49 protein-coding genes (2 of these 49 cut by a window edge) are annotated in these 57254 nt (G+C 66.9%); 35 read left to right on the top strand and 14 right to left on the bottom strand.

From position 1 onward, the window contains the following. Nucleotides 1-390, top strand: the end of a protein-coding gene (locus tag ACFFDA_RS04270; RefSeq protein WP_404476334.1) for a TonB-dependent receptor. Its footprint begins 1983 nt before the window's first position; the window shows 390 of its 2373 coding nt (coding positions 1984-2373); its start codon lies beyond the left edge, outside the window; the stop codon is at nt 388-390. A gap of 83 nt (nt 391-473) precedes the next feature. On the opposite strand, the gene ACFFDA_RS04265 is transcribed toward ACFFDA_RS04270, so the two are convergent. Then, nucleotides 474-1475 carry a GSU2403 family nucleotidyltransferase fold protein gene (locus ACFFDA_RS04265; protein WP_404476331.1) on the bottom strand — a complete coding sequence of 334 codons (1002 nt, stop codon included), beginning with the start codon at nt 1473-1475 and terminating at the stop codon, nt 474-476. Nucleotides 1476-1600: 125 nt separating this feature from the next. On the opposite strand from ACFFDA_RS04265, the gene ACFFDA_RS04260 reads away from it, so the two are divergent. The 12 genes from ACFFDA_RS04260 to ACFFDA_RS04205 all read left to right on the top strand — a co-directional run bounded on the left by ACFFDA_RS04260 (nt 1601) and on the right by ACFFDA_RS04205 (nt 13988). Continuing rightward, nucleotides 1601-2713, top strand: coding sequence for an S-(hydroxymethyl)glutathione dehydrogenase/class III alcohol dehydrogenase (locus ACFFDA_RS04260; RefSeq protein ID WP_404476329.1), 1113 nt, complete (start codon nt 1601-1603; stop codon nt 2711-2713). A gap of 84 nt (nt 2714-2797) precedes the next feature. Continuing rightward, the gene (fghA, locus tag ACFFDA_RS04255; RefSeq protein WP_404476328.1) at nt 2798-3631 is read left to right on the top strand and encodes an S-formylglutathione hydrolase; all 834 of its coding nucleotides are present in this window, start codon (nt 2798-2800) and stop codon (nt 3629-3631) included. Between the two features lie 78 nt (nt 3632-3709). After that, nucleotides 3710-4057, top strand: a complete 348-nt coding sequence (locus ACFFDA_RS04250; protein ID WP_404476327.1) for a hypothetical protein — start codon at nt 3710-3712, stop codon at nt 4055-4057. Nucleotides 4058-4265: 208 nt separating this feature from the next. After that, nucleotides 4266-5969, top strand: coding sequence for a ShlB/FhaC/HecB family hemolysin secretion/activation protein (locus ACFFDA_RS04245; protein ID WP_404476325.1), 1704 nt, complete (start codon nt 4266-4268; stop codon nt 5967-5969). 56 nt (nt 5970-6025) lie between these two features. Then, on the top strand, nt 6026-6586 hold the full coding sequence (locus ACFFDA_RS04240; protein WP_404476322.1) for a 2OG-Fe(II) oxygenase: 561 nt from the start codon (nt 6026-6028) through the stop codon (nt 6584-6586). Nucleotides 6587-6614: 28 nt separating this feature from the next. Next, nucleotides 6615-7136: a prepilin peptidase gene (locus ACFFDA_RS04235; RefSeq protein WP_404476320.1), complete on the top strand. Its 522-nt coding sequence runs from the start codon at nt 6615-6617 to the stop codon at nt 7134-7136. Nucleotides 7137-7534: 398 nt separating this feature from the next. Then, on the top strand, nt 7535-8689 hold the full coding sequence (locus tag ACFFDA_RS04230) for an autotransporter domain-containing protein (RefSeq protein ID WP_404476319.1): 1155 nt from the start codon (nt 7535-7537) through the stop codon (nt 8687-8689). Between the two features lie 202 nt (nt 8690-8891). After that, nucleotides 8892-9824 carry a ParB/RepB/Spo0J family partition protein gene (locus ACFFDA_RS04225; protein WP_404476316.1) on the top strand — a complete coding sequence of 311 codons (933 nt, stop codon included), beginning with the start codon at nt 8892-8894 and terminating at the stop codon, nt 9822-9824. Nucleotides 9825-10788: 964 nt separating this feature from the next. Next, entirely contained in the window at nt 10789-12204 is a 1416-nt protein-coding gene (locus ACFFDA_RS04220) for a hypothetical protein (RefSeq protein WP_404476315.1), read from the top strand. A gap of 165 nt (nt 12205-12369) precedes the next feature. Continuing rightward, nucleotides 12370-12585 (top strand): hypothetical protein, encoded by a 216-nt coding sequence (locus ACFFDA_RS04215; protein WP_404476313.1) that lies wholly within the window; start codon nt 12370-12372, stop codon nt 12583-12585. A gap of 129 nt (nt 12586-12714) precedes the next feature. Then, complete coding sequence (locus tag ACFFDA_RS04210; RefSeq protein ID WP_404476312.1) at nt 12715-13125, top strand: response regulator; 411 nt, start codon at nt 12715-12717, stop codon at nt 13123-13125. A 2-nt stretch (nt 13126-13127) separates the two neighbouring features. Further along, on the top strand, nt 13128-13988 hold the full coding sequence (locus ACFFDA_RS04205; RefSeq protein ID WP_404476311.1) for a sensor histidine kinase: 861 nt from the start codon (nt 13128-13130) through the stop codon (nt 13986-13988). Nucleotides 13989-14011: 23 nt separating this feature from the next. On the opposite strand, the gene ACFFDA_RS04200 is transcribed toward ACFFDA_RS04205, so the two are convergent. After that, nucleotides 14012-15151 carry a hypothetical protein gene (locus ACFFDA_RS04200; RefSeq protein WP_404476309.1) on the bottom strand — a complete coding sequence of 380 codons (1140 nt, stop codon included), beginning with the start codon at nt 15149-15151 and terminating at the stop codon, nt 14012-14014. A 641-nt stretch (nt 15152-15792) separates the two neighbouring features. On the opposite strand from ACFFDA_RS04200, the gene cpaB reads away from it, so the two are divergent. The 12 genes from cpaB (at nt 15793) to ACFFDA_RS04140 (ending at nt 27197) form a co-directional block, all read left to right on the top strand. Continuing rightward, the gene (gene cpaB, locus ACFFDA_RS04195; RefSeq protein WP_404476308.1) at nt 15793-16725 is read left to right on the top strand and encodes a Flp pilus assembly protein CpaB; all 933 of its coding nucleotides are present in this window, start codon (nt 15793-15795) and stop codon (nt 16723-16725) included. Further along, nucleotides 16722-17987 carry a type II and III secretion system protein family protein gene (locus ACFFDA_RS04190; RefSeq protein ID WP_404476306.1) on the top strand — a complete coding sequence of 422 codons (1266 nt, stop codon included), beginning with the start codon at nt 16722-16724 and terminating at the stop codon, nt 17985-17987. Before cpaB ends, ACFFDA_RS04190 begins: the two co-directional genes overlap by 4 nt. A 1-nt stretch (nt 17988) precedes the next feature. Beyond that, nucleotides 17989-19155 carry a CpaE family protein gene (locus ACFFDA_RS04185; RefSeq protein WP_404476303.1) on the top strand — a complete coding sequence of 389 codons (1167 nt, stop codon included), beginning with the start codon at nt 17989-17991 and terminating at the stop codon, nt 19153-19155. Next, entirely contained in the window at nt 19152-20522 is a 1371-nt protein-coding gene (locus ACFFDA_RS04180; RefSeq protein ID WP_404476301.1) for a CpaF family protein, read from the top strand. Before ACFFDA_RS04185 ends, ACFFDA_RS04180 begins: the two co-directional genes overlap by 4 nt. After that, on the top strand, nt 20516-21418 hold the full coding sequence (locus tag ACFFDA_RS04175; protein ID WP_404476299.1) for a type II secretion system F family protein: 903 nt from the start codon (nt 20516-20518) through the stop codon (nt 21416-21418). The genes ACFFDA_RS04180 and ACFFDA_RS04175 overlap by 7 nt, the downstream gene beginning before the upstream one ends. After that, entirely contained in the window at nt 21418-22320 is a 903-nt protein-coding gene (locus ACFFDA_RS04170; protein WP_404476297.1) for a type II secretion system F family protein, read from the top strand. The genes ACFFDA_RS04175 and ACFFDA_RS04170 overlap by 1 nt, the downstream gene beginning before the upstream one ends. Next, nucleotides 22317-23006 (top strand): tetratricopeptide repeat protein, encoded by a 690-nt coding sequence (locus ACFFDA_RS04165; protein WP_404476295.1) that lies wholly within the window; start codon nt 22317-22319, stop codon nt 23004-23006. Before ACFFDA_RS04170 ends, ACFFDA_RS04165 begins: the two co-directional genes overlap by 4 nt. A gap of 17 nt (nt 23007-23023) precedes the next feature. After that, on the top strand, nt 23024-24847 hold the full coding sequence (locus ACFFDA_RS04160; RefSeq protein ID WP_404476294.1) for a TadG family pilus assembly protein: 1824 nt from the start codon (nt 23024-23026) through the stop codon (nt 24845-24847). Between the two features lie 201 nt (nt 24848-25048). Continuing rightward, entirely contained in the window at nt 25049-25216 is a 168-nt protein-coding gene (locus tag ACFFDA_RS04155; RefSeq protein ID WP_404476292.1) for a Flp family type IVb pilin, read from the top strand. Between the two features lie 14 nt (nt 25217-25230). Next, nucleotides 25231-25671, top strand: coding sequence for a TadE/TadG family type IV pilus assembly protein (locus ACFFDA_RS04150; RefSeq protein WP_404476290.1), 441 nt, complete (start codon nt 25231-25233; stop codon nt 25669-25671). A 2-nt stretch (nt 25672-25673) separates the two neighbouring features. After that, entirely contained in the window at nt 25674-26135 is a 462-nt protein-coding gene (locus tag ACFFDA_RS04145; RefSeq protein WP_404476287.1) for a hypothetical protein, read from the top strand. 135 nt (nt 26136-26270) lie between these two features. Continuing rightward, entirely contained in the window at nt 26271-27197 is a 927-nt protein-coding gene (locus ACFFDA_RS04140; RefSeq protein WP_404476285.1) for a response regulator, read from the top strand. A gap of 46 nt (nt 27198-27243) precedes the next feature. On the opposite strand, the gene ACFFDA_RS04135 is transcribed toward ACFFDA_RS04140, so the two are convergent. Continuing rightward, nucleotides 27244-29037, bottom strand: coding sequence for a diguanylate cyclase (locus ACFFDA_RS04135; protein WP_404478294.1), 1794 nt, complete (start codon nt 29035-29037; stop codon nt 27244-27246). Nucleotides 29038-29214: 177 nt separating this feature from the next. After that, nucleotides 29215-30000: an SDR family NAD(P)-dependent oxidoreductase gene (locus ACFFDA_RS04130; RefSeq protein WP_404476283.1), complete on the bottom strand. Its 786-nt coding sequence runs from the start codon at nt 29998-30000 to the stop codon at nt 29215-29217. Between the two features lie 106 nt (nt 30001-30106). Here ACFFDA_RS04130 and ACFFDA_RS04125 point away from each other — a divergent pair, with 106 nt between their 5' ends. Beyond that, nucleotides 30107-31009, top strand: a complete 903-nt coding sequence (locus tag ACFFDA_RS04125; RefSeq protein ID WP_404476281.1) for a LysR substrate-binding domain-containing protein — start codon at nt 30107-30109, stop codon at nt 31007-31009. Nucleotides 31010-31030: 21 nt separating this feature from the next. Here the strand turns inward: ACFFDA_RS04125 and ACFFDA_RS04120 are convergent, their stop codons facing one another. From ACFFDA_RS04120 to ACFFDA_RS04110, 3 genes are read right to left on the bottom strand one after another with little or no spacing between them, the layout of a single operon-like run. Continuing rightward, entirely contained in the window at nt 31031-31324 is a 294-nt protein-coding gene (locus tag ACFFDA_RS04120) for a DUF3325 domain-containing protein (RefSeq protein WP_404476280.1), read from the bottom strand. Further along, nucleotides 31321-32880, bottom strand: coding sequence for a PepSY-associated TM helix domain-containing protein (locus ACFFDA_RS04115; protein ID WP_404476277.1), 1560 nt, complete (start codon nt 32878-32880; stop codon nt 31321-31323). The genes ACFFDA_RS04120 and ACFFDA_RS04115 overlap by 4 nt, the downstream gene beginning before the upstream one ends. After that, nucleotides 32877-33188, bottom strand: coding sequence for a hypothetical protein (locus tag ACFFDA_RS04110; protein ID WP_404476276.1), 312 nt, complete (start codon nt 33186-33188; stop codon nt 32877-32879). Before ACFFDA_RS04110 ends, ACFFDA_RS04115 begins: the two co-directional genes overlap by 4 nt. A gap of 773 nt (nt 33189-33961) precedes the next feature. Between ACFFDA_RS04110 and ACFFDA_RS04105 the strand changes: the two genes are divergently transcribed. The 4 genes from ACFFDA_RS04105 (at nt 33962) to ACFFDA_RS04090 (ending at nt 41345) form a co-directional block, all read left to right on the top strand. Then, nucleotides 33962-36091 carry a TonB-dependent receptor gene (locus ACFFDA_RS04105; protein ID WP_404476274.1) on the top strand — a complete coding sequence of 710 codons (2130 nt, stop codon included), beginning with the start codon at nt 33962-33964 and terminating at the stop codon, nt 36089-36091. Nucleotides 36092-36176: 85 nt separating this feature from the next. Beyond that, nucleotides 36177-37604: an amidase gene (locus ACFFDA_RS04100; protein ID WP_404476272.1), complete on the top strand. Its 1428-nt coding sequence runs from the start codon at nt 36177-36179 to the stop codon at nt 37602-37604. Between the two features lie 24 nt (nt 37605-37628). Further along, complete coding sequence (gene rutA / locus ACFFDA_RS04095) at nt 37629-38711, top strand: pyrimidine utilization protein A (protein WP_404476269.1); 1083 nt, start codon at nt 37629-37631, stop codon at nt 38709-38711. A gap of 372 nt (nt 38712-39083) precedes the next feature. Beyond that, nucleotides 39084-41345 carry a glycoside hydrolase family 3 N-terminal domain-containing protein gene (locus tag ACFFDA_RS04090; protein WP_404476268.1) on the top strand — a complete coding sequence of 754 codons (2262 nt, stop codon included), beginning with the start codon at nt 39084-39086 and terminating at the stop codon, nt 41343-41345. 55 nt (nt 41346-41400) lie between these two features. Here ACFFDA_RS04090 and ACFFDA_RS04085 read toward each other — a convergent pair whose 3' ends face one another. Then, on the bottom strand, nt 41401-42714 hold the full coding sequence (locus ACFFDA_RS04085; RefSeq protein WP_404478293.1) for a sigma-54-dependent transcriptional regulator: 1314 nt from the start codon (nt 42712-42714) through the stop codon (nt 41401-41403). Beyond that, nucleotides 42714-44462, bottom strand: coding sequence for an ATP-binding protein (locus ACFFDA_RS04080; protein WP_404476266.1), 1749 nt, complete (start codon nt 44460-44462; stop codon nt 42714-42716). Before ACFFDA_RS04080 ends, ACFFDA_RS04085 begins: the two co-directional genes overlap by 1 nt. Nucleotides 44463-44748: 286 nt before the next feature. Between ACFFDA_RS04080 and ACFFDA_RS04075 the strand changes: the two genes are divergently transcribed. After that, nucleotides 44749-46074, top strand: coding sequence for a dicarboxylate/amino acid:cation symporter (locus ACFFDA_RS04075; RefSeq protein WP_404476265.1), 1326 nt, complete (start codon nt 44749-44751; stop codon nt 46072-46074). A 56-nt stretch (nt 46075-46130) separates the two neighbouring features. After that, nucleotides 46131-47591 carry an alginate export family protein gene (locus ACFFDA_RS04070; protein ID WP_404476263.1) on the top strand — a complete coding sequence of 487 codons (1461 nt, stop codon included), beginning with the start codon at nt 46131-46133 and terminating at the stop codon, nt 47589-47591. A 129-nt stretch (nt 47592-47720) separates the two neighbouring features. Here ACFFDA_RS04070 and ACFFDA_RS04065 read toward each other — a convergent pair whose 3' ends face one another. Next, a complete protein-coding gene (locus tag ACFFDA_RS04065; protein ID WP_404476260.1) occupies nt 47721-48929 on the bottom strand; it encodes an MFS transporter in 1209 nt (402 codons plus the stop codon). Between the two features lie 129 nt (nt 48930-49058). On the opposite strand from ACFFDA_RS04065, the gene ACFFDA_RS04060 reads away from it, so the two are divergent. Further along, complete coding sequence (locus tag ACFFDA_RS04060; RefSeq protein ID WP_404476258.1) at nt 49059-50306, top strand: amidase; 1248 nt, start codon at nt 49059-49061, stop codon at nt 50304-50306. A 40-nt stretch (nt 50307-50346) separates the two neighbouring features. On the opposite strand, the gene ACFFDA_RS04055 is transcribed toward ACFFDA_RS04060, so the two are convergent. The 4 genes from ACFFDA_RS04055 to ACFFDA_RS04040 all read right to left on the bottom strand — a co-directional run bounded on the left by ACFFDA_RS04055 (nt 50347) and on the right by ACFFDA_RS04040 (nt 55429). Continuing rightward, nucleotides 50347-51372 (bottom strand): LacI family DNA-binding transcriptional regulator, encoded by a 1026-nt coding sequence (locus ACFFDA_RS04055; RefSeq protein ID WP_404476257.1) that lies wholly within the window; start codon nt 51370-51372, stop codon nt 50347-50349. 100 nt (nt 51373-51472) lie between these two features. After that, nucleotides 51473-53098: a GMC family oxidoreductase gene (locus ACFFDA_RS04050; RefSeq protein WP_404476256.1), complete on the bottom strand. Its 1626-nt coding sequence runs from the start codon at nt 53096-53098 to the stop codon at nt 51473-51475. Between the two features lie 55 nt (nt 53099-53153). After that, nucleotides 53154-54479: an MFS transporter gene (locus ACFFDA_RS04045; RefSeq protein WP_404476254.1), complete on the bottom strand. Its 1326-nt coding sequence runs from the start codon at nt 54477-54479 to the stop codon at nt 53154-53156. Continuing rightward, nucleotides 54476-55429 carry a sugar phosphate isomerase/epimerase family protein gene (locus tag ACFFDA_RS04040; protein ID WP_404476252.1) on the bottom strand — a complete coding sequence of 318 codons (954 nt, stop codon included), beginning with the start codon at nt 55427-55429 and terminating at the stop codon, nt 54476-54478. Before ACFFDA_RS04040 ends, ACFFDA_RS04045 begins: the two co-directional genes overlap by 4 nt. Before the next feature lie 214 nt (nt 55430-55643). On the opposite strand from ACFFDA_RS04040, the gene ACFFDA_RS04035 reads away from it, so the two are divergent. Continuing rightward, nucleotides 55644-56762, top strand: coding sequence for a Gfo/Idh/MocA family protein (locus tag ACFFDA_RS04035; RefSeq protein ID WP_404476251.1), 1119 nt, complete (start codon nt 55644-55646; stop codon nt 56760-56762). A gap of 115 nt (nt 56763-56877) precedes the next feature. Next, a protein-coding gene (locus ACFFDA_RS04030; RefSeq protein WP_404476248.1) for a sugar phosphate isomerase/epimerase family protein crosses the window boundary here: on the top strand, nt 56878-57254 show its start. The gene runs 679 nt beyond the window's last position; only the first 377 of its 1056 coding nucleotides appear in the window; it begins with the start codon at nt 56878-56880; its stop codon lies beyond the right edge, outside the window.

Genomic DNA, 57254 nt, shown 5'->3' with positions numbered 1-57254 from the left:
TTCCAGTCGCCGTTCAGCGCCACGCTGACCAGCGAATACAGGTTCGCACTGAGCGACCATACCGATGCCTATGTGCGCGGCCTGTTCAACTTCGCGGGAACTTCGCGCGTCGATCCGAACAACATCTACGACAACATCGGCTCCTACGGTCTGGTCAACCTCTACACCGGCATTCGCGATCCCAAGGGCGCGTGGGAAGTCTCGCTTTTCGCCAAGAACCTGTTCGACACGACCAAGACGCTGACCCGCAGCGATCCGCTGTTCACGTCGTACCGCAACGCCGCCGCCGGCTTCGCGGCGACGACCTACACCAGCACCTACACTGCCGTCACGAGTTCGGCTCCGCGCGAGTTCGGCATCAACGTGCGCTACGCATTCGGCTCGCGCTGAATGCGAAAGTGACCGGGGGGCGCCGCCGCCGGTCACGGCGCCTGGAACGTGCGGCGGGATCGCCCGGGCCTGGCTTTGCCGGGCTACCAGTCGGTCGCGGCCGGGCTTGCAGCCTGGTCGCGCCACTCCTCGAAATGAGGGAGCAGTTCGCCCGGCATCTGGTGCGCGAATGCATCGTCGAGCGGATAGTGGGGCATGGCCTGCGCCACGGCGTCGAGCAGCGCCATGCCCTGCAGCCGGTCCTTGGGCCGCTTGAGCGGATTGCGCTTGGCCTGCGCCGCCATCCACAACTTGTGAAGCGCGAACCAGCGCGGGTCCGGCGCGACGATGCGCGCGGGCGACCCGTCGCGGCAGCCGATGACGTGGTCCACCGCCCGGCCCAGCAGCAGCCATTCCTGCTCGGGTAGCGGCACCGGGCGCGGCTGGTCGCGACCGCCCAGCGTTGCCGCGCGCGAGGGAGCGACCAGCAGCTCGACCTCGTAGGCCCGTGCGTTGCGCGCCTGGAAATCACGCTCGGCGTTGATCGTGAACGTGGCGTCGACCGCCTTGAGCATGTCCCACACGTGGCGCCCGTCGTCGTCGGCTTCCTGTGCGATCCAGGCAAGATCGAAGTCCTCGGTTTCGTCCGGCAGGTCGATCCGCCCGTTCGCCTCGGCCATGTAGGCGGCGATGGCATTGGTGCCGATCACCAGCAGGTGCGAGCCCAGCAGCGCGCGCCGGTCGCATTCGCGCAGGATCGGCCCTGCGTCCGCCGAGAGCAACGGCAGGCGCAGCGCGCGATAGAGCGCGGCGCTCTCGGCCAGTGCCGGGCGCAGGCCCCTGATCCGTTCCTTCAGTGCTTCCTTGTCCGCGCGGTAGGTTAAGAGCTGGAGTTCCAGTTCCGGCGTCATCGGGCCGAGACTGCGACCGTTGCCGCCCCGGTCGAAGATGCGGTAGAGGTACTCGTGCCCATTCACGGCCTTGCGCCGCAAGTCGTAGGGCAGGGCTGCCAGCTCGCGTTCGGCGTCTATCCAGACTTCGTAGCGCTGGCGCAAGTTGACGAGCAGCCGGGATTGTTCGTCGCTGAAGGGCCGGATGCGGGTCATGGCCCCTTATCCCACATTCATCGATAATCGTAAATATGTGGGATAAACCCCGTTTTTGTCGACAACCCCATTAACGCCGCGCAGCCTTGCCGTTAGAACGACCGGCGTAGACAGGAGACATCCGCATGAAGACCCGCGCCGCCGTTGCCTTCGAAGCCAAGAAGCCGCTCGAGATCGTCGAAGTCGACCTCGAAGGGCCGAAGGCAGGTGAAGTCCTGGTCGAGATCATGGCTACCGGCATCTGCCACACCGACGCCTACACGCTCGACGGCCTCGACAGCGAAGGTCTGTTCCCCTCCATCCTCGGCCACGAAGGTGCGGGCATCGTGCGCGAGGTCGGGCCCGGCGTCACCAGCGTGGCGCCCGACGACCACGTCATTCCGCTCTACACGCCGGAATGCCGCCAGTGTAAGTCGTGCCTTTCGGGCAAGACCAACTTGTGCACCGCGATCCGCGCGACGCAAGGCCAGGGTCTGATGCCCGACGGCACCAGCCGCTTCAGCTACAAGGGCAAGCAGATCTTCCATTACATGGGCTGCTCGACCTTCTCGAACTTCATCGTCCTGCCCGAGATCGCCGTCGCGAAGATCCGCAGCGACGCACCGTTCCAGACTTCGTGCTACGTGGGCTGCGGCGTCACCACGGGCGTGGGCGCGGTGGTGAACACCGCAAAGGTCCAGGTAGGCGACAACGTCGTTGTCTTCGGGCTGGGCGGGATTGGCCTCAACGTCATCCAGGGCGCGAAGCTGGCGGGTGCCGGCCTGATCGTCGGCGTCGACCTCAACCCCGACCGCGAGGAGTGGGGCCGCCGCTTCGGCATGAATGCCTTCATCGACGCCAAGGGCAAGAGCCGGGAGGAGGTGATCGCCGAAATCCTCGCCCTGACCGACGGCGGCGCCGACTACACCTTCGACTGCACCGGCAACACCGAAGTGATGCGTACGGCGCTCGAAGCCTGCCACCGCGGCTGGGGCACTTCGATCGTGATCGGCGTGGCCGAGGCGGGCAAGGAAATCTCCACCCGGCCGTTCCAGCTCGTCACAGGACGCAACTGGCGCGGTACGGCCTTTGGCGGCGCCAAGGGCCGCACCGACGTGCCCAAGATCGTCGATTGGTACATGAACGGCAAGATCCAGATCGATCCGATGATTACCCACGTCCTCACGCTGGAGGAGATCAACAAGGGCTTCGACCTGATGCACTCGGGCGAATCGATCCGCTCGGTCGTAGTGTTCTGACCTGACCTGACCTGACCTCTCCCGTTCGTGTCGAGCCAAGTCGAGACACGGCCCCAGGATGTGTCTCGACCGAACGGAGCCAGTATGGAAATTGTAAGCACCAACCACAGCCACGGTGGCACCCAAGGCGTCTATCGCCACCACAGTGCCGAAACGGGGACGGAGATGACCTTCTCCGTCTTCGTGCCGCCTCACCGACCGGGCGCGAAGCTGCCGGTGCTGTGGTATCTTTCGGGCCTGACCTGCACGCACGCGAACGTCACGGAAAAGGGCGAGTTTCGCCAGGCCTGTGCGCAGCATGGCGTGATCCTGATCGCGCCGGACACTTCCCCGCGCGGCGACGACGTACCGGACGACGAAGCCTTCGACTTCGGCAAGGGCGCGGGCTTCTACGTCGATGCGACGCAGGCTCCCTGGGCGCAGCATTTCCGCATGCGCTCCTACATCGAGACCGAACTGCCGGCGCTGATCGCGGCACAGTTCCCCGCCGACATGGCGCGGCAGGGGATCACCGGACACTCGATGGGCGGGCATGGAGCGCTCACGATCGCCTTGCGCAATCCGGACCGTTTCCGTTCGGCCAGCGCGTTCTCGCCGATCGTCTCGCCGTTGAACTGCGCCTGGGGTGAAAAGGCGCTGACCGGTTACATCGGCGCTGACCGTTCGACCTGGCGCGAATACGACGCTTGCGCGCTGATCGACGACGGCGCGCGCCTGCCCGACCTACTGGTCGACCAAGGTACGGCGGATGGTTTCCTCGAAAGCCAGCTCAAGACTTCGCTGCTGGTCGATGCCTGCACGCGGGCAGGCCAGCCGGCGACGATCCGCATGCAGGAGGGCTACGACCACTCCTACTACTTCATCTCCACTTTCATGCCCGAGCACATCGCCTGGCATGCCGAGCGGCTCGGGGACTGACCCGGACTATGGATTGCGCCGCAGCCCTCGCTGCTGGCTACGCGCTATTACGCCTTCAATGCCGGTGATGGCGAAGCGATGCTCGCCTGTCTGTCCGAGGACGTCGTTCGCGCCGTCAACCTGGGCGGTTGGCAGGAGGGCAGGATCGTTGGGCATATGGACCGCTGCTATGGCAAGCGCTTCGGCCAAGTCGTGCTGATGCGCAACGCCGACGGCACGGGCCTTGCCGCGACGTTCATGGTGCATGGCGAATATCTCGCCACCGCCGCCGGGATCACCCGCTCTCCGTCCACTATAACCTCCCCGACTGGATCGCGCAGGTTTTCCGCGACCTGGATCGGCGCAGGATCGCAGCCGATCCGAGTGGATCGCAGGTCGCTACGGCCCGGAAATGCGGTTTCCCTGGCAGTAGCGAAACGGCCGTAAACCGTCGCATTCCCGGTTGAAACCCTGTCCTTTGCGCGGGAAAGGACCCCCCGTCCCGCGCTCTGAACTGTCCTTTGCGGTCGCCCAGACCCGATAGGGTCGGAGCGGCTGCAATTGCGCGTGATCCCCCGCAGCGCATCCGTAGTCTGGATGAAGGAGGCATTCCGCCGCCGTTGATGGATGAGGGTCGGGCAGTCAGCCGCGCATCATGAGGGCAATTTCGGACAACAGCGATCGGACAACGGCAGGGCGCCGGGCGTTGCGTGGCGCCCTGCTGGGCATGGGCGCGCTGATGGCGCTGACCGGCACCGGCGCGCTGGCGCAAGGCAGCCCGCCTGCTGTCAGCCAGTCACCGACGATCGACCGCGACCGCCTCGATCGCGCGGACCCTGCGATCCCGCGCGCAGGGGCGCCTGTACGATTGCCGTCCGCACCGGCGAACGTCGAAGCAGCGGCCCCGGTCCAGGTGGCACTGACGCAAGTGCGCTATGAAGGTGCGACGCTGGCTAGCGAAGTGCTTGACGAAGCGACCCACCCCTTCCTCGGCTCCCCACTCGACCGCGATACTCTCCAGAAGCTCGCGAATGCGGTCAGCGGCGCCTACGCGAAAAGCGACATCGCCTTCTACGCGGTGAGCATTCCGGCCCAGTCAGGCGCGGGCGGCGTCCTTGTCGTGCGTGTAGTCGAAGGTCGGATCGTCGAGTACAAGCTGGCGAGCGAAACCAGCAGCACGCCCAAGCGGCTCATCGACGCGCACGTCCGGCGCCTGATGCGCGAGACGCCCACCCACAAGTCGACGATCGAGCGCACGCTTTCGCTGCTGCGCGACATTCCTGGCCAGACGGTGCAGGCGAACTTGCGCGCCACCACGCGGCCAGGCGAACTGGTGCTCGATCTCGACGTGAAGCGCAAGCAGGTCGAAGTGGCGGTCAACCTCAACAACCGCGGCGTCGTCAACGTCACCTCGGGCGCCCAGGCGCAAGTGGCGGTCTCCTTCAATGGGCTGCTGCGCGAAGGCGACACCACGCGGCTGTCCGGCTACGTGCCCCTCGAGCCGAGCCGCTATCAGTTCTACACGGCCAGTCATGCGACGCCGATCGGTTCGAGCGGGACAACGATCGGCGTGAGCGGTGCTTATGTGCGCACCCGGACGCGCGACCTCGGCATTCGTGGCGAGGCCAGGCAGGCGGGCATCGTGCTCGCCCATCCGCTCATTCGTTCGTACAAGCGCAACCTGACGCTGACCGTCTCGCTCGACGGCACCAACAGCAGCAACTACTATCTGGACACGGCCTTCGGAGGTTTCCGAACCCGGGCGTTGCGACTTGGCGCCAGTTGGTCGTCGATCGGCAAGAGCAGCGGCTATGGCCTTTCGGTGAGCTTCAGCCAGGGCTTCGACGGCCTGGGCGCGCGTGAGATCGAGGGCTATTCCAAGGCCGCTTACCGCAAGGCCAACCTGCAACTGACCGCAGTAAAGGAAGTAAGTCCTGCCATCGCCGCGAAAGCGACCATACGCGGGCAATACAGCGGCGACCGCCTGCCTACGACCGAACGCTTCGTATTGGGCGGCGACGGCGCAGGCCTCGCCTTTCGCGACGGTTTCCTCACGGCCGACAAGGCAGTCGCCGGCGGCGCCGAGCTTTCGTGGCGGGTTGCGGGTGGCAAGGCGACGGACCGCCGGGGCTTGACGGTCTTCGCCTATGCCGACGGTGCGCTTGCCGGCTCTCTTGCTCGACCGGCCTATGGCTTGTCGGACCGGAACTATTCCCTAGCCTCGGCAGGGGGTGGCGTGCGAATTACGCCACTGAAGGGATGGATTGCCACTGCACAAATTGCAGTTCCTGTCAAGAAACCATTCCCAAATATCAACGAGAAGACTCGCTTTTTCTTCAGCGTCTCTCGGGCGCTCTGATCGCTCGATTTTGCGTGTACGCAAAATCCACTCCGGGCGAAAAACAGGAAGCTACCATGCAGAACATTTGGGAAGTTTGGCCGGACGCTCTTACGGGCGCAGAGTGCGATGCGATCGTCGCGCGCGCAGAACACTACGCACCTGCCGAGGCTACGATAGGGTTTTCCGATACGCTGCGAAGCGACGCCGGCTATCGGACCTCGACTATCCGCTGGTTCGATGTCTCGCGCGAGAAGGACATCGTTGCGCGCGTGATGGATTTCGTGCGCTGCTCCAACCGAACCAACTTCGGTGTTGACGTCGATGCGCCATTCGAGGTGCAGTTCACCGAATACCGCGCGACCAATAAGGGTCACTACGATTGGCATCAGGATGTATGGCTGGAATCGCCTCGTCCTTATGCCCGCAAACTATCGGTAGTAGTCCAGCTGTCCGCTCCGGATGAGTACAAAGGGGGCGAGTTCGAGTTCTTCGGGATACAGAACCCAGGGCCAAATTTTGCCGGGCGGGGAAGCATGCTCATTTTTCCATCATTTCTCCAGCACCGGGTATTGCCCGTTACCGAGGGCTTGCGGCGCAGCTTGGTGACGTGGATCGAAGGCCCGAACTGGCGCTGAGGCTTCGGCCGACGCAGTCGCGGTAGCTATGCAGACCTTTATCACTTCCGGGCCTGCGGTGCCTTGGCTTGCTGCATTTGCAGCTTTCGGATTGCTGCTGCTTTCGGGCGCTGCCATTCACGCCGACCTGGGTCGCCGATGCATTCCCAATTCCTTGTGTGGCGCAATCGCCGTTCTGGCACTGGTCTATGCAGTGGGCGAGGGCGGGTGGTCGGGATTGCCCAATTTCGCTTGGCGCCTTGTAGCCGTGGCGGTTTTTGCGCTTCCCTTGGCTCTCCTCTTTGTCGTGCGCGCGATGGGAGGGGGCGACATCAAGCTCCTTGCCGCCCTCATGCTATGGGTTCCGGCCACCGACATGCCCGTCATGTTCGCGGTTACCGTCGCGAGCGGGGCCCTGATCGCCATCGTTCTCAAGCTGCTGAGCCGGGTATTCTGCTTCGTTCGAGCAGACACGGTGCCCTACGGCCCGGCGATCCTGGCAGGAGCCTTGTGCGTATTGCTTCCCCGCTTCGATGGCCTCGCCACAGCGGTCTGCATGCCGCTCGCCTGAACGGAACGGCCTTCGTCTTCGGCGCATGCACCAATGGCAAGGTCGTCTCGCCCAAGGCATCTGCAACCACATCGGGCGCAAACTGCAATCGGGACGAAAAGCGGCGGCGGATGGGCCGAAGTCGATGCGGGTGAAGGGCCTCGTCGCCTCAAAACACGCGAAAATCGGGGAAATGGAACAGCAATTCCGCGCAAACCACTGCGAGCGGAAGTCCATGAGGAAACCTTCGAAACGATGCCAGTTCGACTGGTCAGGAAGGCTTCGCCTCGTCACCCTTTAGGGAATTCGGAGGCGGCACAAGGCCTCTAGTTGAATCAGTGGAGGAAGTGAACTTGCGGCAGACCCTGTCCGTTTCGGCAGTCCGGCTTTCGGTCGGTATCTTGGCATCTCTTTCTGCCTTGAGCGCCCCGTCCGCATTTGCGCAAACGTATGGACCCGATGCGACCACGCCCGGCCAGGCTGCGGTTGCCGGCGCGCTCGATACGATCGCAAGCCCGACCACGGGCCCTTATGCGACGATGCTGGCTGCGATCGACGCGCTTCCTGTTACCTCTCGCGGCGATGCGCTGGGCCAGCTTAGCCCACGCAACTACCGGTTGATGCCAAGGCTCTCGATCCAGTCGATGGACGCGACGGATCGCGAGATCCGCGGCTACCTGCAGCAGCGCCGTGAAATGGCACTCGATGCTTCCGCGTCCGTGCCGGTCAGTGGCGATCAGACCATCTCGGTCATGGGCAGCTATGACCTGAGGCAGGGCAAGTACAAGAAGCGGGTCGATCGGCCGGCTGCCAATTCCGACAGCCGCTCGGTCCGCGTCGGCTTCGACATTGCGCCGATCCCTGGCCTGATCGTTGGCGCGTCGATCGGAATCGACGGTATCGATTCCGCGCTCGATCGCACCCAGCGGCCGCGCAGCACTTTGTTCAACGCCGGCGTCACGCCGTACGCCAGCTATACCAAGGGCAGCTTCTATGTAGACGCTACGGCCGGCTACACGCGCAGCTGGTATCAATTGCGCCGGCAAGTGTCCTACGCCGGTTTCAACGACCGGCTCCAGGCCGGAGCGGACGGCGATAACGCCGCCGCGTCGGTAGAGGCTGGCGGCATCCTGCAGCTCGGCGTCCTTCGGGCGCAACCTTTCGTCGGGCTGAACTACCGCTATGCCGACTTGGGCGGGATAGTCGAGAGCGGCGGCGCGGCATCGCTGGCCGTCGCCAAATTCAAGAGCCAGTCGGTGCGCAGCAGTCTGGGTGGGAGGGTTTCCGCAACCATGCGCAAGGGTGACTGGACGCTGCGCCCGAGCGTGGAAGCGCAATGGCAGCGCGAACTGCGCTCGCGCCCCGAAAGCCGCATCGAGGCGATCTTCCTCAATGGCGGGACGCCGATCTTCACGCTGCCGTCCTGGCGCTATGATCGGGATACCGCGATCGTCGGTGCCGGGCTTACGGCGGTGCATGGCGAGCGAACGGCAGTTCGTTTCTCGTACTCGGGCGAATTTGCCAACGATAGGCACGTGCATGGCGTCGCCGTCACGGCAAGCCGGCGATTCTGATCCATCCCGGAGGGAACAGGCGCGCGATAGAGCCGATCCGAACATAGTCGGCACGGCGCTCCGATTCAGCTTCCGCTATGCATTTGCGTAGGGACCATGAAAACAGGGGGCGCGTTCAATGGGTGGCTTTGTACGGGATATTCTCACCACGCTTTCCTACGAACCCGATCCGGCGGAAGCCTCACGGGTCGAAGGGGCGGAGTTGTCCCGGCTCGATCAGCGGCTCGCTGGTTTCGTCCAAGGCAACGGGCGCCGCACGGCGATATCGATCCGGCCGGGTGATTGCTCGGTCTGGGATGGCAACCCGCGCGACGTGCCCGGCCTGTCGGCGGATAGCTGCCGCTCACTGATCGAATCGATCGCGCAGGAGGACGGCAATCGCATTCCCGTCCTGGTGCGCAACAACCCTCCGGGCTCGGAGCTTCCTTACGAACTGCTCGTCGGCAGCCGGCGTCGTTTTGCGGTCAATTGGTTGAATCACAACGGCCGGCCCGAGATTCGCCTCAACGCGATGGTCGTGGAACTGAGCGACGAGGAAGCCTTCCGCCTCGCGGATATCGAGAATCGCGAACGGCAGGACATTACCGAACTGGACCGCGCGCGCAGCTATCAGAGTGCGGTCGACCGCTTCTACGGCGGGGTGCAATCGCGCATGGCCGAAGCGCTCAACTTGTCCAATAGCCAACTCAGCCGACTGCTTTCGCTGGCACAGATGCCGGACGAGGTGGTCGACGCTTTCGCTACGCGCGAAGAATTGCGCGTACGCCATTCCGAAGTGCTGACGCCTTTGCTGCGCCGTCCCGAGCAGCGCGATCGGCTACTCGCCGCCGCGCGCGTGATCGGCCAGGAACAGCAGCGCCTGGCCGCTGCCGGTGATCGCATGACGCCCGCAGCAACCGTTCTCACGCGCCTCAAGCAGGCTGCGATTGAGGGTGGCGGGTCACGTTCGCAGGACATGCAGGTCTTGGTGGGTGACGATCGGGTCGGCCGTATCAAGCTATCGCGCGACGGTTTGGCTGTCGAACTCGCAATTGCCGAGGATGCGGATCTCGACGTCATACTCACAGCGCTTCGGGTGGCCATTGTGGACGGACGTGCGCGGTTTGCCACCGACGCCGATTCGGCACTCGACTGACGATCGCACAGCGCTGCGCCGTCAATGGGCGCGACCCGGCGATAAATCACTTTCAATTCGGCTCCATCGTCCGGCCCGCCTGCAAGCTCCACCTTGCTCGCGGGCCGTATGCGTTTTCGCCCGTGGCGCCATTGTCGTGGCCCGGTTGCGTGGAACTTGCGTTCGGGATCGCCGATTTTCCGGCTGATTTCCTTACTTTCCTGAAACGCGCGTCGGGGCTTCATGCGGCTGTGGAGCTGTCCGGCCGCAGCGGCTTCTTCTGGAAGCGATCTCCTCCCGGACTGTGCCTAACCATCTGCGGACTGGGCATTTCATGGAGGACAACACAATGCCGCGTAAGACACCGCGCCGCACGACGAGGCACATCCTGCTTTGTGCGACGGCCATACCCCTTCTTCTTCTTGGCGCTTGCGCCGATGGCGTCGGTTTCCGCGTCGGAGCCGGCGGCGGCGGCACGCCGTCGGGTCCAAGCGGTCCTTCCGGCCCGAGTGGACCGTCAGGTCCGAGCGGTCCCACTGGCCCGACTGATCCATCGGGTCCGAGCGGTCCGTCGGGTCCTTCCGGCCCATCCGGTCCGAGCGATCCTTCCGGACCGACTGGTCCAACCGGCCCCGGCGGTCCGACCGGCCCTGGTGGTCCGACTGGCCCGGGTGGTCCGACTGGCCCTGGCGGTCCGACTGGCCCTGGCGGTCCGACTGGCCCTGGCGGTCCGACCGGCCCTGGTGGTCCGACCGGCCCTGGCGGTCCGACTGGCCCTGGCGGTCCGACTGGCCCTGGCGGTCCGACTGGCCCTGGCGGTCCGACTGGCCCTGGCGGTCCGACTGGCCCTGGCGGTCCGACCGGCCCTGGCGGTCCGACCGGCCCTGGCGGTCCGACTGGCCCGGGTGGTCCGACTGGACCTACGGGCCCTACGGGCCCTACCGGTCCTGCAGGCCCGACGAACATCACCGGCCCGGTTGCGGGCGTGACCATCGGTGGGACGCCGATCCTGGGTCCGAGCGGCTCGGGTACGCTGATCGACGTCAACGTCGCACCGGGCACGACCACGGCCAATGGCGGCGGCATCGCGGTCGACGTCCTGACCGGCGACGTCCATGTGGTGAACGTCGCCCTGCCGACCACGACGGCGCAGACGCAGGAAGCGCTTGCTCCGGTGGGCTCGCTCGCCGGTGCCCTGCTCGGCAGCCAGGTCGGCGGGACCGTCACCCAGGTCACCAACGGGCTGGCTCCCACGGTGGCCGGGGTGACCTCCACCGTCAGCCAGGTGACGACGCCGCTGCTGGCCACGGTGGATGCCGTGCTGGCCCCGGTGGTCGGGCAAGGCGGACTGCTCGCCCCGGTCACCGGCCAGCTCGGCGGTCTCGTCGACGGGATCACCGGCAGCCTGCCGGGGACCGGCGCCGGACCGGCGCCGACCTACACCGGCCCGCTCCTGGGAGTGGACCTGGGCAACAATGTCCTGACCGGTCCCAGCACCAGCGGGACTCTCGCCGGGGTCAACGTGCTGTCGAACAATCCGGGCCTCGTCTCGGGACAGTTGGTGACGGCCGACGTGCTTGCCGACGGCAACGTGCTCGACGTGACGCTGCCGACGACGGCGGCAGGCGTTGCGCAAGGGCTGGCACCCGTGGGCAACCTTGCCGGAGCGCTGCTCGGCCAGCAGGTCGGGGCGGGCGTCACGCAAGTGACGAACGGTCTGGCGCCGGTGGTGGCCCCGGTGACGGGTGCGGTCGACGCGGTCGTCTCGCCGGTTCTCGATGCGGTGAACGGCACGCTCGGCCAGGTGGTCGGCGGCGTCGGCTCGGGCGGGACCGCGGGATCGGTGCTCGCGCCGGTGACAGGCGTGGTCGGCGGCCTGCTCGGCGGCGTGTCGGGCGGCGGTGCGGGTGCGGGTAACGTGCTGGCACCGGTGACCGGCGTCGTCGGTGGTCTGCTCGGCGGGGTGTCGGGTGGCGATGCGGGTGCGGGGACGATCCTCGCACCGGTGACGGGCGTGGTCGGTGGCCTGCTCGGCGGGGTGTCGGGTGGCGATGCGGGTGCGGGGACGATCCTCGCACCGGTGACAGGCGTCGTCGGTGGCCTGCTCGGCGGGGTGTCGGGTGGCGATGCGGGTGCGGGGACGATCCTCGCACCGGTGACGGGCGTCGTCGGTGGTCTGCTCGGCGGCGTTTCGGGTGGCGATGCCGGTTCAGGGACGATCCTTGCACCAGTGACCGGCGTTGTCGGCGGACTGCTTTCCGGCACCGGCGGATCGGGCGCGGGAACTGTTCTCGCCCCGGTGACAGGGGTCGTCGGCGGACTGCTAGGCGGAACGGGGTCATCCGGCACCGGCTCGCTGTTGTCGCCACTGACGGGCCTGCTGGGAGGCTCGGGCAACTAAAACGGAGGCTGGCGTGTCCGCCGCTCTGTTGCCCTCCCCCTGGCTGGACACGCTGTAGCCCGACCTCGGATGACGAGGTGGGGGAAGGGGGTGGCCCTTGCCGTGGGCCACCCCCTTTTATTTCGAGGGACCACTTTCCTGCGGGAACGAACAAAGGAGATACCCATGTCGAACGAAGCTTCCCGTTACGCCCGCGATCTTCTGCGCATCGCGATCGACCTGCTCGACGACGAGGAGTCGCTCACCGCGGTGGCCATGATCTCTGGCGCCATCGACGTGCTGGAGCGGCGGGCCGAACCGGTGATCCTGGGGCGGAACGTCAATTGGCAGCACAACGCCCACCGACGCGGAGGTTTGTCCAATTGTCGCAGCTGCGCGTGAATTTCCCCAATCGGCTGTGGAAATACTGAAAACCTGTTATGGATTTGGAAACGGAAAAGAACCTAAGTGATACTAACTAGCACCGGACAGAATGAAGCCGGGCGCGGGAGACATAAGAGAGACAGTCGCATGCGCGATCAACAAGCGCTGGTTCTGCTCATCGACGATGTCAGGGCAATCGTCGAAGAGTTGCTTACGTTCATGGACCTGCACGGCATTCCCGCGGTCGGAGTGTCCGATCTCGACGAGGCGATGGCCGCTCTGGAGGCAAACCCTGCTATCCGGGTTCTGGCCTGCGACGTCCGCCTCGGTCGGGAATCGGGTCTGTCGATCGTTTCGCGCATCCGCGACCATGCGCAACTGCAGGCGAGGCCTTTCAGCTATCTCTTCATCACCGGCGACCAGCTTCGCCACGACCCGTCGTTGGAACTGCCGGAACATATGGTCCTGACCAAGCCCGTGCAGCCCCGGGTCCTGATCGACGTACTTCGGGACCTGCTCGGCCAGCTTGAAGAATCGACGCAGCAGGGGGACGGTTGACGATGAAACCGAACGAGATCACGCAGCGCGATATCGAGAAATGGACGCGGTGCAGTCCGACGAACCAGATGTGCCGCCCGGCTGATCCGGCTCCCAGTTCCTGCGGCGAGATCGAGCTTGGCGACGCGCGCCAGTTGTTCGATACGCTCGCTGCGAAATCGCGCCTCGCCGACCTTGGCGAGCAGTCTTCGGCTCTCGCGCACGAACTGCGCCAGCCGCTGTTCTCGATATCGGTAGCGAACGAGAACCTGCGCATGATGCTCGGCCGGTCCGACATGACCCGGGCGCAACTGGACAAGGCGATCGGACGGATTGCCGAACAGGTGGAGCGGGCACAGACGATCATCGACCGCACGCTCGCCTATGCCTCGGGCAACGGTCCCGGCGCAGTGATTGCCGACATCGGCCTCGCGGCGAGCAATGCCGTCGAGTTCCTGCGGCCCCTGTTCGAAACTGCGGATATCGAGATCGACGATCGCGGGGCCCACGTCCATGCCCACATCGGCCTGTGCCAGGTCGAGACCGAGCAGGTTTTCGTCAACATCTTGCGCAACGCGGCCGAGAGCATCGAATCGCGGCGCGAGGCGGGGTGGCGTGGCGCCGGTCGCGTCGCCATCCGCATCACGATGCAGGGCACGGGTATCCACGTCGTCGTCACGGACAACGGCGCGGGCCTCTCGGGCGACACGGCGCGCGCCGTGTTCCAGCCGTTCTTCACGACCAAGCCCCGGATCGGAACCGGGCTCGGCCTGCACATCTGCAGGCAAGTGCTCGGCAAGGTGGGCGGTGTCGTCAGGTTGCTGCCGGGAGAAAGCGAAGGCGCGCAGGTCGAGATCCAGCTACCGCTGCCCCAAGGGGCATGAGCCCGCGCGGCTGAGCGGGGTTCTCAGATGTCGTCGCGGCCCAGCCGGATGATGAAACGTACCGGCTGACGATCGCGCACCAGGCAGCGGAAGTCGCTGGAAGCCTCCTGCGCCACTTGTTCGACCAGCCAGAGCGTGGCTTCGTCGATACGCCGGCTGGGCAAGGGCCGCCCATCATCGTCGGTGCATTCCACCGTGATGACGATATGCGCCGGGGTCATCGCCGCGTGCAGCAGCACGTCGCCGCGCAGCTTCTTTCCATCCAGCGACAGGAAGCTGCCAAAGGCGCTGAGCAGCGCCGCCACACCCATCATCTCGAGTGCACCGTGCTGCTCCGGCACCAGGTGATCCAGGGCATTGCCGCGCAGTTGTACCGCCACGCCGTGATGGCGCACGTTCGACTTCGTGGCCGCGATCGCACATTCCAGCGCGCTGCGCACCGTCAGGTCGGCCCCGCCGTCGAGGCCGTTGCGGCCGAACCAGCGGAACAGGCTGAGAATGACGGCTGCGCCTTCGGTGTGCGCGGCGATGCGCTTCACCCGCTCCTGCAGTTGCCGGCGATGATCGTCGTCGATGTCGAGATGGCCGATGATGTAGTCCATGTTGGCGTTCGCCATGGAGATGACGTTGAGCGGCTGTGCCAGGTCGTGCAGCATGCCGCTGGTGATGCGCCCCAGCAGCAGGTCGCGCGTGACTTCCACGAGACCGCCGTCGCCCCAGGCCAGCAGGCGGGCGTCCACCACGGCCAAGTGGCGGGCGATGCCGGCCCCGACGAATGCGGCGCACAAGGATGCGACTATCACGGCCACGCTCGCGGCGAGGCCGGGAAGGATGAAATACAGCGACAGGCTCAGGCTGCCCATCACCATCGCGAGCAGCCAGGACCAGCGGGATGCCTGCAGCAATGCAGGCGCCCACCGACGCGGAAACAGCGCGGCTGCCGCAACCAGGACGATATCGGCCCAGAAAGCGGGCGACGCCAGGGCGCCGGGCACCACCAATAGTCCCGCCGCAAGGATCGCGGTCACGCCGAGCGCCAATGCCGTGCGGTGCAGTACGAAGAGTCCGCCGGCCGCGGCCGCGCTGAGGACTCCGGCGCCCGGGGCCAGGGGAGAGGTCAGGCCGAGGACGAGTGCGCACAAGGCGATCGCCGCCGGGTACATCCGGGTTCCGTCCTCCCATACCCGCGCCGGCCGGGTACGTTGTGAGAACGGGATTATGAGCTTGCACTCCTGCGGTTCGCTGCAGGCGCGGAGTCGTCCATCCTTGTGTCATTGCCAGTCATCGTCATCTTCTTACGCTTTCTCCAGTTCGGCTCGACAAAGGGCAACCGCGACAAGTCGCGAGTGGCCCTTTGGCTCCCGACGGCGATGCGCAAACCTTGGCCGAGTCGAGGAAAAGAGACTGCGAATTCACGGAAAACACAGGCTTAAATCCGGTAGGCCCATTCCAGACGACGGTGTTGCACAAGCACTTCTTCTTATTGCCCCGGCACTCTAGGCAAGTCACGAAAAGAACCAATGCGAAGGTGACTGCCAGGCCTGCCAAGTGCCTGAACGCCAAGGCTCGCGGGGGCATTGGACCGGCGACCTGCAAGGCGCCGCCAGCCGCAGCCCCTGGGTAAAAACCCGTTGGTCCGATGATGCCTTCGCATCGGCTTCTTCTCGATGACCGGCTGAATCGGCGACGCGCTATCATTCACGAATGAAGTCGAACCTGTCCCGGCAAGGAACGGTTCGGCGAATTTCGGATCGCGGGGGCATGCGGTCCGGTTTGCGTAAGCGCAATGGCAAAGGGGAATTGCATGCGCCTGGGTTCGAAAGCGAAACTGACGATCGGAGTCGGACTTGTGGCAGCCGTCACGTTCGGTTTCCTCGGGGTTCGCGAACTTGGCAGATCAGCGAAGTCGAAGGCCGCGCCGCTTACCATGGTTGCTGGCAAGGCGGAGCCGGTTGCCGGTATCGTCCTGGCCACCACTACGCGCGACGTCCAGATCGGCGAGACGATCACCGCCGACATGATCCGCAATACTGCCTTCGATCCGGCGCGGTTCCCGGCGGCAGCGACGCCGGCCGAAGTCATCGGCCGCGTGGCGACGCGGGCCATCGCCGCCAACACGCTCATTCCGCGCGAGGCACTGCAACAAGAAAGCAAGCTGGCGATCCGGGTGCCCGTGGGCATGCGCGCGATCAGCATCGACACGACCGCCGAGATCGCCGTCGCCGGGATGGTGCGTCCGGGCGACAAGGTCGACGTGCAGGTCGTCTATCCCGGCGAAGACGCGATCAACGGCGCGAGGGGCAACGGCCGCAGCCGGGCCAAGACCCTGTTGCAACTGGTTTCGGTCCTGGCGGTCGGCGACCTAGTTCTCGGTACGCCCCAGAAGGAAGGTGTCGCGGATGCTGTCGCCGCACCGCCGGTGCCGGCCCGCACAGTGACGCTGGCGCTTTCGCCGCAACAGGTTTCGGAACTCTCGCTCGCGAAGAGCACGGGAGCGCTCTACCTTTCGCTTCGCAATCCCGAGGATGCGCAGGAGGTGGACTCCGCGCAGATCGCCTCCTCGCCCGAGCCCGCGCCACGGGCCATGGCGGTCACCGCGCCGCCCGTGGCGTTGCCGCAGCGCCTTGCCCCGCAACCGGCAGCACAAGCTCCGCGCCGGGCACCCGCGCCGCATGCCATCGAACTCGTCGTGGGCGGCAACCGCGAAGTCATCTATTCGGGGAGTGGTTCGCGTTGAAAGCCCTTATCGCAACAGCATTGCTGGCTTCGTGCGCACCGCTGCTGCTGGTGCCGGCCGTCGCCGCCGCGCAGGAACAGCGCTCGCTCCAGGTCGACGAAGCGCGCACGCTTTCCTTCTCGCGCTCGATCGGGCGGGTCGAGGTCAGCCGCGACAACGTCATCGCGGTCGCCTCGCCTTCGGCCAAGTCGCTTCGCGTGACCGGGATCGGCGCGGGACAGGCGACGCTGAGCGTCTATGCACCGGATGGCTCGCTACTGGGCGAGACGCTGATGCAGGTGCAACCGGCCGCGCGCAGCTATGCCAGTTCCGGCGGCGGCATGCCCCGTAGCGGAAGCAGCCTGGAGGGGAACCAGTGCTCGCTCCAGTCGGGATATTCGTCCAACGAACCGCTGCGCCCCGGGGAAAAGGTCGTGGCCGTGGACGTGCAGTTCGCCGCCGTCTCATCCTCGACTCTCAAGCAGCTCGGTTTCAACTTCTCCAAGCTTTCGGGCGACATCACGGGCGCCATCGTCGCGCCTAGCGCGCTGACGGGCTATACCACCAGCCCGGGGCTGGGGATCAATGCGACGGCGCCGTTCCAGAGCGCCTTCAACCTCTTCCTGTCCGCGCCCAACCGCAACATCAATGCGGTGTTGAGCATGCTGTCGTCGAACGGTCTTTCGCAGATGCTGGCCCAGCCCACCCTGCTGGTGCGCTCGGGCGAACAGGCGAGCTTTCTCGCCGGTGGGGAGTTCCCGGTCCCCGTCCCGCAGTCGGGAGGCATCGGCAACTCGATCACCATCGAATACAAGAAGTTCGGTGTCTGCCTTTCTGTGGCCCCCGTCGTGCTGGCGGACGACGCGATCGTCCTGAGGCTCGCGCCGGAAGTCAGCGAACTGGACTACGCCAACGGCGTCCAGCTCCAGGGCTATACCGTACCGGGCATCCGCCGTCGCTCGGCCGAGACTACGGTGGAACTGGGCAGCGGGCAGAGCTTCGTGATCGCCGGCCTCAACTACACCAATTCCTCGGTGAGCAAGGACAAGGTTCCGCTGCTCGGCGACCTGCCGGTGCTGGGCGCTTTCTTCAAGCGCCAACAGAACCAGAAGGAACGCCAGGAACTCATCATCGTCGCAACTCCGCGACTGGTCGAACCCGAGGCGGTGCAGCCGATGCTGGCGAAGAACATGACGACGCTCGATCCGGGCGTGGGACAGATGATCCTGGGCAACGACGGTGTCGAGCAGGCGGTCAAGTCCTTTGGCGTGGTGAGGCGCTGACATGGTGCGTATTCATCTTCTCTCGATCGACCGCGCCCTCGCGCAGCGCATCACCGATGCGATGGGCGCGCATGTCTCGGTCGACATGGCGCAGTCGCTCGACGACGCCACGTTCGAAGGACCCGGGATCGTCGTGATCGACCACGCCTCGATCCCGGCGGAACGCTCGATGGCCTCGGTCATCGGCGAAGTCTCGCAGGCAGCGCCCGGTCGCGCGATCGTGCTCGCTACCGAGGACATGTACGCGGTGCAGGTGCTACAGGCGATCCGCTCGGGTGCGACCGACGTCATGCCCCGCGGCGCCGTCGCCGCCGAAGTGAGCGAGATCCTCTCGCGTGTGCTCAACTCCTCGCTGGCCAGCCAGGGCCGCCTCGGGCGCCTGACCCTGGTGCTCGGCACCGACCGCGACGCGACAGCGATGCTCGCGACCGACATGGCGCTGGCGCACAGCCTCGACGGCCCGCCGACTCTGCTGATCGACTGCACGCTGCCCTCCAGCACGGCGGAAGCCTATCTCGACCTCAAGGTCGACTACGGCCTCGCCGCGGCGATCACCGACATCGACCGCATGGACGCCAGCCTGCTCAGCGACGCGCTGGCGCATCACGAACGCAGCGGGCTGACGCTGCTGACGCTCGATGGCGGCACCGGCGCGGAGCCGGTCGGCATCGGTCCGGCCGACATCGTCGGGCTGGTGCAGTTGCTGCGCGCAAGCTGCGCCCATGTCGTGCTGTGCGGCGGTTCGCTGCGCAACGGCGGATTGCTGCGCGAACTCGCCTCGCAGGCGCAGAGCATCGAGGTGGTCTGCAGCCAGTCGATCCGTGAACTGGACGCCTGCCGCCGCCTGCTCGACCGTGTCGCCCTCGACACCGCCAGCGCTCAGCGCCTGCGCCTGCTGGTCTGGGACCACGACCCGCGCATCCTGCTCGATGGCCGCCGCATGGCAGACGCGCTCGACATCGATACCGTGCTCGGCGTCCCGACCGACCGGGTGCGGCTACGCAACGCGCTCAATGCCGGCCGACCGATGATGACGGAGCGGGACGGCGGGGCCTACGTGCAGGCGGTCCGCCGCGCGGCCGGTATCGCCACCCAGCCCAAGAGCAACAATTTCGGCATCGACAAGATGCGCAAGGCTATCCTGCGATCGGTGGAGCGCACCGCATGAGCCTGCTGACCAACGAGTTCGAGCCCGAGGGTCGCAACCCGGGAGATGCCGAGGGCAAGCGCAAGTCGCCGATCGCCCAGCCCGCCGCGCAGCGGATGAGCGACAGCTACCAGGCGGTAAAGGCACAGACCTGCCGTCAGGTGATCGAGCAGCTGGAGGTGCAGGGCGTTACGGCGGACGTGCTCGACCGGCGTGCCTTGCGCGCCGAGATCGAGCAGGTCATCAACAGCCGCAGCCGACGCGGCCAGCTTGCCCTCAACAGCGCCGAACGGCTGCTCCTGGTCGAGGACGTCGAGGACGAAGTCGTCGGCCTCGGCCCACTGGCCCCGCTGCTGCGCGATCCCACCATCGACGACATCATCGTCAACGGTGCCAACACCATCTACGCCGAACGCGCCGGCATCCTCGAGCGGGTCGAGACGCGCTTTCGCGACGATGCGCACCTGATGAATATCATCCAGCGCATCGTCGGTCCGATCGGGCGCCGCGTCGACGAGGCCACACCGTTCGTCGACGCGCGCCTTGCCGACGGCTCGCGCGTCAACATCGTCATCCCGCCGATCGCGCTGGACGGCCCGCTGGTCTCGATCCGCAAGTTCCGCCTCCAGGCGCTCAGCGTCGAAGACTGCGTCAACGGCGGTTCGATGAGCCAGGCTATGGCTGCATTCCTTACCGCTGCGGTGCGCTCGCGCCTCAACATTCTGATCTGCGGCGGCACGGGCGCGGGCAAGTCGACCCTGCTCAACGTGCTGTCGAGCTGCATCAGCAATGCCGAACGCCTCGTCACCATCGAGGATGCGGCCGAACTGCAGCTCCGCCAGGACCACGTCGTCCGCCTGGAAACCCGCCCCCCCAATGTCGATGGCAGCCGCGAAGTCAGCGCCCGCGATCTCGTGCGCAACGCGCTGCGCATGCGGCCCGACCGCATCATCCTGGGCGAGGTCCGCGGCGTCGAAGCCGTGGAAATGCTGCAGGCGATGTCTACCGGCCACGACGGCTCGATGGCCACGCTGCATGCGAACACTCCGCGCGACGCGCTCTCGCGCCTCGAGATGCTGCTCGGCTTCGCGGGTGCGCAGAACGACGTGCGCGCGGTGCGCCGCTTCGTCGCCAACTCCATCCACGTCATCGTCAACATCCAGCGCCTGTCGAACGGCTCGCGTCGCGTGACCTCGGTGGCCGAAGTCACCGGCGTGGAGGGAGAGGCCTATACCCTGAACGAGCTGTTCCACTTCGACGAACAGCCGCCGATGTCGGGCGAAGGCCTGTTCCGGACGATGTCGCCGCGGCCGTACCACGTCGCGCGCATGCGCGACTACGCTCCGCCGTCGGCCACGGCCGCAGGGAAGGAAACGGCAGCATGGTGAAAGGCGCCGCCTATCTCCTGCTGGCCCTGCTGATCCTGGGGGTCATGGCCTATGGCTGGTTCTCCGAGCGCGCGGGCGGCCGGGTCGCGCTGGACCGCAGGCTGGAGGCGATTTCCTCTCCGGGCACGGCGCCGGTCCGCTCGATCAACGCCGTCACTGTCCCCGAACGCATCGCGCCGCTGCTGGCCCAAGCGCAAGTCGAACTGACCGTCCAGGCGCTGCAGACGATCATCGGCGCCGGTCTCGTGCTGGCGTTGGTCCTGTTGCTGCTGACGGGACCCGCGGTCGCGCTGGTGCTGCTTGTCGGCCTGCCGATGGCGGCGCTGTCGTGGCTCCAGGCCCGGGCGCGCAAGCGGGTGGAGGCGCTGACCGATGCCCTGCCGCTCTATCTGGACGGGGTGCGCCAGCTCCAGTCGATCGGTAATTCGCTGTCGCAGGCGCTCGAGCGCGCGCTGGCCGATGCGCCGGACTCGATCAAGAGCTACTTCGGCCAGACCGCGCGCAAGCTGGCGATGGGCGCTCCGGTAGCCGAAACGATGCAGCAACTGGCCGACCGGCTGCAGATCCCCGAAGTCTCGATGCTCGCCGCCGCCATCCGCACCAACTTGCGCTACGGCGGTTCGATCTCCACGGTCTTCGGCAACCTTGCCAATATCCTGCGCGAACGCGTTCGCATCCGCCGCGAGCTGAACGCCGCGACCTCTGAGGCCAAGGTCAGCTCGCGCGTGCTGATCGGCATGCCGCTGCTGTGCATGGTCATGCTGGTGGCGATGAACCGAGCCTACATCGACTTCTTCATCTCGGACCCGCGCGGCCGCACGATGTCGCTGGTCGCGGTCGTCCTGGAGGTCCTGGGCATCGTGGTTATCCGCCGCATGATGAGGCTGGCCTTCTGATGGGCGAACTGTTCGCCTTCCTGTCGTTCGCCGTCGCGGTCGGCGGCGTGGTGCTGGCGGGTACGGGCCTGCGCTGGCTCCAGGTCGACACGCGCCTGCGTGCGCGGATCGACGGGCAGGCGGTGCGCAGCAACGGTGCAGCATCGCGCGGCTGGCTCGGACTGCGTGCGCCGCGGATTCCCCTCGGGCAGGGACGCGATCGCAACGAGATCGAGAAACGCCTGCGCAGCGCGGGCTACTTCGAGGCGGGTGCCCTGGAAGTCTTCGTGTTCCTGCGCATCGCGGCTGCCCTGACCGTCGCGGCGGCCTGCATGCTGACGTGCTGGACGCTCACCGGCAATCCCTTCAAGCCGATCTTCCCGACGTTTGCCCTTACCGGCCTCACCTACATCGGCGCAAAGTACGTCCTGCAGATGCTGGCGAACGGGCGTGAGCGGGTGCTGATGACCGAGTTTCCCTTCCTTCTCGACCTCATGATGATGATGCTGGAGAGCGGCGTTTCGCTCGACCAGTGCTTCCGCGGCATCGCGCGAGACGAGCGGGTGGCTGTGCCCAACCATGCGAAGCTGGTGGCGATGCTGGTGGACGACCTCGACCGCGGGCAGGACTACCAGGTCGCTTTCGACCGCTGGGCCACGCGCGTGGGCGTCAGCGGCTCGCGCGAACTGGCGGCACTGTTCCGCCAGTCGCTGTTCCAGGGCATGGAACTGGTTCCGGCCCTGCGCGAATTCATCCGCGAGTTCTCGCAGCGACGGGTTGCGCGCGCGCGCGAGCAGATCGGCAAGATCACCGTGCGCATGGTCGTGCTGATGCTGGTCTTCTTCATGCCGGCATTGTTCATCGTCCTGGCCGGCCCGCCGGTGGCCGCCATCTTCGACACCTTGCGGAGCACGGGCCAATGACCAAACGCTACCTTTTGCTTGCGGCGGTCCTCGCACTGCCCGGCGCCGGTCCGGCCATCGCCGCCGATACCGCCACTGCGGCGGCGCCCGAAGGCTCGACGCGCAGCCTCTACATGTCGCTCATCCGACAGGCCCGTACCGATGGCAGGGCGCGCGCCGCGATCGCCTATCTTGACGATTTCGACCGCCAGCATCCCGATGATCGCGAGGCGCAATTGCTGCGTGTCAACTGCCTCCTCGATCTCGACCAGGTCGCTGCCGCACGCACGGCCCTGGCACGCATTCCTGTCAGCGACCGCAACGGACAGGTGCAGGCGATGCGCGGGCATGTCCTCGCCGCCGAGGGCAAGTGGCCGCAGGCCGCGGCGCAATATGCTGCAGCGCTGCAGGCCAGCCCGGCCGATCCCTTCATCGGCAATGCGCTGGGCTATGCACAGTTGCGCGCCGGCCATTCGGCGCAGGCGATCGAGACTCTGCGCGGTGCCCGCGACCTCGCGCCCGACGATGCCGTCGTACGCAACAACCTGATCCTTGCGCTTACCGTAACCGGCCGTGTCGGCGAGGCCGAGGGGCTGCTCGCGCGGGTGCCGGACGTGAAGGAAAAGGCTCGCCTGCGACAGCAGGTGGCGAGCGAGGCGGCGCGGCTTGCCGCTGCAGGGAGCGGCGCGATGCCGCAGGGCTCGTGAGCCGCGCGGAGGCCAGGGTGCGGCGCTTTCGCCCCTTGCGCGACCTCGCGCGGGACGAAAGCGGCATGGTCGCACCGATGATCGCGGTGCTCGGCGTCTCGCTCCTGGCGGCGGCAGGCGTGGCGCTCGATGTCGGACTCTATTACTCGGGCGACCGCGACTTGCGCGCCGCGACCGAGGCGGCGGCGCTGGCGGCGGCGATGAACCCGGCGCAGGCCCAGGCCCGCGCGCAAAGCTACCTGTCGAAGAACGGCTACGACGCGTCGGTGCTGCGATCGGTCGAGGTCGGGTACTACTGCGCCAACAAGGACAGCCTGGCGTCCAGCAATTCCGGATCGCGGTTCTTCGCGGCGGCCGCCCGGCCGGCGGACTGCACCGGCAGTTCGCTCGGTATCCCCAATGCGGTCCGCCTGACCACCGGCAAGGCCAGCCGTCAGTTCCTGTCGGGCGTTCTGGGCGGCGCGAGCCCGATCCCCGAACTCGGCGCGACGGCCAGCTCCGCGCGCGTGGACGAGGCGGGCGTCGCCACCACCTCCGATGTGCTGAGCCTCACGACGGGCCGGATCACCGATACGCTGGTGCGATCGGTGAACAGCCTGCTGGGCGCGCTCATCGGCCTGCAACTGAACCTGTCCGGGCCCGACATCGATTCGCTGATGCGGCATGACGTCGATGCGGGGAAGTTCTTCGACGCCCTTGCCAGGCGTACCAACAAGACCGGCTCCTACTACCAGCTCACCCAGGGCACCTACAGCCTGAAGGACATCGCGTTCGCTGCGGCGGAAGCGACGTCCGATGCCTCGACCGCCACGGTGCTGAAAACCATCGGCGGAGTCGGTTCGGGCTATATGGTCCCGATGTCGGGACTGTTCGGGCTCGGCGTGTGGAAGAACATGCCGGTGGGCGGATCGGACGTGAAGCCGGCACTGCGCGCGGGCCTCAATGCCTATCAGTTGATCGCCTTCGCGGCGCAAGCAGGGCCGGGCGCGATCGATCTTTCCGACGCGGTCAGCCTGGTCGTGCCGGGTAGCACGGTCCGCCTCGCGGGCGTCTACAACGGCCCGCGAGCGCGTCCCCGGTTCGCCTTCGGGCCAGCCGGAAACGAGACCGAGATCGGCAATTCGGCGCTGCGCCTGCAGCTCGAACTCGGGCTGGGCACGATCAACCTGCCGCTCCTTGGAACCGCGATCAACGTCAATTCGGTGCCGGTCCTGGTCGACGTGGCGGCGGCCGAAGCGAAGATCACCAACATCAACTGCGATGGCAGCTCGGAACAGGGGCGCGATACCCGGGTGACCGTCCAGGCATCCAGCGGCCTCGTGAACGCCTATATCGGCACCGCGCCCGCCAACGTGCTGACCAAGGCGATCGTCTCGCCCACCGACATCCAGCAGGCGAACCTCGTCAACGTCCTGGGGCTCATCACCATCGATGCCCGCGCCGAGGCCGGGCCGGTGTTCGGCAAGTCGGGTTCGCTGGTGTTCGGACCTGGCGGGCAGGGGACCATCGGGTCGCCGACGACTCCGGGCAAGTCCGCGCACATGGCCAACGGATCGCAACTGGGCCCGCTGCTGACCTCGCTGCCCAATTCGCTGGTCGCCCAGAACGGGCTCAAGATCAAGCTGCTGGGCCTGTGCGTCTGGCCGCTGTGCGATGCCAATGCGCGCGAGGCACAAGTGACGCAACAGGTCGTCGGCGCCCTGACCACGCCGATCTCCGGGCTGGTCGGGAACACCGTCGATCCGCTGCTGGACACGGTCCTGGCGGCCCTGGGGATCCAGTTGGGGGATACGACGGTGTGGGTCACCGGTGCGCGGTGCGGCGTTCCAGTCCTGATTTAAGCGATTTCAGTTATATTACATCCATAACGACTGTGTTAACTGAATATATACTTGGATTACCGTAATTTAAATGAGCGATCGGATCGAATGTGTAATTAATCTCTTTCGATCAATTGGCGTTGTATTTATGAGTCGGCAGTAATGGGCCTCCTCTTTGCCCGACTGTCGTTTTTCAAAGAGAGGAAATGGGGAGTGCCAACTATGATGACTTCGATTCGTAATCTCGTGATCCGTCTCCGCAGCGACGAGCGCGGCCTGACTGCCGTCGAATACGCCGTTCTGGGCGGTATCATCGTGGGTGCCCTGGGTATCATCGGCGCCGCCTTCACGACCGAACTCGGCACTGCTTTCGGAAACCTCATTCCCTGACGGAAGGACCGACGATGCGCATATCAGCTAGGACGACGCTCCGACTGCTGAAGTGCGAGCGGGGGATCGCAGCGCTGGAGTTCGTATTTCTGGCTCCGGCGCTGCTGGCCCTCGTGTTCTCGATTATCGTCTATTCCATCTACTTCACCGCCTCCATCGGGGTAGGTCAAGCCGCCGCCGAAGGGGCCCGCGCTGCTGTCGCGGGCCTTTCCGGGACGGAGCGCATCGCCTTGGCCCAGGCCCGGGCGGGCGAGGTGATCGAGAATTATCGTGGCGTGCTGGGAAGCACTGCCCAGCCCGTCATCACCGCCGGCGCGGGCACCACCACGGGTACGTTCCGCGTGCAGGTGAGCTACGACATGAGCGGAAGCCCGATCATGCGTTACGGTAATTTCATTCCGCTGCCGTCGAGCAACGTGCAAGCAAGTGTCACGGTGACCAACGGAGGCTACTGACGATGGAAGCTGCGGGTTATTTCTATCTCGCCTTGCTGATCCTGGTACTGATGCCGGTCGTGGTGCTGCCCTGGGAAGGACGCACCACGCCGGACTGGCTCTATCTCGTACTGGCCGGCTGCGGACTGGCCGGCGCGCTGGCGCTTGGCGGGCTGCCGGGCCTGGCGCGGGCCTGTGCGGCAGGCATGGGCAGCCTCATCGTGGCGAGCGGCGCGGTCACCCTTTTGCGCTCGCGCACACGCCTGCGGGTCCTGACCGGGGGGCAGATCAAGCTGCTGGCTGCAGGTGCGACATGGCTTGGCGTGGATGGCGCCCTGGCCATGGTGCTGGTAGCGGTGTTCACCCTTTTCCTGATAGCGGCATTCCAGCGGGCTGGGGCCGTGAGGCGCCGTCCCGATGCTTCCGCGATCGTGGCGGTGGCCATCGTGTCCGTCGCCATGCAACAACATCTGCCCGGAATGTGATAAAGGCATTCGCAAACGAAATGGCGGGACGACGCGATGCCTAAGAACTGGCGAACAAGGCTTGGGTCGATTCTTGGTCCCAATGCTTCGGAAGACGACGATTTCAAACCCGGACACGAAGGTGAGCGCTCGGCCATGGCGGAAATACCCAAGGCGATAGAAGCGGGTGTCTTCCAGGCGGTCGAGCCCGTGCTGGTCGTCGACGACGATGCCGACTGGGGCAAGGAATGCGCCTTCAGCCTGCGCCAGATGGGCTACGAGCCGTTCGTGGCGACCAGTTCCGACGAGGCGCTGGCGCTGTTCGTGGACCACGACATCTCGATCGCCATCGTCGACTACAACCTGCCGGGCCTCGACGGCATCACCCTGATCCAGGAGATGGCGCAGCAGGCCGAGGCGGAAGGGCGCCAACTGCGCTTCATCATGGCCACCGGCTATGCCACCAAGGACGTCGCGATCGACGCCATGCGCGCCTCGGCGATCGACTTTCTGGAAAAGCCGATCAGCCAGTCGGACTTGCGCCGCGCGCTGCAGCGCATCCGCGGCCTCACGCCCGCGCCGGGTGCGCGCAAGGTCCTGCTCGACAAGATCTCCAACCTCAGCACCGAACTGCAGCGCCTCTCCCACCTGATGGACGAGCCTGGCCGTCCGGCCGCCGCGGAGCCGGCACCGCGGGCCGAAGCACCGGCACCGCCCGCCGCCCCCGGAGACCCCGTGGCGCCCGACCAGCTCACCGCCTTCATCCGCGACCAGTTGCGGCGCGAGACCAAGCGCCGCGCGATCGGCGGGGGCGAACTGTTCGGCGATCCGGCCTGGGCCATGCTGCTCGACCTGCTGCTGGCCAAGATCGAGGGCCGCCGCGTCTCGGTTTCGAGTGCTTGCATCGCCTCGGGCGCACCGATGAGCACGGCGCTGCGACTGGTACGCCGCCTCGTCGACGAAAACGTGCTTTGCCGCCTGCCCGACGAGCACGACAGGCGCCGCCATTTCCTGGCGATCAACGCCAAGTTCGAACAGCCTCTCGTGGACTATCTCTCGGAGCAGGTGCGCCAGCGGGGGTGACGGCACGCGGGGACGCCGTCACCGGCGATTCCGATAGGCCCCGGTGTCAGGCGGCGATGGCTTCCGAGCGGGCGTCGAGCAGCACGCGATTGCGGCCCTCCCGCTTGGCGCGGTAGAGCGCGGCATCGGCGGCTTTGATAAGGGTCGAGCCGTCGCGTTCCATGGCTTCCTCCCAGGTGGCGATGCCGAAGGACATCGTCGTCGAACCCAGCGTGCGGCCGCCCTGCTGGACCAGCAGTTCGCTGATGCCCTGGCGTACGGCCTCGACGCGATGGGCGAGGGTGGCGGCCGAAGTTCCCGGTGCGATGATGGTGAATTCCTCGCCGCCGAAACGGCAGACGACGTCGCCGTCGCGGAAGCGGCTGCGCATCTCGGCAGACACCGCTTGGAGTACCGCGTCACCGGCCTCGTGGCCGAATTCGTCGTTGAAGCGCTTGAAGTGGTCGACGTCGCACATCACCAGGCTGAGCGGGCTGCCCGAACGTGAGGCCCGCGCGATCTCGAGCGCCAGCGCCTCTTCCATGTAGCGGCGGTTGAACAGGCCGGTCAGGGGATCGCGGATGGTCTGTTCGCGCAGGCCCCGCTGGAGGCGGTGGTTGACGAGGGCGGAGGCGATGTTCTCGGTCAGCACGGTCAGGCGGAAGCGATTCTCGGTGCCGACCACGCCCTTGAGGTAGAGCACGCCGATCACCTCGCCGCCCGCCAGCAGCGGCTCGCAATGGTAGTGATGGGCTTCCTCGCCCCCCTGCGAGGCGGCATGCGCGCAGACGATGTCCGAGCCGGGTTCGACCACGAAGTGGCTCTGCCCGCGCCGCAGCGCCCAGCACTGGTCCGGTGCGAAGCCGGTGGAGGACACGTCGAGCCCGCCCCAGGCGGCGATCGGCACCAGCAGGTTGCGCGAATTGTTGTGGGCATAGAGCGCGCCCGGGATTTCGGGCAGCACGCGCGGCACGAAGACGCGGATGATCGATGCCAGTTCCTCGTCGGTGCGCGCTGCCTGCATCCGGTGGGCCATGCCGCCGAGCAGTTCGATCACCTCGCCGCGCTCGCGCAGGACCTCGGTGTTCTTGCTCAGCTCGAAATTGGCGATGCGCAAGCGCTCCTGGCTGTCGACCTGGTCGGCGACGGCATGCTCGAGTTCGTCGGCCATGGCGTTGTAGCCATTGGCCAGCCGCTCGAACTCGCTCGAATGCATCGCCGCGACGACCCGGGCGCTGCGGTCGCCGGCACCGAGCTGGCCCATCACCGTCATCATCTCGTCGACCGGCTGGCGGATACGGCGGATCAGCGCCGCGGCCATCAGCGCGATGGTAACCACCGTCAGCGGGATGCCGATCATGACCAGCCAGCGGATGGAATTGAGCCGGCGCTCGACCGTCGCCATGCGCGATATCGAAAGCGCGCGTTCCTCGTTCAGCAGGTCGCCGATGCGGGCATCGACCAGTTGCATGAGGTAGCGGCCGCGGCCGGTAGCGGTCGCGGCCTGCGCGCCCGTGAAGTCACCGGCGCGCGCCTTGTCCGCGATCTCCTCGAGCGATTGCGAGCGCTCTGCGACGAGCACGCGGATCTGCCTGGCGCGGGCGTTCTGTACCGGATTGTCGGCGGTGAGGGCGACGAGGTCGCTCGCGGCGCGCCGGGCCGAGATGATCTCGGCCTCGACCGCTTCGGCGAACTCAGGGTTGCGCGTCAGGGTGAAGCCGCGCTGTCCCGATTCCGCCTGCTGCAGATGCTGGAGCGAACGGTTGGCGGTCTTGAGCACTTGTGCGGAATGAGTCACCCAGGCAAGGCTGCCGCGCATCTGCGACGAGCCTTCGAGCAGAAGGCCGGCCAGCAGCGCCATCAGCAAGCACAGGATGCTGCACAGGACTACGATACGCCTGGATAATGACCCGACCAAGGGAATCTCCGTAGAACGGGAAGGCCAAGCCCTCGGTCAATTCGCGCCGCGTTGCAATCGAAATCCTGTCCTGGCGGGCAACGTCGTCCCGGGGCAGCCCCGGGACGGCGGACGCCAAATTTAGGCGATGGTGGGAATGATGCCCCCTTCCACGCGGATCGCGGCGCCATTGGTGATCGCACCGAGCGGGCTTGCCAGAAGGGCGACCTGTGCGGCGATCTCGTCGGCCTCGATCAGGCGGCGGATCAGCGAGAGGGGGCGCAGCTTGGTGAAGAACTCGGCCTCGCGCTCGGCTTCGGGCGCGTCCTTGTTCTCGACCACCGAGCGGATGAACTCGACGATGCCCTCCGAGCGGGTCGGCCCGGGCAGTACCGAGTTCACGGTGACGCCGGTGCCGCGCGTCTGCTCGGCAAGGCCGCGTGCGATGGCGAGCTGGGCGGTCTTGGTCATGCCGTAGTGGATCATCTCCCCGGGGATCACGAGTGCGCTTTCGCTCGCGATGAAGATCACCCGGCCCCAGTCCTTCGCCAGCATCCTGGGGAAGTAGTGCCGGGCGAGCCGGGCGCCGCTCACCACGTTGACCTCGAAGAAGTGGTGCCAATCCTCGTCGGTGATCTCGGTGAAGGGCTTGGCCTCGTAGATGCCCAGGTTGTTGACGAGGATGTCGACCTCGGGCGCGGCGGTGATGAGCGTCGCCGCGCCTTCGGCGGTGGCAGGATCGGCGAGCACGGCTCGCACCTTTCCCAGGGCGGCGACCTTGGCGGCGGCTTCGTCGAGCTTGGCCTGGTTGCGGCCGGAGATGACGACCTCGACGCCTTCGGCGGCAAGCCGCTCGGCGATGGCGAGGCCTATACCGGCGGTCGAGCCGGTGACGAGGGCGGTCTTTCCGGTGAGATTGAGATCCATGGCGTACACTTCCTTTTGCGATTGAACGCGAATGTAGGGGGTGGGCCTATTGATGAACAGGGCGTCGCACTGCATCTTAGAAGTGACTGAAAATCACGGATCGTTCATGGATAACCGCTTCGGGGAAATGCAGATATTCCTGGCCGTCGCGCAAAGCGGCAGCTTTGCCGGCGCGGCCCAGGCCCTGCGCCTGACGCCGTCGGCGGTGAGCCGCGGCATGGCGCGGCTCGAAGCGCGGCTGGGCGCGCAACTGGTCTCGCGCACGACGCGCGCCCTCGCGCTGACGGCCGAGGGAGAGTTGTACCGCGACCGGGTGGCGGGCCTCGTCGCCGAGATCGACGAGGTCGAGCGCGGCCTCGGCGCTGCCGACGATACCCCTCGCGGTCCCTTGCGGGTCAACTCATCGGTGCCTTTCGGAACCCAGTGCCTGCTGCCGATCCTGCCGCGCTTCGGCGCGCTGCATCCCGGCGTGACACTGCACCTGGCGCTGTCGGACACGCTGGTCGACCTCGTCGAGGAGCGCGCCGACATCGCCATCCGCATCGGTCCGCTGCGCGATACCGGGCTCAAGGCCAAGAAGCTGGGCCGCAGCGCCATGGCGCTCGTGGCGAGCCCGGACTATCTGCGCAGGCAAGGCGCGCCCACGCATCCGCGCGACCTCGCGGGCCATGCCTGCCTGCGCTTCAGCTTTCGTCGCTCGGTCGACACCTGGCCGTTCCTGATCGACGGTGCGGTGGTGCAGCGGCCCATCGACGGCGCCTTCCTCGGCAACTCGGGCGAGGTTGTGCGGATGATGGCGGCGGCCGGCGGCGGCATCGCGCGGCTCGGCCGTTTCCATGTGGCTGCGGACCTGGAGGCTGGCAGGCTGGTCGAAGTGCTGCCCGGTTACAACCCCGGCGACCATGAGGACATCCACGCCCTCTACGTCGGCCATCAGCGGCTGGCCTCGCGCATCAGGGCCTTCCTGGATTTCCTTGACGCCCACTTGCGGCTGCCGGGGGCCGCCTGAGGAGCACTGCCGGCGGAGCACTCAGCGGGAGGATCGGCCCGAGCGCCAGTTGATAGTCGCGATCGTCAGCCATGCGCCAAGGCTGGTCTCGCCGATCCAGGCGAGCGTGCCGACGGCCGGGCCGACCGTCATGGCCTCCAGTCCCCAGGAGGCGGCGAGCAGCACCCAGCCGGCTATTCGAGCGAGCCTTGCCTGGGGCGCGGGCAGCATGCGTCCGACGAGGTCGCGCTGGTGCCGTTTCATCGCGGCGGCCAGTGCCAGGAAGGCGGTGCAGATCATCGCGATGGCAAGGGCATGAGCAGGCACGTCGATCACTGGGTCACCGCCTCTCGCGTCGCCCGGCGAGGCAGGGTAACGCCCGTCGCGCGGCGCTGCACGATCTTGTTGGCGGCCTGGAAGAAGCAGGCGGCGAGCAGGACCATCATCAGGTCGAAGCTCACGAACAGCCAGTCGCCCCCGATGACGCTGGCGGCCAGCCCGCGCGATGTCGTCAGCGCGTTGACCACCGGCACTGCCGCGAAGCAGGCCCCGGCGAGGACGAGCGCCTCGGTCCAGGCGCGGGCGGCGGGCCGGACAATCGCCCAGATTCCGACGCCGAGCCAGGCTAGGAAAAGGCTGTCGATCTCCCGGTCGGCGCGCTCGGCCAGTCCGGCGGGGAGCAGGCGGTTGGCGAGGAAGTAGACGGCGATGCCGGTCGGCAGGCCGGCGATGGTGGCTATGTTCAGCCGCTCGACCAAGCGGAAGCCGAAGTGCGGGCGGGCCGGGTCGGGCAGGCGGGTGCGGCGCTTGACGGTCCACAGGACCAGCCCGCTGCCGACCATGATGGTACCGCCGAGGCCGCTCAGGAAATAGAGCCAGCGCAAGCCCCATTGCGCGAAGCGGCCGGTATGGAGGCCGATCATCACGCTTTCGGTGGCGAGGGCGGCTCCCCTGGCCGTATGCGCGTCGAGCGGACGGCCGGTGGCGCCGGCGAACGCTGCCATCTCGCCGCGCGCGCCGATCGCGCTGGCCGGAGAGCGGGTGAGCACGATCCGGGCATTGGCGTCGTTGGGGTCGGTCACGCTGATGTAGCCTACCGCCTTGCCGTCCCACCCAGCCGATGCGGCGCGGATCAGCGGGGCGAGGTCGACAAGGGCCGCGCGTGTCCCGCTGGGTCCCGCGGGCGGTTCGCGGCCGAAGACCTGTTCCTGGAAGGCCGCGCGCGATGCGTAGTTGGCGGCGATGCCCCAGGGCATGTACATCGAGGCGAGAGTCACCAGGCCAGTGAAGGTAATCATCAGGTGGAACGGCAGGGCGACCACGGCGGTCACGTTGTGCGCGTCCAGCCAGCTCCTCTGGCCCTTGCCGAAGCGGAGCATGAAGAAGTCGGCGAAGATCTTTTTGTGCGTCACGATGCCGGACAGGATCGCCACCAGCATGAACATCGCCGCTACGCCGACGAGGTAGCGCGCCCAGTACACGGGCATGTAGTGCAGGTCGAAGTGGAAGCGATAGAGGAAGAAGCCGCCGCGCGTCTCGCGCACGGTGATTGCGTGTCCTTCGCGGTCGAGCACGGCGGACGTTTCGCCGCGCTTGGCAGGCCGGCCGCCGGCGGGTTGCCAGTAGACCTGGGTCGTGGCGCTGCGGCTGTCGGGAAGCGAGATGTACCAGCTGCTGGCGTTGGGGGAGACCTTGTCCAGGAATCGCACGGCACCTTGCGCGGACGCGACGGGATCGGCCTCGCCGATCACTTCGGGCTGCATCCAGCGGGTGATTTCCTCCTGGAAGTAGGCGGCCGTGCCGGTGGCGAACATCGCGAACAGCAGCCAGCCAAGCAGCAGTCCGCTCCAGGTGTGCAGCAGGGCCATCGACTGGCGCAGGCTCTCCTTCACAGTCGTCCTCCCGATGCCAGCGAGAACCACAGGCCCGCGCCCAGGACCAGTCCCGCTCCGACCATCCAGAGCCACAGGCGGGCGATCGAGCGGACGCCGAATGCGATCAGTGCAAGCACGGCGAACAGTGCGAAGGATGCCAGCGTCGCCGTCACGCTGGCATTGGCGGGGTCGACCCCGAGACCGCGCCACAGCAGGCGGGCGAGCGCTGCCGTGGCCAGCGAGGTCAGTAAGTAGTTCGCCGGGATCGCCGCCGCCAGCCGCGCCCCTACGTTCCCTCGTCCGATTCCTTTGTCGCGCGCGGCCATCCCTCGCCGACCGTTCAGGATGCGGTGTCGGGCGCGCGGGCGCCGGACATGCCGCGAGGCTGGGAAACGGACAAAAGGCTCAAGTCGATATCACTCCCGGCGAATTTAAGAGGCGCTATTGCGAAGCAATTGCATCTCATGGCGCTAAGGTCGCCCGCTGGAAATGTCAACTTTCGCGATGACGGAACGGAAAGGCGCGGCGTACCTTGCGGGCTTTAATCGCAGGAAAATAATGATTTATCCGGTCGGCGGCGTAGCTGCGAGGGGCTCGGCCGCCATGGGTTTGAGGTGATCGGCGCGCGCTTCCCTTGGTAACGATTACATATTGTCTTTGTAGTCGCCTTCGAGCCGCGTGTCCGATCGCTGTCTGATCCCGGGTTCTGGGGGTTCTGCGCCCGAAGTGGTGATGTCGTCGGCGATGATCTCTTTCGGATGATTCTAAAGGAATGGGGGCGTGCGATCATGCCATCACCGGATGTGGCCTCGTCGCGGTTTGAGTGGATGTTACCCTCCCCAGGCACGGATATCCCGGAAAACCGCGCGTTTCGACATTATCCGGATGCCGAAAGTGGTGATTGGAGGCGAACCTTTAACGGAATTGCTTTGACCGAAAATGAAAACGTTACCCTCACGGAATTTGATAAAATATGATTTATTATCAAAATCATATGCAGGATAACGAGAGTTAGCCTCGATGACCTGCTTGCAATCGCTCGCGAATCGGTCATTGTAATGAAAACGACACTCATTCAGAACGGTCACAGGGAGTTCTCATGTTGCTCAAGCGTCTTTGGCTCACCACCAGCGCGTTCTCGTTCGCTGCCATTCTCGCTCAGCCCGCCGTCGCGCAGGATGTTGCCGATACGGCTGCTGCTCCAGCCCAGGAAGGCCTCGGCGAAATCGTCGTGACGGCGCAAAAGCGCCTGTCCAACGCGCAAAGCACCCCGATCGCCATGACCGTCGCCAGCGGCGAGGAACTGAGCAAGGCCGGTGTTGCCGACGTCAACGCGCTGTCCAACATCGCGCCCAGCGTCAACATCGCGCAGAACAATGCCAATACCATGATTACCATTCGCGGCGTGTCCAGCCGCGATTATTCTGAAACGGGTGATCCGGCGGTTGCCGTCAGCGTCGACAATTTCTACCTGCAGCGCGCCTTCGCGCTCAACGCGGCGATGTTCGACGTCGAGCGCATCGAAGTGCTGCGTGGTCCGCAGGGTACGCTCTACGGCCGCAATGCCACCGCCGGCGCGGTGAACATCTCCTCGGTCAAGCCGACCGACGACTGGAAGCTCGATGCCGCGGCCGAGATCGGCAACTACGGCACGCTCAACCTCGATGTCGGCGCTACCATTCCGGTCAGCGACACGCTGTCCTTCCGCGTCGCCGCCACGCGCAAGACCCACGAAGGCTACCGCAACAACCCCGGCCTCAAGGATGGCGACGACGCCAATGTCACTGGCGGGCGCGTCCATGCGCTGTGGACCCCGACCGACCGCCTGTCGGTGCTCGTTACCGGCGAGATGACCCGCGTCGACGGCGTCGGCTCGGTCATCAAGGGCGTCCCCTATTCCGACGTGCGCGACGACGGTTCGCTCGACATCGGTTCGGCCAAGAACTTCGCGTTGAACAACCAGGGCTACACCGACATCCGCACCAAGGCGGTGCGCACCGCGATCTCCTACGACATGGATTTCGCGACGTTGAGCTTCTTCGGCGGGTTCCAGAAGTCCACCCTGCATCGTGACAACGACCAGGACGGCGGCCTCGACTACAGCTACGGCTTCCAGCAGAATGAGGACGTCAAGGACCAGAACTACGAACTGCGCCTCAGCTCGAACAACAAGACCGGCTTCACCTGGCAGTTGGGCGGATACTTCTTCAAGGAGACCGACGCGCTCAACACCTTCTTCCAGGTGCATGGCGATGCCGGCACGACGCCGTTCAACTTCTACACCTTCGACTACGACGTCGGCAGCAAGTCCAAGGCCGCCTTCGCCCAGGTCGGCTATGACCTGACCGACCAACTCAAGGTCGAGGCAGGCGTGCGCTACACCAAGGACAACAAGTACCAGGTCGGCTACAACATCATCGCCGGCGCCTATGCCGACCTCGACAACCACTACTCGGGCGACCAGATCACCTGGCACGCGGGCCTCAACTACCAGGCAACCGGCAGCAGCCTGCTGTACGCCAAGGTCGACAAGGGCTACAAGGCGGGCGGCTACACCACCAACAGCTCGTTCGGTCCGGAAACGATCGTCGCCTATGAAATCGGCGCGAAGAACCGCTTCCTCGGCAATGCCCTGCAGGTCAACCTCTCGGGCTTCTACTACGACTACTCGGACTTGCAGACCCAGCAGGAAGACCCGGCCACCGCGCTGGTCTACACCCTCAACGCGGGCAAGGCGCGCGTCTGGGGCGCCGAGTTGGAGACGGTGTGGCTGGTCACTCCCGACACCCGCATCGACGCCAACGTCGCCTGGCTCGACGCGAAGTATTCGGACTTCTGCACCGTCACCGCCGCCACTTGCCCGGCTGCGTCGGACCTTGCGGGCAATCGACTGACACAGGCCCCCGAATGGACGCTCTCGGGTGGAATTCAGCACGACTTCCACCTGCTGGGCGGCACCCTGACCCCGCGCGTGCAGACCCGGTACCAGTCGAAGAGCTACTTCACCTTCTACAATACGGCGGCCGAGCAGCAGCCCGGCTACTGGAAGAGCGACGCGCAGATCACTTACGCGCCGGACGACGGCCCGTTCTCGATCACCGCATACGTGCGCAACATCGAGGACAAGACGATCCTCACCGCGAACAGCAATGCCGGATACGCTGGCGCGTACCTGGTGCAGTTCGCGGCACCGCGGACTTACGGCGCGCGGCTCTCCTACTCGTTCTGACAGACGGCGGCGTGGCTTTCTCCTCCTCCGAGCCACGCCGCCTCAACCCCCGCCCCTCGCGAGCGCAAGCGCGAGGGGCGGAGGCATGACCCCTTCCCATGCCTCGATCGATGCGACCGACGTGAGTGAGTCTGCCATGCCGAACGACTTGATCGAAATCGCCGAGGCCATCGCCAGCGGCAGGCTGACCGCGGAAGCTGCGGTCACCGCAGCGCTCGAACGGGAGCAGGCCTGGGGCGGGCTCAACGCCTTCGTCGCCCTCGAGGCCGAGGCCGCGCTCGAACAGGCCCGCGCCTGCGACCGCGAGAGGGGGCAGGGCAGGCTCCGGGGATCGCTCCATGGCGTCCCGATGGCTCACAAGGACATGTTCTTCCGCGCCGGCATACCGACCGAGGCGGGTTCTCTGATCTGGCGCGGTCATGTGCCGCGCGAAACCTCGCCGCTGGTCGCCCGCCTGGAGGCGGCAGGCGCGATCACCATCGGCCGCCTGCACATGGCCGAGTTCGCGATGGGACCCACCGGCCACAACGCGCACCTCGGCCGCTGCGCCAATCCGTGGAATGCCGAGGCGATCTCGGGAGGCTCCTCGTCCGGTTCGGGCGCGGCGGTCGGCGCGCGTATCGTAACCGGGGCGCTGGGTTCGGACACCGGCGGCTCGGTGCGCCTGCCGGCCGCGTTCTGCGGCGTGGCGGGGCTCAAGCCGACCAACGGCCTGCTGCCCGACACGGCTATGATGCCGCTATCGCACACGCTCGACACCGCTGGACCGCTGGCGACCTCGAGCCGTTCGCTCGCCCGGCTGATGACGGTGCTGACGGCCTCGGGCGAGGACTACGAAGCAGGGCTCGATCGCGGCATCGCCGGCCTCACCATCGGCGTCCCGACGAGCTACTTCACCGAGGATCTTCACCCCGAAGTGGCCCTAGCCTTCGCGGCCGCGCGGCAGGTCTTCGAGCAACTGGGCGCACGGGTGATCGACGTCGCCATTCCCGACCATTCGAGCTACCCCGGGATCGCCGCCCGGATCTGGGCGCCCGAGGCCGCGGCCTTCCATGCCCGCCACCTTGCCGAGCGGTCGCAGGACTTCGGCGAACAGGTGCGCAACCGCCTGGAGGCCGGCGCCGCGGTGACGCCGCGGGATTATCTTGCGGCACTGGGCGCCCGCAAGTCGGCGCAGTCGGACATGCTGGCAGGACCTTTCGCGCAAGTCGATCTGCTGCTCACGCCCGCCGCGCGGATGCCCGTGCCGCTGGCCGACGAGGTCGGTGCGACCGGCGGCGCGGCCATGGAGGCGATGGTCGCCGAACTTTCCGCCCTGACCCGCACGATCTCGATGCTGGGTTTTCCCGCGCTGGTGACGCCGATGGGCTTCGACGCGCGCGGCCTGCCGGTTGCGCTGCAACTGATCGGTCAACCGCATAGCGAGCGATCTCTACTCCGCGGAGGTTTTTCGTTCGAAAAGGCGACACAGTGGCTCTCGCGTGTACCCTCTTCTTCCTCTTCTCTCCCTTGACCCTCTCTTCCCAGGAGTAAGCCCATGGATATCGGTCTGTTCATTCCCATCGGCAACAACGGCTGGCTGATTTCCGCCAATGCGCCGCAGTACAAGCCCAGCTTCGAAATGAACAAGAAGCTGGTGCAGACCGCGGAAGCCTACGGCTTCGATTTCGCGCTCTCGATGATAAAGTTGCGCGGTTTCGGCGGCAAGACCGAGTTCTGGGACTACAACCTGGAAAGCTTCACGCTGATGAGCGCGCTCGCCGCGGTCACCACCAGGATCAAGCTCTTCGCCTCGACCGCGATCCTCACCCTGCCGCCCGCGATCGTCGCGCGCATGGCGGTGACGATCGATTCCGTCGCACCGGGCCGTTTCGGCGTCAACGTCGTCACCGGCTGGGCCAAGGGCGAGTACGAGCAGATGGGCGTGTGGCCGGGCGACGAATATTTCGGCCACCGCTACGACTATGCCAGCGAATACGTGAAGGTCATGCAGGACCTGTGGAGCGAGGGTAAGTCCGACTTCAAGGGCGAGCACTTCCAGATGGATGACTGCCAGCTCCTGCCCAAGCCCTCGCAGGGCAAGATCGAGATCGTCGGCGCCGGCCAGTCGGCGCGCGGCATGGAATTCGTCTCCAACTACGGCGACTACAATTTCGTCACCGCCGGTGGCGTCAACAAGCCGACCAAGCACGCTCCTACCGTGGAAGCACTGGTCGAGGCCGCCGCCAAGACCGGTCGCGACGTGGGTGCCTACATCCTGTGCATGGTCATCGCCGACGAGACCGACGAGGCCGCCATGGCCAAGTGGCAGTCCTACCGCGACGGCGCCGACGTCGACGCGCTGGCCTGGATGAGCGACCAGGGCGCCGCCGACAAGACCGCCGGCGAAGGTTCGACCGCGCGCCACATCAACCTGCCCGAGGGCGCCGTGAACCTGGGCATCGGCACGTTCGTCGGCTCGTGGGAAACCGTCGCCGGCCTGCTCGACGAAGCGGCCGCCGTTCCCGGCACCAAGGGCATCATGCTGACCTTCGACGACTTCGAGAAGGGCCTCGTCGACTTCGGCGACAAGATCCAGCCACTCATGGCCTGCCGCGCAGATCGCATGGCCGACGCCTGATCCTGAAACCCTGGCGGTTCGAAGTCTCGTTCTCTCCTTTCGGACCGTCCTCTACTGGCCGTCGGCGCAAAACGCCGACGGCCTTTTCATTTCTCCGCCCTGGGGGAGGCGAGCCGCCGCGAAGCGGGGGTGAAGGGGGAGGCTCGCAGACCTGTGGTCTTTCGCGAATAAGCGAACGCGCAAGGCGCAGTCCGGCAGCCTCCCGTCCTCCGCAAGTGCTCCACCACCATCCTTGGGCTGTCCCTCTTCCGACGCCGGGCAGGACCAGCCGCCCTTGGTGCGCGGCGCGCAGTTGCCGCAATGCAACAAAAACCTTCGCAGTCGTTTAGAAGGGCAGGTGCGCAGCCCTTTCAGAGTGATATCCCTTCCTTCATGACCATCGACCGCCGCAGCCTTCTTTCCGGCATTCTCGGAAGCGCCGTTGCCCTTGGATTCAGCCGTGTCGCCCTCGCCGCCAGCGAGGTGGAGCGCGTCGACGACCTTATCTCGCGCATGACGATCGAGGAGAAGGCGGGGCAGATGACTTGCCTTGCCGACGCCTTCCGTCCCTTCAACCCGCCCAACCCCGACGCCGGCATCCAGGACGTCAAGCGCCTCGCGCAGGAGATCCGAAAAGGCCGCGTGGGTTGTCTGTTCAACGGCATCGGCGTCGCCGGCGCGCGCAAGGCGCAGGAGATGGCGGTCAACGACAGCCGCCTGGGCATTCCGCTGATCTTCGCAGGCGACGTAATCCACGGCCTCAAGACGATCTTTCCGGTGCCGCTGGGCGAAGCCTCGTGCTTCGACCCCGCCTTCGTCCAGCGCACCGCGCGTGCTATGGCGGTCGAGGCGACGGCGGCCGGGCTGCACCTGACGTTCGCGCCGATGGCCGACGTCGCCCGCGACCAGCGCTGGGGTCGCGTCGTCGAAGGCGCGGGCGAGGACGTGGTGCTGACCTCGCTGCTCTCGGCCGCCCGGGTGCGCGGGTTCCAGACCGGCGACCTGCGGCGCAACGATTCGCTGGTCGCCTGCCCCAAGCACTTTGCCGCCTATGGGGCGGTGGCGGCGGGCCTCGAATACGGCAGCGTCGACATCAGTGACGAGACCTTGCGCGAAACCCACCTGCCGCCCTTCGGCGCCTCGTTCGCGGCCGGCGCTCTGACCACCATGGCCGCGTTCAGCGAGATCAACGGCGTGCCTGCCACTGCCGACCGCTCGCTGCTGACCGATATCCTGCGCGGCGAGATGGGCTTTCGCGGCTTCGTCTTCTCCGACTACACCGCCGACGAGGAACTGGTCGCCCACGGTTTCGCCGAGGACGATCGCGACGCCGCGCGCCTGGCGGTGCTGGCCGGCGTCGACATGTCGATGCAGAGTGGGCTCTACATCCGCTACCTGCCCGAACTGGTGAAGAGCGGCGCGGTGCCGATGGCCACGATCGACGTCGCGGTGCGCCGCATTCTCTACGTCAAGGCGGCGATGGGATTGTTCGACAATCCGTGGCGCTCGCTCGACGAAAAGGTGGAGGCTACCCAGATCGCTACCCCGGCACACCGGGCGCTGGCGCGCGAGGCGGCGGCTCGCTCGGTTGTCCTTTTGCAGAACGACGGAGTACTGCCGATCGACCCCGACCGGGGCAGGAAAATCGCCCTGATCGGCCCCTTCGGCGAGGACAGGGACAACGTCTATGGTCCCTGGGCCTTCTACGGCGATCCCGGCAAGGGCGTGGATATCGCCAGTGGTCTGCGTGCCGCGATGCCTGATTCCTCGTTGCTGACGGTGGTGCGCGGCAGCGACATCCGCACGGGCATTCCCGGCGGCATCGATGCGGCGGTGAAGGCGGCCGGCGCGGCGGACGTCGTCCTGCTTGCCGTCGGCGAATCGCAGGACATGACCGGCGAGGCGCAGTCGCGCACCACGATCGAGATTCCCGCCGCCCAGCAGGCCCTCGTCGATGCGGTCGCCGCCGCCGGAAAGCCCATCGTCGTGCTGCTCCGGCACGGTCGCGCCCTGGCGCTGCACGATGGCGTGGCGAATGCCAATGCCGTGCTGGCGACGTGGTTCCTGGGCTCGGAAAGCGGCCATGCTATTGCCGATGTCGTGTTGGGCAAGGTCGATCCGTCGGGCAAGCTGCCGGTCAGCTTCCCTTGGGAATCAGGGCAGGAGCCGTTCTTCTACGATCGCAAGTCCACCGGGCGCCCGGTCCTCGACAACGGCAGCACCGAATACAAGGCCCGCTACGCGACCACCGACAACAGTGCGCGCTATCCCTTCGGCCATGGCCTGAGCTACACCCAGTTCGCGCTCGACCAGCTCAAGGTCGCCGACCCCGCCCTGCGCTGGGACGGTACCATCGAGATCAGCGCTCGGCTCACCAACAAGGGTTCGCGAAAAGGCGCCGAAGTGGTGCAGCTCTACATCCGCGACCGCGTCGCCAGCCGGACCCGCCCGATCCGTGAACTCAAGCGCATGGAGCGCGTGACGCTCGATCCCGGGCGGAGCCGCACCGTGCGGTTCACGCTGTCGCGCACCGACCTCGAGTTCGTCGGCGCCGATAACCAGCGTCTGGCGGAGCCCGGGCTGTTCGACGTATGGGTGGGGCAGTCGTCCACCGGCGGGTTGCATACGCAGATCACGCTATACGCAGCGGTTTGAGGGTCGTGCTCAGGTAGATTGGTCGTATAGCGCAAGCGTGCGCCAGCGCCCCTTACTATCCTTCCCGTCCGGCCCCCTTGCGCAGCGTCGACAGGTCGATGCCGTGCTTGTGCACCTTGTAGTAGAACGTCTTGCGCGGGATGCCGAGGCGCGCGATGGCCGCGCCGATCTCCCCGTTCGAGGCGACGACGGCGGAAACGATCGCCTCTCGCTCGAAGGCATCGAGCCGCTGGGGCAACGTATCGCCCGACTCGTCCAGCATCGGCCGCGGCGCATTGTCGGTCAGCCCCAGCACGAAACGCTCGGCATAGTGGGCCAGTTCGCGCACGTTGCCCGGCCAGTCGTGGCGGGCGAGGTGATCGCGTACCGGGCCCGGCATCTCGGGCAGGGGCCGCCGCAGCCGCGCTGCCGACACTCCGGCGAGGTGGGCGAACAGCGCCGGAATGTCCTCGCGCCGCTCGCGCAAGGGCGGCATCCGCAGGCGCAGCGCGGCGAGGCGGTAGAACAGGCCCGGCGCGACGTTTTCCGACAGATCGCCGTCCTCGGCCCCGCCGGTCGCGATGACCCGCAAATCCAGCGGCAGCGGCTCGCGCGCGCCGGGGCTGCGCAGGGCGCGCTCCTCTACCAGCGGCACCAGCCTCGCCTGCAAGCGGCGCGAGGCCTGGTCGATGTCGTCGAGGAACAGGGTGCCGCGATTGGCCGCGGCGATGCTGGCCTCGCCGCCGGGTGCGAAGAGTTCGTCCTCGAGCGGATCGGGCATGGCGGCGCAGGCGACCGCCAGGAAGCGGTGGCGCGACCGTTTGCCGGCGCGATGGATCAGGCGGGCGAGCAGTTCCTTGCCGGTGCCCGTCTCACCCTCGATGAAAAGGTCGATATCGGCATTGGCGAGAGTCGGGATCATCTCGCGCAGCCGCCGGATCGCGGGCGACTGGCCGACGAGGCCCGAAGGTTCGTCCCCGGCAGCCTCGGCCCGCAGCCGCCGGTTGTCGAGCGCCAGCGCGCGGGCGGTGGCGGCGCGGTCGGCAGCGGCGACAAGGGCTTGCGGGTCGAACGGCTTGGTCAGGAAATCCCAGGCCCCGGCCTTGAGCGTGTCCACCGCCATGGCGACGTCGCCATGGCCGGTGACGAGGATCACCGGCAATTCCGGGTCGCGTTCGTGCAGGGCGCGGAACAGTTCGACGCCCGACATGTGCGGCATCCGGACGTCGGTGACGACGAGCCCCGGCCAGTCCGCGTCGATGGCGGCAAGGGCCGGCGCGGCGGCGGCGAAGGCCTCCACAGTGAAGCCGGCGAGCGTGAGCACTTGCGCGGTGGACAGGCGTAAGTCCTCGTCGTCCTCCACCAGTGCGACGCGGCGCGATGCGTCCATCACGCGCTGCGCCTCAGGGTGATCGCGAAGCAGGCTCCGCGCTCCGATGACACGAGTTGCAGGCTGCCGCCGAAGTCCTCGGCGATGTCCTTGGCGATGACGAGACCAAGGCCGAGCCCGGACGGTCGGCTGGTGGCGAAGGGGGTGAACAGGCGGTCGGCGACGTTGGGCGCGATGCCAGGGCCGTTGTCGGTCACCAAGAGGCTCACCGTGGCTTCGTGGACGTCGAGCGTCATCCTAAGGCACGGTTCGGGGCAGCCTTCGAGCGCTTCGAGGGCGTTCTGGAGGAGGTTCACCAGCACTTGCTCCAGCCGGACCCGTCCGCCGAAGACCATGAGATCCGACGCGATCCGGGGCCGTTCGAACGCCACCCGCGAGAGGCGCTCCTTGAGCAGCAGGCAAGCGCCCTCGACCACTTCCTCCAGCGCGATCGGCCCGCCCGTGCGGCTGCCCTTGCGCGCGAAACCGCGCAATTCTGCCGTTACCGTGCCGATCCGCTCGGCCAGGCGGTCGATCGCGAGGAGGTTGGTGCGCACGTCGTCCCGTGCGCCCATGTCGAGCAACTGGCGCGAGGTCGCTGCGTAGTTGCGTATGGCGGCGACGGGTTGCGCCGTTTCGTGCGCGACGCTGGCAGTGACCTGGCCCAGCGTCGCCAGCCGGTTCGCCTGTCGCAGTCCTTCGCGCAACTGCGCGGCGTGCTCCTCGGCGGCGGCGCGTTCCTCGATCTCGCGGCGCAAGTCGACGGTGCGCTCGGCGACGGCGGCTTCCAGCCGCGCCGTGCGCTCCGCGCGGCGGCGGCCCCGTTCGCGCAGGAACCGGGCGAGGGCGAACAGCGCCAGCGTTGCCAGCGCCGCGCCGGCTTGCGCGGCTCGCACGGTGGCGTCGACCTCGCGCAGCGGCAGGGCAAGGTTCACCCGCCAGCCCGCTGCATCGGGTGCTGTAGTGGTCAGCAGGAAGTCGCCCCTGGCGCCGGGGATCGCCACTCGCCCGCCACCGCGCAGGACGAAGGGCGGCGGGCCGAGGTCGCCCACGCCGATGATCTCGCGCTCGGCACGCCTGCGGTTGGGCGTCAGGGCGCGTGTCGCGGAATAGCGCCAGTCGGGGCGGCTGGTGACGAGGACCACGCCGTCGCGGTCGGTCACGAACGTCAGGCCGCTGGCCTCGCGCCATTGCGCCTCGACCCGGTCGAACTCCATCTTCATCACCACCACGCTGCCGCCGGCGGCACGCCGGGCGAAGAACAGGCCGGGCCGATGGCTGACCGTGCCCAGCGCGAACTGTTCGCCGGTGCCGGTTTCCAGCGCCGCGCGGAAATAGGGTCGGAAGCCGTAGTCCTTGCCCAGGAAACTGCGCGGATCGCGCCAGTTGCTGGCCGCCAGCGTCAGCCCGTCGCGGCGGATGACGTAGATGATCGGTGAGCCGAGCTGTCGCGAGAGGCGCTCCAGCTTGGCGTTCATCACTGCCTGCGCGCCGCTCCGGCCGGACACCAGCGCAACCAGGTCCTCGTCGTCGCCCAGCGCGAGGGGGAGCAGGCGGAAGCGTTCGACCTCGCTGGCGAGCAGGGCCTGGCGCAGCCGCGCATCGGCGGCGGCCCGTTCGGCAAAGCGCGCGGTGGCGGCGGTGCGCACGGCCAGCCCGGCCGCGAAGGCCACCAGCAGGGCGCAGGCGAGCGCGGCGGCGAGCCAAGCGAGGTTGGCTCGCCGGGCCACCCGAAGCCCATGGAGCGGCCCGTGCTCAGGCCGAACCATCACAGCCGTCGGGTCGGCGGAGCTTGGGGATTCGGAAAACTGATCCGTGACGCTTCATCAGCTTAGCCTAATCGAAGGGGTAATGATGTGCAACTTTCTGCACTTCGGTAACGACCGGCGTGCAGGAACTTGGACATCATTCCCCGATGTGATGACCTAACCATCTGAAAAATAGCAATTCGACAATTTTCTCAATTCCCTTTGCGCGCAACGCACGGGCGGGCACATTCGCATAGCTCGAGCATCGCCCAAGGCGTTGCCAGCCCGAGAGGATGAGTAGGCCGCCATGAACACCATTCAGTCCGTCAGCACCGCTCCCACCGGCCCTCGCCGCTGGTACACCCACCTGTATGTCCAGGTCCTCGTCGCCATCACTGCGGGCGTGTTGCTGGGACACTTCAATCCCGCCCTGGGCGAGGCGTTGAAGCCGGTGGGCGACATGTTCATCAAGCTGGTGAAGATGGTGATCGCGCCGGTCATCTTCCTCACCATCGTCACAGGGATCGCCGGGATGCGCGATCTCGGCTCGGTCGGGCGCGTGGCGGCCAAGGCCTTTGCCTATTTCCTGTTCTTCTCGACGCTGGCGCTGGTCGTCGGCCTGATCGTCGCCAACGTGGTGCGACCGGGCGAGGGGCTTAACATCGACCCCGCCACGCTCGACGCCGGCAAGGTCGCACAATATTCGGCCAAGGCGCACGAGACCTCGCTGGTCGGCTTCCTCAATGCGATGATTCCCGACACGCTGGTATCGGCGCTGGCCCAGGACAACATCCTCCAGGTTCTCGTCGTCGCGATTCTGTTCGGCATCTCGCTGGCCTCGATCGGCGAGCGCGGCGAGCGCGTCTTCGCGATCCTCGACGACGTCTCGATCGTCGTCTTCAAGCTGGTGTCGATCGTCATGAAGGTGGCGCCGATCGGTGCGTTCGGTGCGATGGCCTTCACCATCGGCAAGTACGGTGTGGGCAGCCTGGCCAACCTCGCACAGCTCGTCGCGACGTTCTACCTCACCTCGGCGCTGTTCGTGATCGTGGTGCTGGGTGCGGTCGCCCGCCTGTGCGGCTTCTCGATCTTTCGCCTGATCGCCTACCTCAAGGGCGAGCTGCTGCTGGTGCTGGGCACCTCGTCCTCGGAAAGCGCGCTGCCTGCGCTGATCGAGAAGATGGAGCGGGCGGGCTGCCCCAAGGCGGTCGTCGGCCTCGTCGTTCCCACCGGCTACAGCTTCAACCTCGACGGCACCAACATCTACATGACGCTGGCTGCCCTGTTCATCGCGCAGGCCTGCAACGTCGACCTGACGCTGGGCCAGCAACTGCTGCTGCTGGGCGTCGCGATGCTGTCGTCCAAGGGCGCTGCGGGCGTGACCGGCGCGGGCTTCATCACCCTGGCCGCGACGCTGTCGATCGTGCCTGCGGTGCCGGTCGCGGGCATGGCGCTGATCCTGGGCGTCGATCGCTTCATGTCGGAGTGCCGCAGCCTCACCAACTTCATCGGCAATGCCGTGGCGACGATCGTCGTCTCGCGCTGGGAAGGGCGCCTCGACCGCGGTGCGCTCGACGCCGCGCTGAGCGGCAGAGAGCTGGTCCTGCCGGGCCACGCCGTCCCGGCCGAGTAGAGACCGGGCCTGATTGCGGGCGCGCACCGATAAGCGCGCCGTAGGGAGAGAGTTCAATGACCAGGTTCGACCCGCGGCTTCGCGCCGCCACCCTTTCGCTCGTCCTTGTGGCGGCCCCTTCCCCGGCCCGGGCGGAGGCGACTTCTTACCCGCTCGCGTCGAATGGCGACGCGGCGGTGAAGGACGGCTACAACCTATCGCGCTGGGCCGAGGACTGGACGTCGAAGCGCGACGCCGAAAAGCGCGGCGACCCGCTCGACCGCCTCAAGTTCCTGCCCCTCGACGGCGCCTGGGGCGGCGACGGGGACGTCTACGTCACCCTGTCGGGCGAACTGCGGCTGCGGGTGAACGAGACCACCAACCCGAACTTGCGCGAAGCCGACGCCCAGCGGCAGGACATCACCCGCGTGGTCGCCGGAGCCGACCTGCACATCGGAACGCACTTGCGTGCCTATGGCGAGCTGGCGCACGGCGGCATCTCGGGCCGCAACCTCGGCGCGCCGGCCGCGACCTTGCGCAACGACCTCGTCATCCAGCAGTCCTTCGTCGAGGCGAGCGCGGAGGTGGGCGGCGTCGACGTCGGCGTGCGCTACGGCCGGCAGGAGTTCACTGACGGGCCGAACCTGCTGGTCTCCCAGCGTGACAACAACACCATCCGCTACACCCTCAACGGCTGGCGGGCCTGGGCGCGGGGATCGAAGCTGCGAGTAGGCGTGTTCGACTTCCGGCCCACCGCCTACGGGGACCTGGGCACCGACGACGACGTGAACGATCCGGCGCGGCGCTTTTCGGGCGCCAACGTGGGCTTCGTTCTGCCCAAGGCTTTCCTGGGCGGTTCCAGCCTCGTGCTCGATGCCTTCGCATGGCGGCGGCGCAATCTCGTCGGTGCCTGGGGCGGGCGGATCGGTCCGGCGACGCGCTATTACCTGGGGGCGCAGTTGCGTGGCGATGTCGGGCCGGTCAACCTGGACTGGTCGGTGAATCGCCAGTGGGGGCATTACATCAACCAGGACATCGACGCCTGGCAGGCCTTCATCGCCCAGACCTACCGGCTGGGGCAAGGCAAGGCGGCGCCGCGCGTCGGCGTCCATTTCGATTATGCGAGCGGCGGTGGCGGCTACGGCGACGGCAAGCTGCGCAACGCCTATTCGCCCTTCGGCAACAACATCTACTTCAGCTACCAGCTCTACCTGACGCCCTCGAACCTCGTCGCGCTGACGCCCAACGTCAGTTTCGCGCCATTCCGCAACGCACGGGTCACCGGCGAATACGAGCTTGCCTGGCGCGACGACGTGCGCGACGCGGTCTATCGCGCCAACGGCCAGCCTTTCGCAGGGACGCAGAACGGACGGGCGCGTAAGATCGGCAACCTCACCCGCGTGCAACTGGTGTGGGCGATCACCCCGCGCGTCTCGTTCACCGGGCGCTACGAGCATCTCGACGCGGGACCGGCCCTGACCGATGCAGGCTATCGCAGTTCCGATTTCCTCGCCGGATGGCTGAGCTTTCGCTTCTGAAGCGAACGCCTGAACCGACGTCGTCCCGGGCTCGCGGGGTACTCTCTGGGCGATAGCTTGCCGTCGACCGTTGCGGCTGGAACTCGCATGGCCTTGACCACGGTCCCGGATCAAGTCCGGGCCGAGGGATCAGCCGCGCAGCGCTGCCCTCGCAGCGATCACCGCCCCCAAACCAGCAACCCAACTGACCAGCAGGAAGCTGGTGCCGTAATCGCCGCAGGCCATGTAGATCGTCGCCATCGCGGCAGGGCCAATCATGACGCCGATGAAGGTATAGACCAGCGCGCCGCCGATCACTCGGCCGGCGTCCTCGGGCGCGCAGTGATGGGTGCATTCGGCCATGACGACGCCGTTCCAGCCACTCATGCAGAAGCCGAACAGGCACAGTACCGCTACCTGCACGAAAACCGGCAGCGCATCGAGCTGCCACAGCGCGATCATGCAGCCCATCGAGACCGCGCCGATCAGCGCGAGCACCTGGAAGCCGCCGAAGCGGTCTCCCAGGCCTCCCCACGAGACGCGGCCCAACGCTCCGCAGGCCTGGATCGCACCGGCGACGAGGCCTGCTTGGACCAGCGACCAGCCGTGATCGACCAGCATGATGACTGCGAAGGCCGACAGCGAGAGCTGCAACGAGGAATAGAGAAACCCCAGCAGCGCCAGCGCGCGCAGCGGGGCACTGCGCCACACGAGGCGCTGCTCGTAGCGGAAGTTCGGCCACAGGGCGACGCTGGCGGGGCGCTCGGGCCGGGGCGGTCCGCCCTTCAGCGCCAGCACGCCGATCATCGCGAAGCACGGCACCGCCATGACCGCCAGCGCGACCTTCCAGCCGAGCGAGGCGGCCATCGCGGGCAGCAGCAGGCTCGCCAGAACGCCGCCGACGGGAACGCCCGCCTGTTTGATCGAGAAGATTAGCGAGCGGCGGTGCGGCGGCGTCACCGCCCCCAGGATCTGCGCCGAGGCGGGGTTCTGCACGCCGTAGCCAATGCCGATGACCATCGATGCCAGGACCGCCACTCCCGGGCTCGCGCTCGTCAGCAGGAGCAGGGCCACGCCGAAGCAGGCCAGCGCGAGCTGCTCGACCTGCACTGGCCCGCGATGCTGGATCAGCGTGCCGGCGACGGCCGAGGCGAAGGTGCCGGCGGCGTAGATCACGCTGATCTGGTAGCCGACGTAATGCGAAGCCAGCCCGAAGTCGGGGGCGACCAGTGGCGCGATGCCGGTCAGCGCCAGCGCCGTCACCGTCGACAGGACCTGGATCGTCGACGTCGTCGCCAGGGCAGAGGCGATCGACGGGGCGGGGTCAGGGACCGCCTTGAAGTTGGCAGACTGGGTCATTGCTGCAGTGCGTAATGTAATGCTTTACACAAGCCAAGCCGGAAGTCACAGTGCACTATCGCGCCAAGGCCCGGCCTCGTGCCTGGCCGGCGCGTAGGACCCGATTTTTCACGTGGGAGCTGCTGATTCATGACCCGGAGCGCTTACCCCCAGGCAATCGCCAATGTCCATGTTGCATTGCAACAGATAGCATTGCGCGACGCGCAAGTGCGGGCGTGGCTGCATGTGGACGACACGGGGGCATTGGCGGCAGCGGCCATGTCGGACGGGACGGGGCTGCTGGATGGGATCTGCGTCGGCGTGAAGGACGTGATCGCCGTGGCAGGGATGCCGTTGACCCACAATTCGCCGCTGTTCTCAGGCTTCGTGCCGGCCGACGATGCGCCTTGCGTGGGGACGCTGCGCGCGGCCGGAGCGGTGATCCTGGGCAAGACCGACACCACAGAGTTCGCCGCAGCCGGCCGCAACGCCGCCAGCGCCAATCCGCACGACCTCGCACGCACGCCAGGAGGCTCCTCGGCAGGCTCGGCGGCGGCGGTGGCGGACGGGCACGTGCCGCTGGCGCTGGCCACGCAGACCGGCGGCTCGACGATCCGCCCCGCCAGCTTCTGCGGCATCCACGGCTTCAAGCCGAGCTGGGGCCTGGTCAGCCGCGAGGGCGTGAAGACCTATGCCAACAGCCTCGACACGGTCGGCTGGTACACGCGCGACCTCGCCTTGTGCGACCGCGTCTGCGAGGTCTTCGGTTTCGCTCAGCCCACGCAGCCGGGGCCGGGCCCCTTGCGCATCGGCGTATTCCGCACGCCGTGGTGGGATGAAGTGACGCCGGATGGCCGGGCGGCGTTCGAAGGCGTCGCCGCCGCCATGGCGCAGGCCGGGCTCGCGATGGTCGACATCGCCACCCTGCCCGAGTTCGAGCATCTCAACGACGATCACCGCGCGATCCTGTTCCGCGAAGGGGCGGCGGCATTCCTCAACCTTGCCCGGTCGCGGCCGGACCTGCTCCATGCCGACTTCCACCTGCGCGTCGATGCGCTCGCCAGCTATCCCGATGCGCGGCTGCGTGAGGCGCACGACCGGGCGGCGGCGGCGCGGGTCGGGTTCGAGCGCGCGATTGGCGGGCTCGACGCCGTGCTGGCCCCCAGCGCGCCGGGCATCGCGCCGCTGGGGCGTTCGCCCGGGGAGCCGAAGTTCAACCAGCCCTGGACGCTGCTGCATGCGCCGGTCGTCAACCTGCCGCTGGCACGCGGCGAAGGCGGCATGCCGATCGGCGTTTCGCTAGTGGCGGCCCGTTATGCCGACCGGCAACTCGTGGCCGTCGCGCGGGAGGTCGAGGAGCGGCTGGCGCGCGTGGGCATGATCCCGACGGACGCCTGAGCCTTTCGCGTTCGTCGTCCCCGGTCGAGCCGGGGAGACCTTACTTGCGCTTGCGTTTGCGGGGTGCGGCGGTGGACTGGCGCACGATCAGGCGGTGCGGCAGGATCACTTCGCGCGAGGGTTGGCCATCGTCCTGCTGGAGCAACGAGTCCAGCATCAGCCGCATCGCCGCCTCGCCGATCTCGACAGTCGGGATGTGGACGGTAGTCAGCGGCGGGCTGGCGAAGGCGCCGAAGCGCAAGTCGTCGAAACCGGCGACCGACATCTCGTCGGGCACGCCGATGCCGCGCTGCTGCAGCGCGCTCAGCGCACCCAGTGCCATCTCGTCGTTGGCGCAGGCGACCGCGGTGAACTCCGCATCGCCGTCGAGCAGGCGGATCATCGCATCGTAGCCCGACTGCAGCGAGAAATCGCCCAGCGCCACCAGTGTCTCGTCGAATTCCAGGCGCGCGCGCAGCAGGCCCAGCTTGTAGCCGGACAGACGGTCCTTCGACATGAACTGGTCGAGCGGTCCGGTGATTGCGGCGATGCGCTGATGACCCAGTTCCACAAGGTGGCCGACGATCAGAGCGCTGGCCTCGTGGTTGTCGGTCCGCACGCGCGGCAGGGTGATGTCGGGCGGGTATTCGCAGGCTGCCACGAGGGGGGGCATCTTGCTTTTCGAGGGCGGGTTGCGGACGATGTCCGGCAGGTTCTTTTCCAGCAGGATCATGCCGTCGGCCTGCTTGCCCGCGATCATCGAGACGTACTTGTTGAGGGTGTCGATGTCGCCTTCGGTGATGCCCAGCAGAACGCGCATTTTGTTGGCGCGCGCGACGTTCTCGATGCCTTCCACGAAGGCCGAGGTGAACGGATTGTAGATGCTGGGCACGGCGACGATGACGTTGTCGCTGCGCTGCCGGCGCAGGCCAGCGGCCAGGTGGTTGGGTTCGTAGTTGAGGTCGGCGATGGCCGCCTCGATCCGTTCGATCGTGGCCGGGCGCACCAGCCCGGGCTGGCTGAGCGCTCGCGAAACCGTTGCCACCGATACGCCCGCGACGCGGGCAATGTCCTTGATGTTCGCCATTGGATGTAAACGTTACATTTGCGAGCCGCTTGCGGCAAGCGCCGGTGTTGCATGGGGTGCAATTCGTCGTGGCGTTGCCCCGAGGGCCCGAGGGATCGCTTCAAGCCTCGCTTGAAATCACTTCCGCCGCGCGCCAGGCGAAGGCGATCGCCGGACCGTTGGTATTGCCCGAAATCGCCGTGGGCATGGCCGAGCAGTCGGCCACGTAGAGCCCGCGTACGCCATGTACGCGAAGCCCGCCGTCGACGACGCTGTCGGCGGCGTCGGGGCCCATGCGGCAGGTGCCGGTGCCGTGGAGGCCCGTGGAGACCAGCCAGTTCGCCGCCTTCTGGATTTCCTCGTCGCTCTGGACCGAGGGGCCGGGCACGGTCTCTTCGCCCACGTAAGCCGCGAGGGCGGGCTGGGCCATGACCTCGCGGACCTTGCGCATGGCGCGCTGGATGGTCACGCGGTCCTCGGGCGCGGAGAACCACTGCGGCACCAGGCGCGGCGGCGCGGCCGGGTCGGTGGAGGCGATCTCGACATAGCCGTGGCTGTTGGGGCGCAGGCAGAAGGCGGTGGCGGTGATGCCGGGCCGCTTCTCCGTCTCGCCCCGCCCCGCCTCGGGCTTGTCGTCCTCGGACTGGGCCATCGAGTAGGGCGAGATGCCGATCTGCAGGTCGGGCCAGTCGGGGTCGGATTCGACCGAGGCCATCACCGAGACCTCGGGCAGCAGCGAGGCCATCAGCCCCTTGCCGCCCAGGATGTAGCGCAGCCCGTGCATGTAGGCGCGCCAACCCCGGAACTGGTGATTGAGCCCGCGCGCCTTGTTCAGCCGCCACGAGAGCGCGACCATCATGTGCTCGTTCATGTTGCGGCCGACGTGCGGATTCTCGTGGACCACCTCGATGCCGTGGCGGGCCAGCACGGCCGCCGGGCCGATGCCCGAAAGCTGGAGCAGCTTGGGCGTCTGGAGCACGCCGGCCGTCAGGATCGTGCGGGTTGCGGTAAAGGCGACCTCGCGTCCGTCCACTTGCGCAAGGATGCCGGTGGCCTGCTTGCCTTCGAACGTCACGCGGCGCACCAGCGCGCCGGTGAGGATCGTCAGGTTCGCCCGGTTGCGGGCATGCCCGAGGAAGGCGGTATAGGCGGTGACGCGGTTGCCGCGTGCGTCCACCGTCTGCTGGGTGCGCCCGGCCACTTGCGTGCCCGGCGTGTTGACGTCCGCATGGACGGGAATGCCGGCCTGACGCGCCGCCTCGAGGAGGGCGCCGGTCAGCGCGGCGTCGCCTCGCGGCACTTCGGTCACCTGCATCGGGCCACGCCGGCCGCGCTGGCTGTACCCGCCGGGCGTGCCGCGATAGTCCTCGAGTTCGCGGTAGCAGCGCTCGATCTGGGCCCAGTTCCAGCCCTTGTTGCCCTGCGCTTCCCAGGCGTCGAAATCGCGCGGCTGGCCACGGAAGTACCAGGTTCCGTTGACCGCGCTCGAACCGCCCAGGCCCTTGCCGTAGTACCAGGTCTCGCCGGCGGGGCGCTCACCCTGCCGTTCGGCGGGGAAAGGCCAGTACCACGTCGGCTTGGCCCAGATCTTGACCATGCCGCGCGGCATGCGGACCATCAGTTCCTCGTTGCGGCCGCCCGCCTCGAGGAGGAGGACCTGGCTGGCGCCGTCCGCGCTCAGGCGGTCGGCGAGGACGCAGCCGGCCGATCCGGCGCCGACGATGATGTAATCGAAATGGGTGCGCATGGGCGTGTCTTTCTAACGCGACAGCATCAGGTGAGTGGAATTGCGAGCCCCGGCGTCATGCTGCCGTGGCCGCCTCGCCGCGCCCATAGGCGGGCGCGAAGCGGAACAGCAGCAGCGACAGTCCCATCGCGGCATAGCTGGCGGCCGGCAGCCAGACGTGCCCGGCGATCACCGCGGTGATCACTTGCGGCGTGGCTGCCGCCTTGGCGTCGTAGGCGGCGAGGCTGAGGAACCAGGCGCCGCCGGCACCGCCCACGCTCATGCCCAGCTTCACGCCGAAGCTGGAGGCGGCGAACAGGAAGCCCTGCGCCCGGAAGCCCGAGCGCCAGGCGCCATAGTCCACCGCGTCCGCCATCAGCGAGAACAGCAGGCCGCCGATCAGTCCCTGCCCCACGTAGGCCACGACGTTGGTGGCGATCAGCCAGGCATGGTCGTCCGACAGCGGCATGATCGCAGTGAAAACGGTGGCCACGATCGCACCGATGGCGCCGGTCATGCGCTTGCCGATGGCGTTGGCGCACACCCCCGCGAAGGCCGTGCCGACCAGCACTGCCAGCATCGTCAGCATCAGTGTGGACGTGAAGGCAGCGTCGCCCAGCACGTTCCCGGCGAAGTAGACGAACGACTGGATGTGGCCGGTGAAGCCGACCCAGAAGAAAAAGTTCACCAGCATCGTGGCGATCCACGGCAGGTTGCCGCGGGTCGCCTTGAGCGACTGCGCGGTGGTGAGCCGGGCGACGCTGGCGTCCACTTCAACCCGCTCGCGCGTGTTGGCGAAGGCGTTGAGCATGCAGGCCAGGGTGATGACCCCGGTAATCGCGGCGAGGACGAGGAAACCGTGCGCCTCGTCGCCGTTGCTGAACGCCTTGATGAGTGGCAGCGCGGCATAACCGATGCCTACGGTGGCGGACGATCCGATCACTTCGCGCAGGGCGTTGATGGTGTTGCGCTGGCGCGGGTCGCGGGTGAGCGTCGGCAGCATCGAGTTCAGCGGCAGGCTGACGGCCGAATAGAGGATGCCCATCAGCGTGTAGCTGGCGAAGATGAAGGCGATCTTCTGCCAGCCCTCCAGCGGCGGGGCCCAGAACACGATGGCGCCGCAGATCGCGAAGGGCAGCGCCAGCCACAGCAGGAACGGCCTGTGCTTGCCCCAGCGCGTGTCGGTGCGGTCGATCAGCAGGCCCATCAGGGGGTCGAACACCGCATCGACGCAGCGGGCGATCAGGAACAGCGAGGCGACCGTGCCGGCGCCGACGCCGTAGATGTCGGTGTAGAAGTAGAGCAGGTAGGCGTTGGTCATGCCGAACGGCAGGTTGATGCCGAAGTTGCCCAGCGCGTAGCTGAGCTTCTCGCGCCAGCTAAGGACCCCGCCGCCGCTCATGCGGGAACGCCGAGGCGGGCGAGGCGGGCGAGCACGTCGCCGGCGAATTGCAGCGACTTGCGGGTCTCGGTCAGCGGGTCCGGCACGGCGTCGATCTCCAGGATGGCCCATTTCTGGATGGTCCGGGCCGACAGGAGCCCGACCCAGGCGTCGAAGTCCACCATGCCGTCGCCGATCGCGCAGAAATAGGCGCGGTGGGCATGGTGGATGCCGCCGTCTATGGGGACGTTGATCGGCATCGGGCCGGTGGCGTCCTTCCAGTGGGCGATGACGACGCGCTCGGCATGGCGCGCGACGATCGCCGCCGGGTCGCCGCCCGAGAGCAGGATATGCGCACTGTCGGGGCAAAAGCCGACGAATACCGGGTCGGTCAGCAGCAGCAGCAGGTCGATGTCGCGCGGTTGGCAGAACATCGAGTGGGCTTCGGTGTGCAGCGCCAGGCGCACGCCATGGCGCAGCGTCAGCGCGCCGAGACGGTTGGCGAAGTCGGCTGCCTTGCGAGCCAGTTCGAAGTCGACGAAGACCGGCGGCTCTGCGTCCCAGCTCGTGCGCATCGGCAGGCCGATGACCATCACCTCGGCGCCCCAGCCGGCCAATGCCTTCGCCAGTTCATCGCCCTTCGCAAGCCAGCGGGCCTCGACTGCGGCGTCACCGATCCCGCCCTCGATGGCGATGTCGGCGAAGAAGCCGCTGGCGATGGCGAGGCCACGGCGGGCCAGTTCGGCCCCGGCCGCCGCGTGCGAGCCGTAGGCAGCGATCAGGCCGTCGGCGCCGAAGGGCGCGAAAGTCAGTTCGATGCCGGTGACGCCGCTGGCCTGCAGCGTGTCGAGCATCCGGTCCCAGAACGGACGCGGTTCGGCGTTGCCGTAAGCGACGACGTCCTCTTCATTCGCCATCCCCCAGAAACCGGGATGGAAGAATGTGATGAGATCGACGCCGAACGAAAGCATTTGGGATATCCTGCTTGAGGTGGGGCCCCGAGTTGTCGGCGCACCGCCAATGTAAACCTTTTCTTTTTGAAAAAGCCTCAATCCTCGGGGCTTGTCAAGACGTGGCGGGTCAAGACTTGCTCGAATCCCGGTTTTCCGTCTAAAGCTTCTCTGTTATCGTTTTCATTCGGACTGGCGGAATGGCGCGCAGCCCGGGCAGAAGGGAAGGAAATCCATGGGCAATCGCATCCGCATGGGCCTCGTCGGCGGCGGTCCGGGCTCTTTCATCGGGCCGGTCCACCGAATCGCCGCCGAACTGGACGGCGAGATCGCGCTCGTCGCAGGCGCCTTCAGCCGCGATGCGCAGCGCAGCACAGAGGCCGTGCACGGCTACGGTATCGACCCGGCGCGAGCCTATCCCTCCATCGAGGCCATGCTGCAGGCCGAGGCGGCGCGCGAGGACGGCATCCAGTTCGTCACCATCGCCACGCCCAACTTCCATCACCTCCCCGCCGCGCGCGCCGCGATTCGCGCCGGCATCGCGGTGATGAGCGACAAGCCGATGACCGCCACGCTGACCGAAGCGCGCGAACTGGCCGGGTTGCTCGCGACGAATCCGGTGCCTTATGGCCTGACTTATACGTATTCCGGCTATCCGCTGGTGCGTGAGATGCGCGCGCGCATCGCCGCGGGGGCACTCGGCGCGGTACGCAAGGTCGTGGTCGAGTACAACCAGGGCTGGCTCGCCGGGGCGGGAGAGGGCAAGCAGGCCGAATGGCGCCTCGATCCGGCGCGCTCGGGTGAGGGCGGTTGCATCGCCGACATCGGCGTCCACGCCTTCCACCTCGCCGAATTCGTCACCGGCCTGCGGGTCGAGCGCATCAACGCGGACCTCGGGACTGTGGTGCCGGGCCGCGCGCTAGACGACGACTGCCAGATGTTCCTGCGCTTCGAAGGCGGTGCGCGGGGGCTGCTGATGGCCTCGCAGGTGATGACCGGCGAGGGCAACGACCTGGCCTTGCGCATCTACGGCGAGAAGGGCGGCCTGCGCTGGAGCCAGGAGAACCCCAACCGCCTGGAATGGCTGCGCGCCGACGGAGGCATGGAGGTCGTGCGCGCCGGGGACGCCGGTCTGTCGCCCGTCGCGATGCGCGGCACGCGGCTGCCGGGCGGGCATCCCGAAGGGCTGCTGGAAGCGCTCGCCAACCTCTACCGCGATTTCGCGGGAACCTTGCGTGGCGAGGCGGGCTCGCTGGTGCCCGGCGTCGATGAGGGCCTTCGCGGCATGGCGCTGGTCGCCACCGCGGTTGTCGCCAGCCGCGACGGGCGCGGTTGGGTCGATTTCGAGGTTTGAATGCTTCGCCTTGCGTCATCCTGCGGCAGCGGGACGACGGCATGAGGGTAAAATTTGCCGGCCGCCCCGGTCGAACCCGGGATGACGTGGAATTTTGAGAGAAAGGGTTGCCACAATGAAGACGATCAAGGGCCCGGGCATCTTCCTTGCCCAGTTCGCGAGTGACGAAGCGCCGTTCGATTCGCTCGATTCGATCGCGGAATGGGCGGCGGGCCTCGGCTACAAAGGTGTGCAGATCCCCAGCAACGTCACGCGCCTGTTCGACCTCGAAAAGGCCGCCGACAGCCAGGACTACTGCGACGAAGTGCTCGGCACTTTGGGTCAGCACGGCCTCGCGCTGACCGAGCTGTCGACCCATATCCAAGGCCAGCTCGTGGCCGTTCACCCGGCCTACGATGCCGCATTCGATGCTTTCGCGCCCGTCGAGTTGCGTGGCAATCCGGCGGGCCGTCAGCAGTGGGCGGTGAACCAGATGGGCCTTGCCGCGCGGGC

Origin of the sequence: Novosphingobium sp. BL-52-GroH, assembly GCF_044813085.1 — a bacterium.
Lineage (GTDB): Bacteria > Pseudomonadota > Alphaproteobacteria > Sphingomonadales > Sphingomonadaceae > Novosphingobium.
Note: the sequence above shows the minus strand (reverse complement) of the source record. Positions and strands in the feature narration are given on the sequence as shown.

What these genes read in the sequence shown, in the direction of transcription:
- ACFFDA_RS04210 (WP_404476312.1), top strand. Translation starts at nt 12,715, where the DNA reads ATGCGCGATCAACAAGCGCTGGTTCTGCTCATCGACGATGTCAGGGCA.
- ACFFDA_RS04065 (WP_404476260.1), bottom strand. Translation starts at nt 48,929, where the DNA reads ATGACCCAGTCTGCCAACTTCAAGGCGGTCCCTGACCCCGCCCCGTCG.
- ACFFDA_RS04090 (WP_404476268.1), top strand. Translation starts at nt 39,084, where the DNA reads ATGACCATCGACCGCCGCAGCCTTCTTTCCGGCATTCTCGGAAGCGCC.
- ACFFDA_RS04150 (WP_404476290.1), top strand. Translation starts at nt 25,231, where the DNA reads ATGCGCATATCAGCTAGGACGACGCTCCGACTGCTGAAGTGCGAGCGG.
- ACFFDA_RS04185 (WP_404476303.1), top strand. Translation starts at nt 17,989, where the DNA reads ATGGTGCGTATTCATCTTCTCTCGATCGACCGCGCCCTCGCGCAGCGC.
- ACFFDA_RS04040 (WP_404476252.1), bottom strand. Translation starts at nt 55,429, where the DNA reads ATGCTTTCGTTCGGCGTCGATCTCATCACATTCTTCCATCCCGGTTTC.
- ACFFDA_RS04200 (WP_404476309.1), bottom strand. Translation starts at nt 15,151, where the DNA reads ATGTACCCGGCGGCGATCGCCTTGTGCGCACTCGTCCTCGGCCTGACC.
- cpaB (WP_404476308.1), top strand. Translation starts at nt 15,793, where the DNA reads ATGCGCCTGGGTTCGAAAGCGAAACTGACGATCGGAGTCGGACTTGTG.
- ACFFDA_RS04155 (WP_404476292.1), top strand. Translation starts at nt 25,049, where the DNA reads ATGATGACTTCGATTCGTAATCTCGTGATCCGTCTCCGCAGCGACGAG.
- ACFFDA_RS04075 (WP_404476265.1), top strand. Translation starts at nt 44,749, where the DNA reads ATGAACACCATTCAGTCCGTCAGCACCGCTCCCACCGGCCCTCGCCGC.
- ACFFDA_RS04060 (WP_404476258.1), top strand. Translation starts at nt 49,059, where the DNA reads ATGACCCGGAGCGCTTACCCCCAGGCAATCGCCAATGTCCATGTTGCA.
- ACFFDA_RS04165 (WP_404476295.1), top strand. Translation starts at nt 22,317, where the DNA reads ATGACCAAACGCTACCTTTTGCTTGCGGCGGTCCTCGCACTGCCCGGC.
- ACFFDA_RS04055 (WP_404476257.1), bottom strand. Translation starts at nt 51,372, where the DNA reads ATGGCGAACATCAAGGACATTGCCCGCGTCGCGGGCGTATCGGTGGCA.
- ACFFDA_RS04035 (WP_404476251.1), top strand. Translation starts at nt 55,644, where the DNA reads ATGGGCAATCGCATCCGCATGGGCCTCGTCGGCGGCGGTCCGGGCTCT.
- ACFFDA_RS04245 (WP_404476325.1), top strand. Translation starts at nt 4,266, where the DNA reads ATGAGGGCAATTTCGGACAACAGCGATCGGACAACGGCAGGGCGCCGG.
- ACFFDA_RS04175 (WP_404476299.1), top strand. Translation starts at nt 20,516, where the DNA reads ATGGTGAAAGGCGCCGCCTATCTCCTGCTGGCCCTGCTGATCCTGGGG.
- ACFFDA_RS04215 (WP_404476313.1), top strand. Translation starts at nt 12,370, where the DNA reads ATGTCGAACGAAGCTTCCCGTTACGCCCGCGATCTTCTGCGCATCGCG.
- ACFFDA_RS04125 (WP_404476281.1), top strand. Translation starts at nt 30,107, where the DNA reads ATGGATAACCGCTTCGGGGAAATGCAGATATTCCTGGCCGTCGCGCAA.
- ACFFDA_RS04265 (WP_404476331.1), bottom strand. Translation starts at nt 1,475, where the DNA reads ATGACCCGCATCCGGCCCTTCAGCGACGAACAATCCCGGCTGCTCGTC.
- ACFFDA_RS04250 (WP_404476327.1), top strand. Translation starts at nt 3,710, where the DNA reads ATGCTCGCCTGTCTGTCCGAGGACGTCGTTCGCGCCGTCAACCTGGGC.
- ACFFDA_RS04105 (WP_404476274.1), top strand. Translation starts at nt 33,962, where the DNA reads ATGTTGCTCAAGCGTCTTTGGCTCACCACCAGCGCGTTCTCGTTCGCT.
- ACFFDA_RS04130 (WP_404476283.1), bottom strand. Translation starts at nt 30,000, where the DNA reads ATGGATCTCAATCTCACCGGAAAGACCGCCCTCGTCACCGGCTCGACC.
- ACFFDA_RS04045 (WP_404476254.1), bottom strand. Translation starts at nt 54,479, where the DNA reads ATGAGCGGCGGCGGGGTCCTTAGCTGGCGCGAGAAGCTCAGCTACGCG.
- ACFFDA_RS04260 (WP_404476329.1), top strand. Translation starts at nt 1,601, where the DNA reads ATGAAGACCCGCGCCGCCGTTGCCTTCGAAGCCAAGAAGCCGCTCGAG.
- ACFFDA_RS04050 (WP_404476256.1), bottom strand. Translation starts at nt 53,098, where the DNA reads ATGCGCACCCATTTCGATTACATCATCGTCGGCGCCGGATCGGCCGGC.
- ACFFDA_RS04205 (WP_404476311.1), top strand. Translation starts at nt 13,128, where the DNA reads ATGAAACCGAACGAGATCACGCAGCGCGATATCGAGAAATGGACGCGG.
- ACFFDA_RS04240 (WP_404476322.1), top strand. Translation starts at nt 6,026, where the DNA reads ATGCAGAACATTTGGGAAGTTTGGCCGGACGCTCTTACGGGCGCAGAG.
- rutA (WP_404476269.1), top strand. Translation starts at nt 37,629, where the DNA reads ATGGATATCGGTCTGTTCATTCCCATCGGCAACAACGGCTGGCTGATT.
- ACFFDA_RS04235 (WP_404476320.1), top strand. Translation starts at nt 6,615, where the DNA reads ATGCAGACCTTTATCACTTCCGGGCCTGCGGTGCCTTGGCTTGCTGCA.
- ACFFDA_RS04140 (WP_404476285.1), top strand. Translation starts at nt 26,271, where the DNA reads ATGGCGGAAATACCCAAGGCGATAGAAGCGGGTGTCTTCCAGGCGGTC.
- ACFFDA_RS04170 (WP_404476297.1), top strand. Translation starts at nt 21,418, where the DNA reads ATGGGCGAACTGTTCGCCTTCCTGTCGTTCGCCGTCGCGGTCGGCGGC.
- ACFFDA_RS04135 (WP_404478294.1), bottom strand. Translation starts at nt 29,037, where the DNA reads ATGGCGCTGCTGGCCGGCCTTCTGCTCGAAGGCTCGTCGCAGATGCGC.
- ACFFDA_RS04080 (WP_404476266.1), bottom strand. Translation starts at nt 44,462, where the DNA reads ATGGTTCGGCCTGAGCACGGGCCGCTCCATGGGCTTCGGGTGGCCCGG.
- ACFFDA_RS04100 (WP_404476272.1), top strand. Translation starts at nt 36,177, where the DNA reads ATGACCCCTTCCCATGCCTCGATCGATGCGACCGACGTGAGTGAGTCT.
- ACFFDA_RS04110 (WP_404476276.1), bottom strand. Translation starts at nt 33,188, where the DNA reads ATGGCCGCGCGCGACAAAGGAATCGGACGAGGGAACGTAGGGGCGCGG.
- ACFFDA_RS04070 (WP_404476263.1), top strand. Translation starts at nt 46,131, where the DNA reads ATGACCAGGTTCGACCCGCGGCTTCGCGCCGCCACCCTTTCGCTCGTC.
- ACFFDA_RS04145 (WP_404476287.1), top strand. Translation starts at nt 25,674, where the DNA reads ATGGAAGCTGCGGGTTATTTCTATCTCGCCTTGCTGATCCTGGTACTG.
- ACFFDA_RS04085 (WP_404478293.1), bottom strand. Translation starts at nt 42,714, where the DNA reads ATGGACGCATCGCGCCGCGTCGCACTGGTGGAGGACGACGAGGACTTA.
- fghA (WP_404476328.1), top strand. Translation starts at nt 2,798, where the DNA reads ATGGAAATTGTAAGCACCAACCACAGCCACGGTGGCACCCAAGGCGTC.
- ACFFDA_RS04180 (WP_404476301.1), top strand. Translation starts at nt 19,152, where the DNA reads ATGAGCCTGCTGACCAACGAGTTCGAGCCCGAGGGTCGCAACCCGGGA.